This is a genomic window from Polaribacter sp. (genome assembly GCF_965660385.1).
In the GTDB taxonomy this organism is placed as follows: Bacteria; Bacteroidota; Bacteroidia; order Flavobacteriales; family Flavobacteriaceae; genus Polaribacter.
In genome coordinates this window covers 1-57,671 of record NZ_CBFHZT010000004.1, presented here as the reverse complement: position 1 = coordinate 57,671, position 57,671 = coordinate 1, and the positions used below count along the sequence as shown (strand labels likewise).

The 57,671-nt window shown below is 30.8% G+C and carries 48 protein-coding genes and 3 tRNA genes; 30 read left to right on the top strand and 21 right to left on the bottom strand.

Annotation, left to right across the window (positions count from 1 at the left end):
• Window positions 1-183 precede the first annotated feature (183 nt).
• From ACTG3V_RS02285 to ACTG3V_RS02275, 3 genes are all read left to right on the top strand, one after another.
• Window positions 184-999 (top strand): 2,3,4,5-tetrahydropyridine-2,6-dicarboxylate N-succinyltransferase, encoded by an 816-nt coding sequence (locus ACTG3V_RS02285; RefSeq protein ID WP_439130504.1) that lies wholly within the window; start codon window positions 184-186, stop codon window positions 997-999.
• A gap of 13 nt (window positions 1,000-1,012) precedes the next feature.
• The gene (locus ACTG3V_RS02280) at window positions 1,013-1,762 is read left to right on the top strand and encodes a glycosyltransferase family 2 protein (RefSeq protein WP_439130503.1); all 750 of its coding nucleotides are present in this window, start codon (window positions 1,013-1,015) and stop codon (window positions 1,760-1,762) included.
• 446 nt (window positions 1,763-2,208) lie between these two features.
• Window positions 2,209-2,610, top strand: coding sequence for an OsmC family protein (locus ACTG3V_RS02275; protein ID WP_439130502.1), 402 nt, complete (start codon window positions 2,209-2,211; stop codon window positions 2,608-2,610).
• Between the two features lie 124 nt (window positions 2,611-2,734).
• Here ACTG3V_RS02275 and ACTG3V_RS02270 read toward each other — a convergent pair whose 3' ends face one another.
• The 3 genes from ACTG3V_RS02270 to ACTG3V_RS02260 all read right to left on the bottom strand — a co-directional run bounded on the left by ACTG3V_RS02270 (window position 2,735) and on the right by ACTG3V_RS02260 (window position 6,943).
• Window positions 2,735-3,253, bottom strand: coding sequence for a superoxide dismutase family protein (locus tag ACTG3V_RS02270; protein ID WP_439130501.1), 519 nt, complete (start codon window positions 3,251-3,253; stop codon window positions 2,735-2,737).
• Between the two features lie 23 nt (window positions 3,254-3,276).
• Window positions 3,277-4,068 (bottom strand): MBL fold metallo-hydrolase, encoded by a 792-nt coding sequence (locus tag ACTG3V_RS02265; protein ID WP_439130500.1) that lies wholly within the window; start codon window positions 4,066-4,068, stop codon window positions 3,277-3,279.
• A gap of 178 nt (window positions 4,069-4,246) precedes the next feature.
• On the bottom strand, window positions 4,247-6,943 hold the full coding sequence (locus ACTG3V_RS02260) for a phosphoenolpyruvate carboxylase (protein ID WP_439130499.1): 2,697 nt from the start codon (window positions 6,941-6,943) through the stop codon (window positions 4,247-4,249).
• Between the two features lie 147 nt (window positions 6,944-7,090).
• On the opposite strand from ACTG3V_RS02260, the gene ACTG3V_RS02255 reads away from it, so the two are divergent.
• The 4 genes from ACTG3V_RS02255 to ACTG3V_RS02240 all read left to right on the top strand — a co-directional run bounded on the left by ACTG3V_RS02255 (window position 7,091) and on the right by ACTG3V_RS02240 (window position 11,765).
• Window positions 7,091-8,014: a DUF368 domain-containing protein gene (locus ACTG3V_RS02255; protein WP_439130498.1), complete on the top strand. Its 924-nt coding sequence runs from the start codon at window positions 7,091-7,093 to the stop codon at window positions 8,012-8,014.
• Window positions 8,015-9,025 (top strand): DUF368 domain-containing protein, encoded by a 1,011-nt coding sequence (locus tag ACTG3V_RS02250; RefSeq protein ID WP_439130497.1) that lies wholly within the window; start codon window positions 8,015-8,017, stop codon window positions 9,023-9,025. It begins immediately after the preceding gene.
• Window positions 9,003-9,758 carry a shikimate dehydrogenase family protein gene (locus ACTG3V_RS02245; protein ID WP_439130496.1) on the top strand — a complete coding sequence of 252 codons (756 nt, stop codon included), beginning with the start codon at window positions 9,003-9,005 and terminating at the stop codon, window positions 9,756-9,758. Before ACTG3V_RS02250 ends, ACTG3V_RS02245 begins: the two co-directional genes overlap by 23 nt.
• A gap of 108 nt (window positions 9,759-9,866) precedes the next feature.
• Complete coding sequence (locus ACTG3V_RS02240) at window positions 9,867-11,765, top strand: DUF349 domain-containing protein (RefSeq protein WP_439130495.1); 1,899 nt, start codon at window positions 9,867-9,869, stop codon at window positions 11,763-11,765.
• Between the two features lie 69 nt (window positions 11,766-11,834).
• On the opposite strand, the gene ACTG3V_RS02235 is transcribed toward ACTG3V_RS02240, so the two are convergent.
• Both ACTG3V_RS02235 and ACTG3V_RS02230 read right to left on the bottom strand, forming a co-directional pair.
• Entirely contained in the window at window positions 11,835-12,608 is a 774-nt protein-coding gene (locus ACTG3V_RS02235) for a zinc ribbon domain-containing protein (protein ID WP_439130494.1), read from the bottom strand.
• Window positions 12,609-12,610: 2 nt separating this feature from the next.
• Window positions 12,611-13,705, bottom strand: a complete 1,095-nt coding sequence (locus ACTG3V_RS02230; RefSeq protein WP_439130493.1) for a Nif3-like dinuclear metal center hexameric protein — start codon at window positions 13,703-13,705, stop codon at window positions 12,611-12,613.
• Window positions 13,706-13,774: 69 nt separating this feature from the next.
• On the opposite strand from ACTG3V_RS02230, the gene lpxK reads away from it, so the two are divergent.
• Both lpxK and ACTG3V_RS02220 read left to right on the top strand, forming a co-directional pair.
• The gene (lpxK, locus tag ACTG3V_RS02225; protein WP_439130492.1) at window positions 13,775-14,803 is read left to right on the top strand and encodes a tetraacyldisaccharide 4'-kinase; all 1,029 of its coding nucleotides are present in this window, start codon (window positions 13,775-13,777) and stop codon (window positions 14,801-14,803) included.
• 149 nt (window positions 14,804-14,952) lie between these two features.
• On the top strand, window positions 14,953-15,441 hold the full coding sequence (locus ACTG3V_RS02220) for a thioredoxin family protein (protein WP_439130491.1): 489 nt from the start codon (window positions 14,953-14,955) through the stop codon (window positions 15,439-15,441).
• A gap of 62 nt (window positions 15,442-15,503) precedes the next feature.
• Here ACTG3V_RS02220 and ACTG3V_RS02215 read toward each other — a convergent pair whose 3' ends face one another.
• From ACTG3V_RS02215 to ACTG3V_RS02170, 10 genes are all read right to left on the bottom strand, one after another.
• On the bottom strand, window positions 15,504-16,604 hold the full coding sequence (locus ACTG3V_RS02215) for an OmpA family protein (RefSeq protein WP_439130490.1): 1,101 nt from the start codon (window positions 16,602-16,604) through the stop codon (window positions 15,504-15,506).
• A 93-nt stretch (window positions 16,605-16,697) separates the two neighbouring features.
• Complete coding sequence (locus ACTG3V_RS02210; protein ID WP_439130571.1) at window positions 16,698-17,609, bottom strand: Ppx/GppA phosphatase family protein; 912 nt, start codon at window positions 17,607-17,609, stop codon at window positions 16,698-16,700.
• Window positions 17,602-18,090, bottom strand: a complete 489-nt coding sequence (locus tag ACTG3V_RS02205; protein WP_439130489.1) for a SixA phosphatase family protein — start codon at window positions 18,088-18,090, stop codon at window positions 17,602-17,604. Before ACTG3V_RS02205 ends, ACTG3V_RS02210 begins: the two co-directional genes overlap by 8 nt.
• 34 nt (window positions 18,091-18,124) lie before the next feature.
• The gene (gene pdxH, locus ACTG3V_RS02200) at window positions 18,125-18,772 is read right to left on the bottom strand and encodes a pyridoxamine 5'-phosphate oxidase (protein ID WP_439130488.1); all 648 of its coding nucleotides are present in this window, start codon (window positions 18,770-18,772) and stop codon (window positions 18,125-18,127) included.
• Between the two features lie 122 nt (window positions 18,773-18,894).
• Window positions 18,895-19,845 carry a succinylglutamate desuccinylase/aspartoacylase family protein gene (locus ACTG3V_RS02195; RefSeq protein WP_439130487.1) on the bottom strand — a complete coding sequence of 317 codons (951 nt, stop codon included), beginning with the start codon at window positions 19,843-19,845 and terminating at the stop codon, window positions 18,895-18,897.
• Complete coding sequence (gene rimK, locus ACTG3V_RS02190; protein WP_439130486.1) at window positions 19,835-20,710, bottom strand: 30S ribosomal protein S6--L-glutamate ligase; 876 nt, start codon at window positions 20,708-20,710, stop codon at window positions 19,835-19,837. Before rimK ends, ACTG3V_RS02195 begins: the two co-directional genes overlap by 11 nt.
• Window positions 20,707-21,147: an ATP-dependent zinc protease family protein gene (locus ACTG3V_RS02185; RefSeq protein WP_439130485.1), complete on the bottom strand. Its 441-nt coding sequence runs from the start codon at window positions 21,145-21,147 to the stop codon at window positions 20,707-20,709. Before ACTG3V_RS02185 ends, rimK begins: the two co-directional genes overlap by 4 nt.
• A gap of 54 nt (window positions 21,148-21,201) precedes the next feature.
• A complete protein-coding gene (locus ACTG3V_RS02180) occupies window positions 21,202-22,758 on the bottom strand; it encodes an NAD(P)/FAD-dependent oxidoreductase (RefSeq protein ID WP_439130484.1) in 1,557 nt (518 codons plus the stop codon).
• A 16-nt stretch (window positions 22,759-22,774) separates the two neighbouring features.
• A complete protein-coding gene (locus ACTG3V_RS02175; protein WP_439130483.1) occupies window positions 22,775-23,149 on the bottom strand; it encodes an Hpt domain-containing protein in 375 nt (124 codons plus the stop codon).
• Window positions 23,150-23,317: 168 nt separating this feature from the next.
• On the bottom strand, window positions 23,318-24,409 hold the full coding sequence (locus tag ACTG3V_RS02170) for a M42 family metallopeptidase (RefSeq protein WP_439130482.1): 1,092 nt from the start codon (window positions 24,407-24,409) through the stop codon (window positions 23,318-23,320).
• Window positions 24,410-24,619: 210 nt separating this feature from the next.
• On the opposite strand from ACTG3V_RS02170, the gene ACTG3V_RS02165 reads away from it, so the two are divergent.
• The 3 genes from ACTG3V_RS02165 to ACTG3V_RS02155 all read left to right on the top strand — a co-directional run bounded on the left by ACTG3V_RS02165 (window position 24,620) and on the right by ACTG3V_RS02155 (window position 29,668).
• A complete protein-coding gene (locus tag ACTG3V_RS02165) occupies window positions 24,620-25,033 on the top strand; it encodes a hypothetical protein (RefSeq protein ID WP_439130481.1) in 414 nt (137 codons plus the stop codon).
• Between the two features lie 5 nt (window positions 25,034-25,038).
• The gene (locus tag ACTG3V_RS02160; RefSeq protein WP_439130480.1) at window positions 25,039-25,926 is read left to right on the top strand and encodes an ABC transporter ATP-binding protein; all 888 of its coding nucleotides are present in this window, start codon (window positions 25,039-25,041) and stop codon (window positions 25,924-25,926) included.
• An 85-nt stretch (window positions 25,927-26,011) separates the two neighbouring features.
• Entirely contained in the window at window positions 26,012-29,668 is a 3,657-nt protein-coding gene (locus tag ACTG3V_RS02155) for a M1 family aminopeptidase (protein ID WP_439130479.1), read from the top strand.
• A 90-nt stretch (window positions 29,669-29,758) separates the two neighbouring features.
• Here ACTG3V_RS02155 and katG read toward each other — a convergent pair whose 3' ends face one another.
• Window positions 29,759-31,990: a catalase/peroxidase HPI gene (gene katG, locus ACTG3V_RS02150; RefSeq protein WP_439130478.1), complete on the bottom strand. Its 2,232-nt coding sequence runs from the start codon at window positions 31,988-31,990 to the stop codon at window positions 29,759-29,761.
• Window positions 31,991-32,254: 264 nt separating this feature from the next.
• Here katG and ACTG3V_RS02145 point away from each other — a divergent pair, with 264 nt between their 5' ends.
• From ACTG3V_RS02145 to ACTG3V_RS02135, 3 genes are all read left to right on the top strand, one after another.
• A complete protein-coding gene (locus ACTG3V_RS02145) occupies window positions 32,255-32,896 on the top strand; it encodes a peroxiredoxin (RefSeq protein ID WP_439130477.1) in 642 nt (213 codons plus the stop codon).
• A 67-nt stretch (window positions 32,897-32,963) separates the two neighbouring features.
• Window positions 32,964-33,272, top strand: coding sequence for a thioredoxin family protein (locus ACTG3V_RS02140; RefSeq protein ID WP_439130570.1), 309 nt, complete (start codon window positions 32,964-32,966; stop codon window positions 33,270-33,272).
• 34 nt (window positions 33,273-33,306) lie between these two features.
• Window positions 33,307-33,564, top strand: coding sequence for a DUF6952 family protein (locus tag ACTG3V_RS02135; RefSeq protein WP_439130476.1), 258 nt, complete (start codon window positions 33,307-33,309; stop codon window positions 33,562-33,564).
• Between the two features lie 72 nt (window positions 33,565-33,636).
• Here ACTG3V_RS02135 and ACTG3V_RS02130 read toward each other — a convergent pair whose 3' ends face one another.
• Window positions 33,637-34,674, bottom strand: coding sequence for an RluA family pseudouridine synthase (locus tag ACTG3V_RS02130; RefSeq protein WP_439130475.1), 1,038 nt, complete (start codon window positions 34,672-34,674; stop codon window positions 33,637-33,639).
• 37 nt (window positions 34,675-34,711) lie between these two features.
• Window positions 34,712-35,596 carry a helix-turn-helix transcriptional regulator gene (locus ACTG3V_RS02125; protein WP_439130474.1) on the bottom strand — a complete coding sequence of 295 codons (885 nt, stop codon included), beginning with the start codon at window positions 35,594-35,596 and terminating at the stop codon, window positions 34,712-34,714.
• A gap of 205 nt (window positions 35,597-35,801) precedes the next feature.
• Here ACTG3V_RS02125 and hemA point away from each other — a divergent pair, with 205 nt between their 5' ends.
• The 9 genes from hemA (at window position 35,802) to ACTG3V_RS02080 (ending at window position 46,314) form a co-directional block, all read left to right on the top strand.
• Window positions 35,802-37,037, top strand: a complete 1,236-nt coding sequence (gene hemA / locus ACTG3V_RS02120; RefSeq protein ID WP_439130473.1) for a glutamyl-tRNA reductase — start codon at window positions 35,802-35,804, stop codon at window positions 37,035-37,037.
• Window positions 37,038-37,043: 6 nt separating this feature from the next.
• Complete coding sequence (hemC, locus tag ACTG3V_RS02115; protein ID WP_439130472.1) at window positions 37,044-38,654, top strand: hydroxymethylbilane synthase; 1,611 nt, start codon at window positions 37,044-37,046, stop codon at window positions 38,652-38,654.
• Window positions 38,655-38,741: 87 nt separating this feature from the next.
• Window positions 38,742-39,707, top strand: a complete 966-nt coding sequence (gene hemB, locus ACTG3V_RS02110; RefSeq protein ID WP_439130471.1) for a porphobilinogen synthase — start codon at window positions 38,742-38,744, stop codon at window positions 39,705-39,707.
• Between the two features lie 83 nt (window positions 39,708-39,790).
• The gene (gene hemL / locus ACTG3V_RS02105) at window positions 39,791-41,080 is read left to right on the top strand and encodes a glutamate-1-semialdehyde 2,1-aminomutase (protein WP_439130470.1); all 1,290 of its coding nucleotides are present in this window, start codon (window positions 39,791-39,793) and stop codon (window positions 41,078-41,080) included.
• Between the two features lie 71 nt (window positions 41,081-41,151).
• Window positions 41,152-42,183, top strand: a complete 1,032-nt coding sequence (hemE, locus tag ACTG3V_RS02100) for a uroporphyrinogen decarboxylase (protein WP_439130469.1) — start codon at window positions 41,152-41,154, stop codon at window positions 42,181-42,183.
• 232 nt (window positions 42,184-42,415) lie between these two features.
• The gene (locus ACTG3V_RS02095) at window positions 42,416-42,901 is read left to right on the top strand and encodes a DUF6973 domain-containing protein (RefSeq protein ID WP_439130468.1); all 486 of its coding nucleotides are present in this window, start codon (window positions 42,416-42,418) and stop codon (window positions 42,899-42,901) included.
• 19 nt (window positions 42,902-42,920) lie between these two features.
• Complete coding sequence (locus ACTG3V_RS02090; RefSeq protein WP_439130467.1) at window positions 42,921-43,679, top strand: EI24 domain-containing protein; 759 nt, start codon at window positions 42,921-42,923, stop codon at window positions 43,677-43,679.
• The gene (gene hemF / locus ACTG3V_RS02085; RefSeq protein WP_439130466.1) at window positions 43,669-44,577 is read left to right on the top strand and encodes an oxygen-dependent coproporphyrinogen oxidase; all 909 of its coding nucleotides are present in this window, start codon (window positions 43,669-43,671) and stop codon (window positions 44,575-44,577) included. Before ACTG3V_RS02090 ends, hemF begins: the two co-directional genes overlap by 11 nt.
• Window positions 44,578-44,964: 387 nt before the next feature.
• Window positions 44,965-46,314: a dihydrolipoamide acetyltransferase family protein gene (locus tag ACTG3V_RS02080; protein WP_439130465.1), complete on the top strand. Its 1,350-nt coding sequence runs from the start codon at window positions 44,965-44,967 to the stop codon at window positions 46,312-46,314.
• Between the two features lie 70 nt (window positions 46,315-46,384).
• Here ACTG3V_RS02080 and ACTG3V_RS02075 read toward each other — a convergent pair whose 3' ends face one another.
• The gene (locus tag ACTG3V_RS02075; RefSeq protein ID WP_439130464.1) at window positions 46,385-48,949 is read right to left on the bottom strand and encodes an ATP-dependent Clp protease ATP-binding subunit; all 2,565 of its coding nucleotides are present in this window, start codon (window positions 48,947-48,949) and stop codon (window positions 46,385-46,387) included.
• Window positions 48,950-49,220: 271 nt separating this feature from the next.
• Between ACTG3V_RS02075 and gyrA the strand changes: the two genes are divergently transcribed.
• Together gyrA and ACTG3V_RS02065 are read left to right on the top strand one after the other, a co-directional pair.
• The gene (gene gyrA / locus ACTG3V_RS02070) at window positions 49,221-51,725 is read left to right on the top strand and encodes a DNA gyrase subunit A (protein ID WP_439130463.1); all 2,505 of its coding nucleotides are present in this window, start codon (window positions 49,221-49,223) and stop codon (window positions 51,723-51,725) included.
• 27 nt (window positions 51,726-51,752) lie between these two features.
• The gene (locus tag ACTG3V_RS02065) at window positions 51,753-52,994 is read left to right on the top strand and encodes a tetratricopeptide repeat protein (protein WP_439130462.1); all 1,242 of its coding nucleotides are present in this window, start codon (window positions 51,753-51,755) and stop codon (window positions 52,992-52,994) included.
• 51 nt (window positions 52,995-53,045) lie between these two features.
• On the opposite strand, the gene ACTG3V_RS02060 is transcribed toward ACTG3V_RS02065, so the two are convergent.
• Together ACTG3V_RS02060 and ACTG3V_RS02055 are read right to left on the bottom strand one after the other, a co-directional pair.
• Entirely contained in the window at window positions 53,046-53,816 is a 771-nt protein-coding gene (locus ACTG3V_RS02060; RefSeq protein ID WP_439130461.1) for a C40 family peptidase, read from the bottom strand.
• A gap of 34 nt (window positions 53,817-53,850) precedes the next feature.
• Complete coding sequence (locus tag ACTG3V_RS02055) at window positions 53,851-55,026, bottom strand: acetyl-CoA C-acyltransferase (RefSeq protein WP_439130460.1); 1,176 nt, start codon at window positions 55,024-55,026, stop codon at window positions 53,851-53,853.
• A gap of 127 nt (window positions 55,027-55,153) precedes the next feature.
• On the opposite strand from ACTG3V_RS02055, the gene ACTG3V_RS02050 reads away from it, so the two are divergent.
• The 4 genes from ACTG3V_RS02050 to ACTG3V_RS02035 all read left to right on the top strand — a co-directional run bounded on the left by ACTG3V_RS02050 (window position 55,154) and on the right by ACTG3V_RS02035 (window position 57,619).
• The gene (locus ACTG3V_RS02050; RefSeq protein WP_439130459.1) at window positions 55,154-57,217 is read left to right on the top strand and encodes an HD family phosphohydrolase; all 2,064 of its coding nucleotides are present in this window, start codon (window positions 55,154-55,156) and stop codon (window positions 57,215-57,217) included.
• 99 nt (window positions 57,218-57,316) lie between these two features.
• Window positions 57,317-57,399 (top strand) — tRNA-Ser (locus ACTG3V_RS02045).
• A 42-nt stretch (window positions 57,400-57,441) separates the two neighbouring features.
• Window positions 57,442-57,516: transfer RNA gene (locus ACTG3V_RS02040), tRNA-Pro, on the top strand.
• Between the two features lie 29 nt (window positions 57,517-57,545).
• Window positions 57,546-57,619 (top strand) — tRNA-Arg (locus tag ACTG3V_RS02035).
• Window positions 57,620-57,671: the final 52 nt, after the last annotated feature.

Sequence of the window (57,671 nt, the reverse complement as noted above, 5' to 3'; positions counted from 1 at the left end):
TTTTTGCAAAAATAGAGTTATTTTTTAATAAAGAAGCATTAAGTTTTGTGAGTTAAGATATTAACCTTTTATTTTTTTAAACTGTTTTAGATTTTACACAAGGTTAGGTAATCTGTTTAAAAAACGTATATTCGCTTTGGTTTTTGGCAATCAAATTATATTTGCAAAAATTAAATTATTAAAATGGAAGATATTAGACAAATAATAGAGTCAGCTTGGGAAAATCGTGAATTGTTAAAAGAAGAAAACACGATTAATACCATTAGAAAAGTAGTTGATTTACTAGATAAAGGAACGTTAAGAGTTGCTGAACCAACAACGGATGGGTGGCAAGTAAATGAGTGGGTTAAGAAAGCAGTAGTATTGTATTTCCCAATCCAAAAAATGGAAACTCTAGAAGCTGGTATTTTTGAATATCATGATAAAATACCGCTAAAGAAAAACTTTGCAGCAAGAGGAATCAGAGTTGTACCTAATGCAGTTGCAAGACATGGAGCTTATATCTCTGCAGGAACAATTTTAATGCCAAGTTATGTAAATATTGGTGCTTATGTAGATGAAGGTACCATGGTTGATACTTGGGCTACTGTTGGTTCTTGTGCGCAAATTGGTAAAAATGTACATTTATCTGGTGGTGTAGGTATAGGTGGTGTATTAGAACCATTACAAGCGGCTCCTGTAATTATAGAAGATGGTGCTTTTATAGGCTCTAGATGTATTGTGGTTGAAGGTGTACGAGTAGAAAAAGAAGCAGTTTTAGGTGCAAATGTTGTATTAACCATGAGTACTAAAATTATAGATGTTACAGGTGATGAACCTGTTGAAATGAAAGGAATTGTACCTGCAAGATCTGTAGTAATTCCTGGTAGTTACACTAAAAAATTTGCTGCTGGAGAATATAATGTACCTTGTGCATTAATTATTGGAAAAAGAAAAGAAAGTACCAACAAAAAAACATCTTTAAATGATGCGCTTCGTGAATACGATGTAGCTGTTTAAAGATTATAATTTTATGACTAAGATTACTGCAATTATACCAACTTTAAATGAAGAAATTCATATAGAAGATGCTATAAAATCTGTTGATTTTGCTGATGAAATTATTGTCATTGATTCTTATAGTACCGATAATACAGTAAAAATTGCTGAAAAGCTTAAGGTAAAAATCATCAAACGAAAGTTTGATGATTTTTCTTCTCAAAAAAACTTTGCAATAGCACAAGCAATCCATCCTTGGATTTATATTCTTGATGCAGATGAAAGAGTAACAACTAGCGTAAAAAAAGAAATTTTAGAAGCCGTTCACAACCCTAAAGGTAAAGTTGGTTTTTATGTTCGTAGAAGTTTTTATTTTGCAGGTAAGAAAATTAAATATTCAGGTTGGCAAAGAGATAAAGTAGTTCGTTTGTTTTTAAAAAGTAAGTGCAAATATCAGGGAGTGGTTCATGAAACTATTAAAGCTGATGGCGAGCTTGGCTTTTTTAAAGGTAAAATCGATCATTTTGGATATAAAAATTACAATCATTTTATTTCTAAAATTCATCAATATGGTGAGTTAAAAGCAAAAGAACTTCATTCAAGAGGTAAAAAAGTCACTGCATATCATTTGTTGATAAAACCAACCTATAGGTTGTTTTCACATTTTATTTTAAAAAAAGGTTTTTTAGATGGTTATACAGGTTTGATTCTTTCCATAACCCAAGGTTATGCTGTTCTTACAAGATATATTAAGCTTTGGTTATTGAATAGAAATGTAAAATGAGGTAATGGTGAAAAAAAAGATTTTATTTAACATAATAATAGATTGCATTTACTAGATTCTCAATAAAGTTTACAGATTCTATTGTGTCGGAATGAGTAATACGTTGAAGGCTTCCCGTAAATAAATCAAAATCACCTTCGTGAACTATTTCATTTTCTCCTATTTCAATGTTTTTTAGTTCAGTTTTTAAATCATTTTGATTGATAGAAATTCTTATCCATAACTTTTGACATTTATGGCTTTTGTGCCATATGAAGCTACCTACTTCAATTGGGTTTTGAAAAGATAAATCTATATGACTTGACTTGAGTGTTGGAGAAAAATCATGTTTAATATTAAAGAGTTGTATTTTCCTAAACTTATATTACCAGGTAAGTAAATTAGATGAAACTAAAATTCTCGTATCTTTAATAAAGCAAAACTACTCTTAAAAAAGTAAAATCCTAATGAGACAAACATCAGAAGTAATTTTATCAGAAAAAAAATATTTAGGAGAAGCAAAAATGAGAAATCATTTTGTAGTTTTAGATGAGCCATTAAAAGCGGGAGGAGGAGATATAGGCCCAACACCCGTAGAATATTTATTAACTGCAATTGGGGGTTGTGTTGCGATGACCTTAAGAATGTACGCAGAACGCAAAAATTGGGATTTAGGAAAGATAAAAGTAATCGTTTCGCAAAAAGAAGAATTAAGTCCAACTGGAATTAAAAAATCCTTAATTGAAGACATTTCTTTCGAGAAAGAAATTACGGACGAACAGAGAGCTAAACTATTAATTATAGCTGGTAAATGTCCTGTGGCTAAAATGGTAAAAGGAACAACAGAAATTTTGAGTAGTATTCACTAGTTTATTTTTAAGTGTGCAAGTTTTAAAGCTTGTTTAATTCAAAAAAATCCCTGAACATATCATAAATTGTTCAGGGATTTTTAATGGTTGTTTTAACATGTTATACTACATGCAAAAAATTTCTTTATTTTAGTAGAATTTCGCCACAACCTACTCTTTTACCAGCAGCACCAGAAGGTTGTGAGGTGAAATCATCAGAGCTTGCATGTACAATAATAGCGTGGTTGATAATGTTTTTATTATCATCTTTACAACCAATACACCAAAAATCGCTTTCTTTTTTTAGGGTGGCATTTCCATCATTGTCTGCTATCAAATTCCCTATATCTCCACTATGAAATTCGCCATGTTTCCATTTTCCATGTTTATCTTCTGTAGGATTCCAATGACCACCAGCCGAAGTTCCATCATCTGAAGAACAATCTCCTTTTTTATGGATATGAATGGCATGTTCACCTGGAGTTAAGCCTTTAATTGATGCTTCCATCATTACTTTTCCATTTTTTTCTGTAAAAGTTACAGTTCCTGATACAGTACTTCCGCTTTTCGCAGTAATATTTGCAATTGCTTGTTTTTCTTCTGTTTTAGAACAAGATACTAAAACCATACAACAGGTAATTAGTATTAAGTTTAGTTTTTTCATTATCATAATTTAAAATTTAATTTTTATTCTTTTCTATTTGGGTACCAATTCCACTGAATTACTTCAATAGAATCATTTTTGGTATTTACTATATTTTTAAATTTAGCAACATCACTTAAGCCTCCAGTTCCTCTATAATGGTATGGATAAACTTTCTTAGGTTTAAATGCTAAAACTGCATCAGCAGCACTTTCAACAGTCATAGTATAGGGCAAATTCATACAGATAAATGCTTTATCAATATTTTTTAGATTTCTCATTTCAGGAATATCTTCTGTATCACCAGAAAAATAAATACGTTCACCATCTATGGTTAATAGATAGCCATTTCCTCTACCTTTACTATGAAATTTAAGTGCTTTCTCTCTCAAATTATACATAGGTATAGCTTCAATCGAAAAGTTGCTTAAGTTTTTGGTTTCTCCGTTGTTAATGGTAATTACCTCTTTACAGTTGATTTCCATTATTTTTTCAACAACTGCTTTTGGTGCTATAATTGTGGTTGTAGTAAGATCTAAACTTTGCAAAGTTTTTATATTCATATGATCACCATGAATGTCTGTAATTAATACATAGTCAGGTGTTTTAAAGTTTGAAAAAGATTCTGCACCACCTGTGGGATCTAAATATATGGTTACATCTTTAAAGTTGATAACAGCAGTTGCATGACTTATTGGTGTTATTTTGGCAGATGAAGTATTTTTAGAGGCATATGCAATAGAATCATCGATTTTGGTTTCATTTTTCTTAATTTCTTTTTTACAAGATGCCAATAAAACAATGGCCATTAACAATGGTAAAATATTTCTTTTCATAAATTAGTAGTTAGTTCACTCAAATATAAGGATTAAGAAAACGAATGACTGTTAATGTTTTTTTAAAACCCTTTTAAGGTTAATCTTAATATTTATAAAATCGACTTGTATTAAAAAGCAAAAAGCATCATAATTTTGGATGCTTTGCTACTTTAGTTTTAAATTTTGTAAAAAAAAATCAACCTGTATGTTTTAATCCACTAGACAACGCATTAATAATACTTAGTAATTTTGTTAATAGTTGTTCTTTTTCATTTCCATTATCCATGGTTCTCCATTGTTTTAGATACCTGATATGCAAATTGTGTAGAATAGTTAGTTTATCGTTTCTCCAATAAAAGTTATCATATTGCCCAATTCTTCTTTTTGCAGCAGGTTCATTAAAAAGTTCTTCAATGAGTTGAAAGGCATTATCAAAATCACTCAAAATTTTAGTCATGAAAGTGTCTTTTTCAGCTGTGTCATCATCTAAATCAGCATACACTTTCATAATATCTCTTTGAGACAATATTAAATTCGTTTCGGTTTGTATGATTAAAAACTTTAAAAAAGACCAATCATCAATATTTGATTTTAGGTTTTCAAAATCCTCAGTTTTTTCAGTTTTTAAGGATTTTAATGCACTACCCAAACCATACCAGCCTGTAAGTGAAATACGAGAAAGATTCCAACTAAATACCCAAGGAATTGCTCTTAAATCGTTCAAAGATCTTGTACCAGTTCTTCTTGAAGGTCTAGAGCCAATTTTACTTTTTTCTAAAACATCAATACAAGTGGCTTTACCATAAAATTTAATAAAACCAGGTGTTTCAATAAAATCTCTATAATGTTCAAACGATTTTTGAGATAAGTATTCAATCACATCAAAAGGATATTTTTTATCCTTAGCATCATATTTGCTTAAAATAGTTTGTTTTGCTACACCAGATGCCAAAGCATTTAAATTGTAAGTGCCTGTAACTGGATTACCAAATAATTGCGAAATTGTTTCTCCTTGAACCGTAATTTTAATTGTTCCATTAACTGTGTTAACAGGCATACTTTCTAAAAAACGATGGTATTTTCCACCACCTCTACTAATTGTACCACCAGCACCATGAAAGAAATACGCTTTAAAGTTGTTTTCTGCAGCGGTTTTTGCAAGGTCTTTCTCGGCTTTGTATAAATTCCATTTACTAGAAATTGTTCCACCATCTTTGTTACTATCACTATAACCCAACATTACTTCTTGTTCGTAATTTATTTTTGATGCTCTTTCTTGTGATACTGGATGTTGCAAATATTGTGCTAGTATTTCAGGGCCATTGTGTAAATCTTCTATCGTTTCAAAAAGAGGTACAACTTTTATAGGGGTGTTTAATAGTTGGGTTTCTTTCATCAATAAATACACAACTAATAAATCACTTAAACTACGGGTCATACTTATTATAAACGAACCAATACCTTCAAATCCGTATAAATTTATATGATTTCTAATCACCCTATAACAATCTAAAACATTGTCTGCTTCTTTTCCGTAAGAAATTGAAATGTCTGTTATTTGCGAGTTATTTGCTAAGAGTTTACTTAAATAGGCTACTCTTTTTTCTTCGCTCCAATTTTCAAAATCATAATCTTCTTCATTATTTGACTTTAATATTTGAGCAATCGCTTTATCATGAAAAGCACTATTTTGTCTGATGTCTAATTTCGCTAAATGAAAACCAAAACAATCAACTGCTCTTTGTAGTGAAAATAGTAAGCTTTCAGCAAGACCTTTCATGCCATTTTCTATAAGGATATCTCTAAAAATATTCAAGTCGTCTTGTAAATCTTTACTAGATTTATAATAGCTGTTAGAGTCTGCTACTTTATTAGAAATTGTGTTGTTTAGTTTTACAAGTAATAAGTTAATATATTGTCTCCAAGGTTCGTAAGGATTTCTCTCCACAGCTTTTTTACCAGATTCGCCTAATGCCTTTTTCTTTATATCGATATTCTCTAAAAGTTGAAAAGGAATTGGATTGGTAACTGCAGAAACAGAAAACTTAATGGCAGTTTCTTTTAATTTATCTTGAATTAAAATTAATGCCTTTTTTCTATGGATTTCAAGTGTTTCTTGTGTAATTGTTGGTGTTACAAAAGGATGCCCATCTCTATCACCACCAACCCAACTGCCAAAATTTATTTTAGGAAAAATATTTGGATTTTTAATTTTTGATGGATCCAATCCCATTTCAATCCAAGAGTTTTGTAAATGTGCATCACTTTGCTCTAAAAGCGTAGGGAAAATTTTACTGAAATAGTAAATAACGTTGGCTCTTTCATCTTGTATTTGTGGTTTTTCAAGATATATTTCTCCTGTTCTCCACCATCTTTCTAAAAGGCTAATAATTTCTTCTCTAATGCTATTTTGCTCTAATTTGCTCATAGCTGTATTCTCTCTTTTCGCTAAGAGCAAATACAATTCTCTATGAATTTCGATAACAGTTACACGTTTTGCTTCTGTTGGATGTGCAGTTAAAACAGGAATTACCCGCGTGTTGGCAATAGCTTTAATCATTTCGGCTTCAGAAATGTTTTGATCTTTCCAAATTTTAAAAGCTTCACCCCAGCTACCTCTAATACCATAAATTTCATTTTCATTTTCACTTTCTCTACGATATTGTGTTGCTGCATTTTCTTCAACCAAAGTCATCAATTGAAAATAAATACTTAAAGATTGTACAACTTTATCGTCTGACAGTTGTTCTTTACCAAGCTCAGAAAAAGTGTTGTTTTTAATAAGTTCAACAACTTCAACTTCTTTTATTCTTAAAAGCATTTCAGTATAACAACCAATAATAAAGTTTCTTTTTTTTGTAATTTTTTTAAATTCGTTTTTCGTGTTTGTCATTTTAATCTTGATTTAAATGCAGTAATTTTGCATATAATTTCATGGCAAAAATAAGAGAGATTTACTCAGAATTAGATGATTTAAGTCATATCGCTAATTTTTTTTAAAATTTAGTTTACCTTCGTTTTTTTAAAATCAAGCTTAAAAATGAGTAGAACAATTAAAGATTATGTTGTTGTAGGTTTAAAGGGGATGGCTATGGGTGCTGCAGATGTGGTTCCTGGTGTTTCTGGAGGTACAATTGCTTTTATATCTGGTATTTATGAGGAATTATTAGGTTCTATAAGCAACGTAAAAATAGGCCTTTTTAAAACACTAAAAAATGAAGGTATAAAAGCAGCGTGGAAAGAGTTGAATGGTAATTTTTTGCTAGCATTATTTATAGGGATTTTTATCAGTATTGTATCTTTAGCAAAAGCAATTAAATATTTACTAGAAAACGAACCCATTTTATTATGGTCTTTCTTTTTTGGGTTGGTTTTGGCAAGTGTAATTTACATTGCCAAACAGATTACTAAATGGAATTTTATTTCGGTTTTAGCCTTAGTTATTGGCGCGTTTTTAGCGTATTATATTACCACTTTAAACCCTTTGGTTTCTGAAAATTCTTCATCTTTATATATCTTTTTTGCGGGTGCAATAGCCATTTGTGCAATGATTTTACCAGGTATTTCAGGCTCATTTATTCTCGTTTTATTAGGGGCATATAAACCTGTTTTAGACGCTGTTAATGATCGCGATTTTAAAACAATTTTGGTGTTTATGGTTGGTGCTGTTGTGGGTTTATTATCTTTTTCTAAAGTGTTAAAATGGCTTTTTGCTCATTATAAAAATTATACTTTAGCTGCTTTAACAGGCTTTATTATTGGCTCTTTAAATAAAATTTGGCCTTGGAAAGAAACCTTAACCTGGCGCACTAATTCTCATGGAGATCAAGTGCCATTTAATCAACAAAGTATTTCGCCACTTTCTTTTGATGGTGATGCCCAATTAACCTTTGCAATTATTTTGGCAATTATTGGTTTTTCGTTAATTTTATTGATGGAAAGATTAGCAGTAAAAAAGCAATAAATGCAGCAAGAAAGAACTTTTGCAAAAAAAATAATGTTATTTATTAAGGGCTTAGCCATGGGAGCTGCCAATAAAGTGCCAGGAGTTTCTGGGGGCACAGTTTCATTTGTTTTTGGTTTTTATGAAGAGTTAATTTACTCTTTTAGAAAAATAAATTTAGTGGCTTTTAAATTGTTAATTAATGGGCGATTTAAAAGCTTTTTTAAATATATAAATTCACAATTTTTATTACTAGTAATGGGAGGTAGCATATTTAGCTACTTCAGTATTTCTTTAGTTTTAGATTTTTTTTTAGAAAATTACGAGCTCTATGTTTGGAGTTGGTTTTTTGGGATGATTATTGGCTCCATTTATTATATAGGTAAAGATTTTGGAGAATGGAATAGCACCAACATTATTTCTTTACTAATTGGTGCAGCTGTAGGTATTAGTATCAGCTTTTTAACACCAGCAAAAGAAAATGACAATCTTTGGTTTGTGTTTCTTTGTGGTATTATTGGAGTCTCTGGAATGACGCTCCCAGGGCTTTCAGGCTCTTTTATTTTAATTTTGTTAGGTAATTATGTATTGCTTTTAGTTGATTCTGTAAACGTTTTATTTAACATTATTACCAATGTTTTATCAGGTAATTTTAAGGTGTTTTCTGACCCTCTTAAAATGAAATATTTAAAAATTATTGCTGTGTTTACAGCAGGATCTGCATTTGGCTTAGTCTCTATATCTCATGTTTTAGGTTATGTTTTAAAACGATGGCATAATATTGTAAATGCTATTATTATTGGTTTTATCACTGGTTCTTTAGGTATTGTTTGGCCTTGGAAAAAAAAGGTATACGTTACCGAAGGTGAAACGTTTTTATTTGATATTGACGGACATAAAATTATAAAGAATTATGAGCGTTTTATGCCAGATATCTTAGCGAAAGAAACAGCTATTGCAGTGCTTTTTATTATTATTGGTATAAGTTTAATTTTAGGAATTGATTATTATGAAAGAAAAAGAACAAAATAAATTATTTGGTTTATTAGGTAAAAATATAGCGTATTCTTTTTCAAGAGGATATTTTACAGAAAAATTTAAAGAGCTCGATTTAGAAAATCACAATTATGTTAATTTCGATTTACAACAAATTGAAGATTTGCCCTCAGTAATTAAAGAAAACAAGCATTTACAAGGTATGAATGTTACCATACCTTATAAGCAAGATGTAATGGGGTTTTTACATGAGCTAGACAAAACAGCTGAAGATATTGGAGCAGTAAATACCATAAAAATAACAAAAGAAGGTAATTTCAAGGGCTATAATACAGATGTAGTTGGTTTTGAGAATTCAATTCTTCCTTTATTACAAACACATCATAAACATGCCTTAATTTTAGGTACTGGTGGCGCATCTAAAGCAATAGCATATGCTTTAAAAAAAAATGATATAAAATTTAAGTTTGTTTCTAGAAAACCAAAGAATAATCAACAAATTTCTTACGATGGTTTATCAGAAGAAATAATAAAAAAATACACAATAATTATAAATGCTACTCCTTTAGGTACCTCTCCAGATATAGAAAAATGCCCAAATATTCCTTATCAATTCATCACTAACAAACATTTACTTTACGATTTAATATACAATCCGCCTTTAACCACTTTTTTATCTAAAGGAAAAGAGAAAGGTGCCATTGTTAAAAATGGTTTAGAAATGTTACAGCTACAAGCAGAAGAATCTTGGAGAATTTGGAAAGGTTAAGTAATTATCAATTTTACTTATCAATTTATCTTGCAATTACTGTAAGTAGTCACTATTTTTGATGACATATAGTATAGTACTTTATATAGACCTTTAAACATAGTAATTATGTTAGATAAACAACAAGAAGAAAATGTTGATAAATTAGCATCAACATCATCAGAAGAAGTTACAAAAACAACACCTACAACTGCTGAAACTTCAAAAGAAGTAGTTGATGAAAACACAGAAGCAGTCAATGAAGTTGAAAACTCTGTCGCAGAAAATTCTGAAAAAAATGAATCTAAAGAAAAGGAAGAAGAAACTTCTGTTGTAGATTATTCTAAATTTAGTTTAGAAGAATTAGTTTCAGCGTTACAAAAAACAATTAGTAATAGCCCAGTACAAACTATAAAGCCTCAAGTAGATGCTATTAAAAGTACTTTTAATCAAAAATTTGGTGCTTTATTAGCTGAAAAAAAAGCGAAGTTTTTAGCTGATGGAGGAAACTCAATCGACTTTCAGTTTTCTAGTCCTATAAAATTAGAATACAACCGTTTATTAGGCGATTATAAAAAGCAAAGAGATGCCTATTATAAAAATTTAGAAAAAGAACTAAATCAAAATTTAGAAAAACGAGTTCAAGTAATTGAAAATCTAAAAGATTTAATTGAAGAAGCTGATGCTAAAACCATGTATAAGAATTTTAAGGAACTTCAAGATACTTGGAAAACGATAGGGCCAGTTCCAAAATCGTATTATAATGATACCTGGAAAATATACCATCATCATGTAGAACGTTTTTACGATTTATTACATTTAAGTAATGATTTTAGAGATTTAGATTTTAAGTATAATTTAGAAGAAAAACTTAAAATTATTGCAAAAGCAGAAGCATTGGCAAACGAGTCAGATATTAATTTTGCATCAAAAGAATTACAAGAGTTGCATAGAGCATGGAAAGAAGATATTGGTCCTGTAGCTAAAGAAATGCGTGAAGAAATTTGGCATAAATTTAGTGTTGCTACCAAGAAGATTCATGATAAAAGGCACGACTATTTTAAACAAATGCGTTCTAAGCATCAAGAAATTATAGATAAAAAAGAAGAAGTTGTAGCTTTAATTAATGCTTATGATACTTCTAAAAATAAAACGCATAATGATTGGCAGAAAAGTATAAATGATATTGAAAAGTTGAGAAAACTTTATTTTGATGCCGGAAAATTACCATATGCTAAGAGCGAAGAAGTTTGGCAAAAATTTAAGGCAGCCACGAAAAAGTTTAATAGTGCTAAAAATACTTTTTACAAAAAAGAAAAAAATGAGCAGCAAGAAAATTTAAATAAAAAATTAGCTTTAATTGAACTTGCAGAATCTTTAAAAGATAGCGAAGATTGGGAAATGGCAACAAATGCTATGAAAAAGGTACAATCTGATTGGAAAAAAATAGGACACGTTCCTCGTAAATTTTCTGATGAAGTTTGGAAACGTTTTAAAGCAGCTTGTAACCATTATTTTGATCGATATCATCAACAAAAAAATGCAATAAGTAAAGAAGAGTTAGTTACTGTAGCTGCCAAAAAGCAATTTTTAGAAGATTTAAAAGAAACTAAAAATGCAACTAAAGATGCGGTTTTAAAAGCAATTAAAGATTGGAGAGCATTGGGAAGGTTACCTAGAAATGCACGTCATTTAGATGGAAAATTCAATAAGCAAATTGATAAAATGTTAGCAAACTTATCTTTAGATAAAACCGAGGCAACCATGTTAAAATTTACCAATGTTGTAGATGGTTATGCTGCTGATAATGATGCTAGAAAATTAGACTCTGAACAAATTTTTGTTAGAAAAAAGATAGATGAAATTGTTAGAGAAATTCAACAATTAGAAAATAATTTAGGTTTTTTCTCTAACGCAAAAGATGATAATCCGTTGGTAGTTAATGTAAAAAATAAAGTAAATGAATTTAAAGAAGATTTAGCTATTTGGAAGCAAAAATTAAGTTACCTAAATAAATTGGATTATTAAATCTCATTTATTACCATAAAAAAACTCGAAGTGCTTACTTCGAGTTTTTTTTATTTGGTTTAAAAAATATTAAGAAAATAATTTGTCCATTTTTTCTTTTTCTTCTGCAGCTAAAGCAGCATCAACTAAAATACGACCACTATGTTCATCTATCGTAATTTTTTTTCTGTTTGCAATCTCTAATTGTACTTGAGGTGGAATAGTGAAATAAGAACCACCAGATGCTCCACGTTCAATAGCCACAACAGCTAAACCATTTTTTACTTTAGTTCTTATTCTGTTATAAGCAGCAAATAAATGTGCATCTAAAGATTCACCAAACTCCTTCGATTTTTCTATTAAAAGCTCTTCTTCTTTACGAGTTTCTTGTAAAATAGCATCCAATTCGGCTTTTTTGTGTTCTAAATGTTTTTCTTGTTTGGCAAGTTTTTCTTTAGTGGCATCAATCACCTCATTTTTTTGAGCAATTTTAGCTTTGTACTCATTAATTCTTTTTTCTGCCAATTGAATTTCTAAATCTTGGTATTCAATTTCTTTAGACAAAGAATCAAATTCTCTATTATTTCTTACTTTTTTCTGCTGCTCATCATACTTTTTCATTAAAGCATTAGATTCTTCAATCGCCAACTTTTTATTATTGATATCAGTTTCTAAATTAGTAACGTCTTTGTTTAGATTTGCTATACGAGTATTTAACCCAGCAACTTCATCTTCTAAATCTTCAACTTCTAAAGGTAGTTCACCTCTAACATTTCTAATTTCGTCAATTCTAGAGTCTATTAATTGTAAATCATATAAAGCTCTTAATTTTGCTTCAACCGAAATTTCTTTCTTCTTTGCCATGTTTATATATAGTGTATAGGATTCGTACTTTTTTCTGATAAAACGATTGCAAAATTACTAAATTTTTTTGTAAGATAATCAACCAAAAGGTTTTTTGTAAACTGTTCGCTTTCATAATGGCCAATATCTGCCAAAAGAATGCTATTTTCAGCTTTAAAAAACTCATGATATTTAAAATCGGCACTAACATAGGCATCAGCACCAGCTCGTATTGCATTAGCAATAGCAAAACTACCTGAGCCACCTAAAACAGCTACTTTTTTAATTTTTTTGTTGATAAATGCAGAATGGCGTACACATTCTGTTTGCATTGTTTTTTTTAAATGTAAAAGAAACTCTTTTTCTTCCATTTCATGAGTAAGTTCACCAATCATACCCATTCCTATATTTTGATTAATATTTTCTGTAGTTGTAATTTCATAGGCAATCTCCTCATAAGGATGGTTAATATGTAAAGCTTTTAAAATTTTGCTTTCATTTTTACTTTCAAAAGTAAGGGTGAGTTTTGTTTCTTTTACGGTTTCTAAATTGCCTTTTTTACCTAAAACAGGTTTTGAAAATTCATTACCTTTAAAGGTTCCTTCTCCAGAAACTGAGAACGAACAATTATCATAGTTACCAATATTACCAGCACCAGCAGAAAATAAAGCTGTTTTTAATTTTTCTGTATGTTCAAAAGGAACGTAGGTTGTTAGTTTTTTTATAATCCCCTTTTTTGGAATTAAAATTTTAGTATTCACCAAGCCTAAAACAGCTGCCATTTTTGCTGAAACACCAACTTTAGAATTATCTAATGCTGTATGTGTAGCATAAATAGCAATATTATTTTTAATGGCTTTAAGTACTACACGTTCCACATAAGAGTTGCCATTGAGTTTCTTTAATCCGCCGAAAATAATAGGATGAAAGCTCAGAATAAGATTGCAGTTACTGGCAATTGCTTCGTCTACAGTAGCTTCTAAAGTATCTAAAGTTACTAAAACACCAGATACTTCAGTGTCATAATTACCAACCAATAAACCCACGTTGTCAAAATTTTCAGCATAATTTAATGGAGCAACTTCTTCTATGTAATTTGTAATATTTCTTATAATCATACCGTAAAACTAATTTCAAAAGTCAAAGTTAGTATTTTCAATTCATAAAAATGGCTTATTTTCGTATTGATGAAATTTCTAAGATTTTTATTATTTCCATTTGCAATAGTTTATGACATTGTTACAACTGTTAGAAATATTTTTTTTGATGTTGGTATTTTTAAACAAACTTCTTTTCAAGAACCAATTATTATTGTTGGGAATCTAAGTGTTGGTGGTACAGGAAAAACACCTCAAATTGAATATTTAATTAGATTGCTAAAAGATACCTATAAGGTGGCTGTTTTAAGTAGAGGTTATAAACGTAAAACTAAGGGTTATGTTCTTTTAAATGATACCCATAAAGCTTTACATGTGGGTGATGAGCCTTTACAATACTTTAAAAAATTTAGCAACATAAATGTAGCTGTTGATGAAAATAGGGTAGAAGGAGCAAGGAATTTAATTGCTCAAAAATCTCCAGAAGTTATTTTATTAGATGATGCCTACCAACATCGAAAAATAAAAGGAAGTTTTTATGTTTTATTAACCAAATATGATGATTTATTTGTTGATGATTATTTGTTACCAACTGGTAATTTAAGAGAAAGTAGCCAAGGAGCAAAAAGAGCAGATGTAATATTAGTAACGAAATGCCCAGCTAATTTAAATAAAGAAAATCAAGAAAAAATAAAAATCAAGTTACAAAAATACAAGCAGGATGTTTTTTTTACTTCAATTGCCTATGGTGAAATTAAATCCACAAAAAATACAATACGTTTTAATGAGATTAAGAAGTATAAAATTGTACTAATTACTGGTATTGCAAACCCGAATCCGTTATTGACTTTTTTAAATTCACAAAATATAAATTTTCAGCATTTAAAGTATAAAGATCATCATCATTTTTCATCTAAAGAAATAGTAGAAATACAACAAGTTTTTGATGCGATAAAGACAGAAAAAAAATTACTGATCACTACCGAAAAAGATTATGTTAGGTTAAAAGAATTGATTAACAATCTTTATTTTATAGAAATTGAAACTAAATTTTTAAATAATGAAAATGAGGTTTTTAATCAGCAAATTATCACTCATATACAACAAAACCGATGCTAAAACATCGGTTTTTCTTTTTGAATTTTTTGTTAGTAGTAATCATTTTAATGATTACTTAACACTTGTAAGACACAATAATTTTTAACAAGTCACAGTTTAAGTATTATAATGGTATTATTTTTGATATTTTTGAAGAAACAAAATGTAATATGAATAAATTCATAGGAATTTTTGCGATAGGTTTGTTGGCATTTCAGTCAATTCAATCTCAAGAAATTGCAATAGACAGTGTTAACGTTTTTGAAGTTAAAAAAGTTGAATTAAATTGGGTGCCAACTTATAAAGAAGCATTAAAAATATCAAAAAAAGAAAAGAAACCTGTTTTGATTTATTTTACGGGTTCTGATTGGTGTGGTCCTTGTAAAGTATTAGATGAAGAATTGTTCTATACAGATAAATTTAAATCTATTTCTGATACTGATTTGGTTTTGTTAGAGGTAGATATTCCAAGACGAAAAGATTTAATTGACCCTGAAAAAATGAGTGAAAACTTATATTTAAAAGATAAATATAAAGTGAAGTCTTTTCCTACATTAATGGTTGTTAATCACAGAGGAAAAAAAATAGCAGAAAAAAAGGGATATGTTATGACAGAATATTATTATCCTTTTTTTAAAGAGGTAATCAGAAAATATTAAAACAAAAAAACCGAGGTAATTTTTACCTCGGTTTTTTTTATAACTTAAAATTGAATTGATTTCTAATTTTGATTTACAACTCTAAAAGTAGTTCTTCTGTTTACAGAATGCTCTGCTTCAGAACATTTTACGTCATCTGAACATTTATTAAGTAATCTAGATTCTCCAAATCCTTTAGCAAATAACTGACTTGCATTAATACCTTTTGATATTAAATAATCTGTAACCGCTTTTGCTCTACGATCAGATAATTCTTGGTTATCTTTTTTAGTACCTCTCATATCAGTATGAGATTCAATATAAACAGCAACACCATCCTTTAAAATTGGTAATAATCTTGCGTCGATTATTTGTTTAGCACCTTCGTTTAAAGTAGCACTAGAAAAATCCCAATTAATTGGTAAAGGAGTATTGTCAATTAATTCACAGTCTACAGCTTTCCAAGAGGTAAGCCCTCCTTTTCTAACCAAAATCTGCTTATTTACAGACCTGTATACTGCAGGTACAACTACTTCTTCAGTTCTTGCATCTCTAACTAAAACAGTTTTTTCAATTGTTTTATATTCTGGTTCTGTTTTTACAATACTAGTAGTAGGTGGTTTCACCATTACTTTTCTTTTGTAAGTTTTTTGAACACCTGGAATTGAAATTTTGCTAACAGAAGCATCTTGTTGTAATTTTTCAACAGGCATGGTTTTAAACTCAGCTGGTTTTGGTTTATAACACCAATATCTACAATCATCAGGATTGCTAGACTCACAATTTGGTAGTTTCTCACTCATTTCCCAACTTGCAGTGGCAGCTTTAATTTCAACAGTTTCAAATCCTTGAACAAAAGTTGCTTTTTGAGTTTCTATTTTTGTACCATCTTCTTTTTCGAAATAAGTAACTTCTTGAGTTCCCCAAACTGCAGGTACTACTAAAATCTTTTGACCTGCTTCTTTAATTAATACTTTTTCTTGGATAGTTTTATATTCAGCAGGATAGCTAATTATTTTCTTATACTCTGGAGACACAGCAATGTTAATGGTTTCATTTTTATACACATCTGGTGTTTTACAACGAACATAACATTTACCTGGTTCAGGGTTTGGTGGTAAATCCTGACCAAAAGACATTGTAGCAATCATTATAAAAGCTACACTTAACAAAATTTTTTTCATTTTTTTAAACATTAAAAGATACTTTAACTTATTCAATCAACCTAAAGCCAAATGTACTAAAAACATTTAAAAATTAACATTAAAAACAAGAAATTATAGTTTATTGAGATGTAAACTTTTAATGATACCATCTGCAAGTCCAATTTTAGGAACGTATATTTTTCTTGAGCCACTCCATTTCATAGCAGAAAGATAAATTTTTGTAGCAGGAATTATAACATCTGCTCTATCAGGATTTAAGCTTAATTCTGATATTCTTTCTTGATAACTCATTTGTTTTAAAAATTGATATTGAGCATTTAAGTAAATATAAGAAATTGGTTTCCCCTCTGTTCTGCCGGACATTTTAAACAACTTATTGATATTACCTCCAGAACCAATTAAAGCTATTTTTTTTAGATTTTTAGTGTTTTTAACAATCCATTTTTCCACATTTGCAAAGATTTCTTTGTTTACAGCTTTTTTATTGTTTAACAAACGTACTGTACCCATTTTAAAAGATTTTGAATTGATAATTTTTCCACCAGAAAAAATTGTAAATTCAGTACTTCCTCCACCAACATCAACATATAAATACGATTTATCTCCTTCAATAAGTTGATTTAAATCGGTTGATGATATAATTGCAGCTTCTTCTTTACCTCCAATAATATCTATTTGAATACCTGTTTTTTCTAAAATTTCTGTAACAACATCATTCCCGTTTTTAGCTTCTCTCATTGCAGAGGTTGCACAGGCTTTATAACGCTCTACATTATGTACATCCATTAAAAGTTGAAAAGCTTTCATAGCATTAATCATTCTTTTAATGTTTTCATCGCTGATATATCCTTTAACAAATGCGTCTGCACCCAAACGAATTGGGACCCGAACCAAAGAAGATTTTTTGAATTGTGTTTCTTTGCCTTCACTAATTACGATATTAGAAACTAACAACCGAATTGCATTAGAACCGATATCTATTGCTCCATATTTTTTTATTTCTAAAGCACTCAAATTATTTATGATTTTTGGGGAATTCTGTCATAAATGTTTTCCCTTTTTTAATATTTTTCCAATGTTTTTCTTGAAATTTAATACCAATTATACCACATGTAGGCACATGTGCAATTGGTTTATTGCCAAATTTATTAACAAAAGTATTGATGCCATGATCATGACTAAAAATTATAGCTGAATTAAATGCGTCATCTAAAGCACAAACTGTTTTTACCAAGTAACCATCACTAAAGCTATATAATTGCCTGCTAATTTGAAGGTTCGCTAAAGGGAATCCTAAGTTTTCACAAAAAATAATACCTGTGTGTAAAGCTCTGTTTGCACTACTCGAAACAAAAACATCTGGCCTTTCTATATTTTTTGATAGAAATTTAGACATTATATGGGCGTCCTTGATTCCCCTTTTTTTTAAGGGTCTATCAATATCATCAATCCCTAAATATTCCCAAGAAGATTTGGCATGACGAACTATATATAGTGTTTTCATTTTATGTTGGTTAATAGAATTGTAAATATAAAAATTAAGGTGATAAACGATCTACTTTCCAAGAAAAATCTTTTTGTAAAACATATCGAATTCTGTCATGCATTCTATTTGGTCTTCCTTGCCAAAACTCTATAGAAACGGGTTTTACCAAATAACCACCCCAATGTTTTGGTCTCAATATTTCTTTGCCATCAAAATTTCTTTCAAACATTTTTAAGTTTGCTTCTAATTCTTCTCTAGATGCTACTACAGCACTTTGGTTGGAGGCCCAGGCCCCTAGTTTACTGCCCTCAGGTCTCGATTCAAAATAGCCATCAGATAAATTCTCTGCTAGTTTTTCTGCTTTACCTTTAATAATGATTTGTTGCTCTAAAGCTGGCCAAAAAAAACTACAACAAAGGTTGTTATTAGCTTCAATTGCTTTGCCTTTTTCTGAGGTATAATTGGTGTAAAAAATAAAACCCTCCCAGGTAATTTTTTTTAACAATACTACTCTGTTTTTTGGAAAACCATCTAGGCCAATAGTTGAAACGTGCATTGCATTTGTTTCTTCTACTGTATTCGATTCATCTGCATTTCTAAACCAAGTTTGGAAGAGTTCCATTGGGTTTTCTGGGCAATTGACTTCTAAAAGTTCTTGTTTTTCGTAGGATTTTCTGTAATTGCTTAAATCTTTAGCCATTTTTGTTTTTTGTGAATATAACAAAAATACGAATGTTTTTTAGCTAATTAAAGAAAGTAGTTTGAGATTTTAAGTAAAAAAATCAATTTTTTAAAAATAGTATAATTGAATTTGATAAAGTGTTAATCTTCAATACTTAAATGAAACAAGGCATCACCTTTATTAACAATGGGAGTTTTATTGATGCAAAATACATAACCATTAAATGGGGCATAGATTTTCTTTTTGAACTCGCCAAACGGATCTTGAATTATTCCTAAAACTTCTTTTTTCTTAACAAAAGTTCCATTAATAACTACCACTTTAAGCATTCCTGAATCTGAAGCTCTAATCCACTTTGATTTTTTTATAAAAATAGGTTTTTCTCTTACTGTTATTTCTCCTTGAATTAAACCTAAATGAATTAAAACATTGCGAGTACCATTAACCCCTTCATTGATTATAGTTGGGTTTAATTCGTAAGATTTTCCACCTTCAAAAAGCAACACAGTTTTACCCATTTTGTGCAATGTTTCTCGCAAAGATTTAATAATATTATTAGAGAATAAAATCATTGGCGGATTAAAAATTTTTGCCAATTCTAAACCTTTGTTATCATTTTTATTGCATCGAATTTGAGCAATATTATCTCGTAAACCACCTCCTGTATGAAAATCGATGACATAATCTACAAAAGGAGCTATTTTTTCTGAAAATTGGTAAGCAAATTGGCTCGCTAACGAACCATTTTGTGTGCCTGGAAACATCCGGTTTAAATCTCTACCATCTGGAAACTCTCTGGTATGAATTAAATATCCAAAAATATTGAAAACTGGTATACAAATAATTGTACCTTTTTGAGGTTTATTCAGTTTTTGATCTATAATTTCTCTGATAATGCCAACTCCATTGGTTTCATCTCCATGAATACCAGCTAAAAGTAACACTACAGGACCAGGATTTGTGGAGTGCTCTATGATTACAGGAACATTAATAGGTGTTCTAGTATGTAATTTTGCAACTTTTAAATCGATTACTGTACGTTTTCCTTCAGGAATTACTTTACCAAGAAGTGTAAACGGTTTATTCGACATGAATCTCTAAATATCTAATAATTTCTTTAGCAATATTTTTTCCAGTAGCAACTTCTATACCTTCTAAACCAGGCGAAGAATTTACCTCTAAAACTAAAGGACCTTTTGCAGATTGTAACATATCTACACCAGCAACACCTAGGCCTAGCGCTTTAGTAGCTTTTAATGCTGTTTTTTCTTCATCATCATTCAACTCTATCACTGTTGCATTTCCTCCTCTGTGCAAATTAGATCTAAATTCACCTTCTTTACCTTGTCGCTTCATAGCTCCAACTACTTTGCCATCAACGACAAAAGCTCTAATATCTGCGCCACCAGCTTCTTTAATAAATTGTTGGGCAATTACTCTTGCCCCTAAACCATTAAACGCTTCTAAAACTGAAGTTGCTGCGTTTTTTGTTTCTGCTAAAACTACTCCTAAACCTTGTGTGCCCTCTAAAAGTTTTAAAACTAAAGGCGCACCACCAACAGATTCTACAACGTGTTCTACATCTTTTGTATAGTTGGTAAAAACCGTTTTAGGTAAACCAACACCTGCTCTTGCTAAAATTTGCAAACTGCTTAATTTATCTCTAGATCTGGTTAAAGCTTGCGAACTAACAGACGTAAATACTTTCATCATTTCAAACTGACGTATTACTGCTGTACCATAAAATGTAACAGAAGCTCCAATTCTTGGTATTATTGCATCAACATTTGTTATATATTCACCTTTATAATATATTTTTGGTGATTTTTTTTCAATAACAATATCACATTTTAGATGATCTACTACAAAAACTTCGTGTTTTCTTTTTTCAGCAGCTTCCACTAATCTTTTTGTAGAATATAATCTTGGATTTCTAGATAGAATAACTATTCTCATTTGTTTGTTTGTTTTAATTTATGTGATAGATTTTTCTTTGCAGTATCTATTACAAATTTTTTACTCAAAAATTTTCTACCCAATAATATGGGAAATTTCATGTCTTTTCGTTCTGTTAATGTTAAATAAATAGGAAAGATTGTTTCAAAAATTAAAATTTCTGTTTGAATCATAAATCTTGTTTCAGAAATTCCGTTTGAACTTTTAACTATTTTAGAAGTGTAATTTTTAAAGGTAAACTCTTTATTGTTGTAAAGTGAGTGCTCAGGATCTAATAATTTAAACCTTAGAAAAGAGGTATTATTAATAGAAATTTCTTCTATATTAGAGCAGTGTATAGATGATGTATAAGCACCAGAATCGATTTTCACATCAATTTCCTGTAAAGATAATTCAGGAAAATCAGCTTTATCAACTCTGCCAATAGTAATTTTCATAAAGAAGTATTAAAAGGTAAAATTAAGAATACTTATTGGTTTATGATAAAAATATTACATTTTTGTAATAACAGCTTCTGCACAACGTTCACCATCCATAGCAGCAGAAACAATACCACCTGCATAACCACCACCTTCACCACAAGGAAATAAACCTTTTATTTGAGGGTGTTCTAAATTTTCTTTTCTTGGGATGTTAACTGGAGATGATGTTCTAGATTCTACACCAACAATATTTGCTTCGTTGGTAAAATATCCATGCATTTTGCCTCCAAAAGCTTTAAAGCCTTTTCGCAATCTACTACCAATAATTTTAGGTAACAAAGAATGTAAAGGAGCAGATTTTAATCCAGGTTGATAAGAAGTATCATTTAAATTATTAGAGAGTTTTCCATCAGCAAAATCAACGAGTCTTTGCCCTGGTGCAGTTTGTGATCTACCACCTGCAAAAAAAGCAATTTTTTCTAAATCTTTTTGAAATTCTAATCCTTTTAAAGCTCCAAATTGCTCATATTTTTTAAAATCTTTATCAATATTTAATTCAACTACGATTCCAGAATTTGCAAACTTATTATTTCGTTTGCTAGGAGACATGCCATTTACCACAACTTCTCCATTAGCAGTTGCAGCAGGTACTATAAAACCACCTGGGCACATACAAAAAGAATATACACCTCTATTATTTACCTGTTGTACTAAACTGTAAGCAGCAGCAGGTAGTAATTCGTCTCTTTCAGTATCACAACTGTACTGAATTTGATCAATGATAGCTTGTGGATGTTCTACACGAACGCCCATGGCAAAAGATTTTGCTTTTAAATATATCTCTTTACGATGCAATAATTCATAAATATCTCTTGCAGAATGCCCAGTTGCTAAAATTACAGCATTCACACCCATTTCAAAATCATCATTAATTTGAATTGCCTGTAGTTTATTGTTTTTTATGATAAAATCTGTAACTCTACTCTTAAAATGAATTTCTCCTCCAAATTTTAAAATGGTTTCTCGAATATTTTGAATAATTTTAGGCAATTTGTTGGTGCCAATATGTGGGTGTGCATCAATTAAAATTTGTTCTGTGGCGCCATGAAAAACTAAGTTTTCGAAAATTCTTCTAACATCACCACGTTTTAAACTTCTTGTATAGAGTTTTCCGTCAGAATAGGTTCCTGCACCACCTTCACCAAAGCAATAATTAGAATCTTCGTTTACAATATGATCTTGGTTTATTGCTTTTAAATCTCGTCTTCTTTCTTGCACATTTTTACCACGTTCTAAAACGATAGGTTTGTAACCTAATTCTATACAACGTAAAGCAGCATACATTCCTGCTGGGCCAAAACCAATAATATGAATTTTTTTTGCTTTTGATACATCTTTGTAGTTAAAAATATAATCCGATTTTTCAGGAGGAGTTTCATTAATATAAACAGCAACTTTATAATTGAAAATAATGTCTTTTTTACGAGCATCAATAGATTTTCTTAAAACCCGAACTGCAGAAATTTCTGAAAAAGCAATAGAAAGCTTTTGAGATGCTTTGTATTTGAGGATGTCTTCTTTTTTTTCTTCTACTAAATTAACTCTGAGTTGAATTTCTTTAATCATTTAAAAAACTGAAAAATTATAAGGCTTCTAACTTATTTAAAATTGATTGGTACTCTATGATACTTTCTTTACAAATAGGAATAACGTAGCTTAATTTTTCTTTAATGACATCTTTGTTTTCATTTTCTTTGGCAAGTTGTTCTAAAGTTGCAATATCCTCCAAACAACTTATACCCATTAAACCAAATGAAGATTTTAGGAAATGACATACACTCCTCACTTCTTCATAATCTACGGTGTCAAGATTGTTTTCTAAGATTTTTAATCTTGGTGTTGTTTCAGAAAGATAAACATTTATTAATTGTATTAACATGTCTTTATCTGTGCCAAAAAAACTTTTTACAGAACTTACATCAACCACGTTACTAGTTAATATTTCATCAATTTCCATAATTATTAATGTTTTGGGGGTTATTGGTAAGCTTTATTGTAAAGGTAAAAAAAATAATCAAGATTTTTTTTAAATACTTGAATTTAGTTGAAAAATAAATGAATCCTCAATACTTAGTGAGAGAGGATTCAATTAAAATTCGAAAATTTATTGTTTTATAATTAAAATTTAAGCATCAAAATAAGAAAACGTATCACCATCTTTGATATTTATCAGCGTTTCATAAATCATTTTAATTACGTTTTCAACATCACTTTTATGCACCATTTCTACAGTGGTATGCATATATCTTAAAGGTAGAGAAATTAAAGCAGACGCTACACCACCATTGCTATATGCAAAAGCATCTGTGTCAGTTCCTGTAGCTCGAGACAAAGCAGAACGTTGAAAAGGTATATTTTTAGCTTCTGCTGATAATATCACTAAATCACGTAGTTTTTGTTGTACAGCAGGGGCATAAGCTACAACTGGCCCTTTACCAATTTCTAAATGACCAGACTTTTTCTTATCTATCATTGGTGTTGTAGTATCATGAGTTACATCAGTAACAATAGCTACATTTGGCTTAATTGTTTGGGTAATCATTTCTGCACCACGTAAACCTATTTCTTCTTGTACAGCATTGGTTACATACAATCCGAAAGGCAGTTCAATATTATTTTCTTTTAATAAACGAGCTACTTCTGCAATCATAAATCCGCCCATTCTATTATCTAAAGCTCTACAAACAAATTTGTCGCCATTTAAAATATGAAATTCATCTGGGTAGGTAATTACGCAACCTACATGAATACCTAATTGTTCAACTTCTTCTTTTGTTGCACAACCAGTATCTATAGTAATATTATCTGGTTTGGGTGCTTGTTCATTGGCTTTATCTCTAGTGTGAATTGCTGGCCATCCAAAAACACCTTTTACAATACCGTTTTTGGTATGAATATTAACAATTTTACTTGGTGCAATTTGGTGGTCTGAACCTCCATTTCTTATCACATAAATTAATCCGTTGTCAGAAATATAATTTACATACCAAGAAATTTCATCTGCATGTCCTTCAATCACTACTTTGTATTTTGCATCAGGATTAATAATGCCAACTGCAGAGCCATAAGTATCTGTAATAAAGGTGTCTACATAGGGTTTAAGATAGTTCATCCATATTTTTTGGCCTTCCCACTCATAACCAGTTGGTGATGCATTATTTAAGTATTTTTCTAAAAATTCTAACGATTTTTCGTTTAAAATTGATTTTTCTGCCATTATAAAAGTTTATAAATTTTTACGTAAAAATGTTTAAATATTAGTTTATGTTATTTATCCTGATGTTATCAGAAATTATAGTCCTACTAATCATATAACACTTTAGCTGTAAAAATAAAACCTTTTTTTAGGATAGTTGAAAATAACACCTAAAAAAATGAAACAAATGTTATCTTAGCCCTACTAATTATAAAACCTAAAAAGAGAAGTATGAAATTAGTAAGAATAATGCTGATGTGTTTTATTTTACTTTTAAATTTTAGTTGTATTACTAATGAAACGATTACGAATAGTAATCAAATAGATTTTAAAATTGGTAAACAAGGGTTTGAAAATAAAATTGCTAAATTTTTTACTTTTAAAGATTTATTATTCGGAACGTATACGACTACTAAAAATTCAATATCGCAAAAAGGTGTAGAACTTACCTTTAAAATGGACAGTGTAGCATTGATGTCTAATCAAATGATAAAAAAATATGCAGGTATTATTGAACAAGAAGTAAAAGCAAATTTATTGCATTTATCAGATTATGATTTTGTAAATATTACCTTTATGCAAGAATATGAAAAAGAAGGCATTACAAGATTGAGTTCTTTAAAGTTAAAAAGACTATTAAATTAAAATATATGAAGCTAGTAATTGAAAATTTAACAAAAACCTATAAAAACGGAGTAAAAGCTATTGATAACTTGAGTCTTGAAATAGGTACAGGAATGTTTGGTTTGTTGGGGCCAAATGGAGCAGGAAAATCGTCTTTAATGAGAACCATTGCAACCTTACAAAGCCCGGATTCTGGTTCAATTACTTTTGGTGATATTAATGTTTTAGAAGACAATATGTCACTTAGAAAAGTATTGGGGTATTTGCCACAGTCTTTTGGAGTGTACCCAAAAATGTCTGCTAATGATTTATTAGATTATTTTGCAACTTTAAAAGGAGTGGCAAGTAAATCTGATCGACAAAAATTAATCAAAGAGCTTTTAGAAATCACCAATTTATATGAGGTAAGATACAAACATGTAGCTGGGTATTCTGGAGGGATGAAGCAGCGTTTTGGTATTGCTCAGTTATTGCTAAATAATCCTAAATTAATTATTGTTGATGAACCTACTGCTGGTTTAGATCCTGCAGAAAGACATCGTTTTTTAAATGTTTTAAGAGAAGTTGGTACCAATTGTACGGTTATTTTTTCTACGCATATTGTAGAGGATGTAAAAGAATTGTGTAATGAAATGGCTATTTTAAATGGTGGTAAAATTTTAAAACACACTACACCTCAAGAAGCAACCAAAGAAATTGAAGGGCAGATCTGGAAAAAAATCATTGACAGAGACGATTTAGAAGCGCATGAAAAATTGTACAATATCCTGTCATCAAATTACAATCAAGACAATACCTTAAATATTAGAGTATTTTCTCCAGATAAACCTGCAGATGAATTTGAATCTGTAACTCCGCAATTGGATGATGTATATTTTATTGCTTTAAAACAAGATGAACCTGCTTTAGTATAAAGATTGAAAGTTAAAAAAACGGAGCATTTTAATTCGTAATAAGATGCCAAAAAGCTAATTTTCTAATCATCTAAAAATCAAAAATATGTTTTCAACAATATTTAAACAAGAGTTAAAGTATTGGTTTAAAAGACCGTTATTTTATATTTATATGACCATCTTCGTGGTAATTGCTTTTTTTATTTCTGCAACTTCAGCAGGAATTTGGGATAGTATTACAGGTACTGTAGGGTCATCCAGAATTGTAAATTCACCCTTAAACGTTGTGGGGAGTTTTAATGCATTTACTACATTAATTTTCTTTTTATTTCCATCAATAATTGGCGTATCAATTTATAGAGATTTTAAGAGCGAAATGCACACCATTTTGTACTCGTATCCGTTTACCAAAGCCAATTATTTATTTGCCAAATTTTTAAGTGGTATTACAGTTGTATCCGCAATTTTGTTTGCAGTGGCTTTAGGTATGATGATTGGTTATCGTTTTCCAGGAACCAATTCTGATATTGTAGGCGATTTAAATTTAATGACATACATTAATACGTATTTGGTATATGTTTTGCCAAATATGTTGTTTTTTGGTGCAGTGGTTTTTGCAGTGGTTACTTTTTCTAGAAGTGTTGGTGCTGGTTTTATTACAGTGATTATTTTAATGTTTTTTCAAGGTGCTATAGGAAATATTTTCTCTGAACCTGAGCAAGAAACAATCTTAGCTTTATTAGAACCTTCTGGGTTTTCAGCCTTAAATAAATATACAAAATACTGGACGGTTTATGAGCAAAACGAATTGCAAGTTCCGTTTGAAGATCTTATTATTTACAACAGATTATTGTGGCTTGCTATTTCTAGTTTAATTTTTGCAGTTGTATATAAATACTTTAAATTTAGCCAGAATGCCATAACCATTTCTTTTAAAAAATCAAAATCGGAAAGGGTTATCAAAAGAAATTTTAGCGGAATTACACGAATAACTTTGCCAAAAGTTACACACAATTATTCTTTTATTCAAAACTTAAAAACGATGTGGAGGTTATCTAACATCGATTTTATCTATATTTTTAAAAGCATTCCATTTATTTGTATTTTAATTGTAGGGATCATTGTTTTAATTACATCATTATTTACAGTAGGTGAAATTTTTGGAACGTCTACATTGCCAGTTACCAGACAAATGCTTGATGGGGGAGTTTTATTTGAGGTTTTAGTCATCAATATTTGTACATTTTTATATGCTGGTATGTTGGTGCAGAGAGCCAATACTGCTAAAGTAAATCATTTAGTAGATTGTACACCAATACCCAATTGGACCTTACTTTTCTCTAAATTAATTGCTTTACTAAAAATGCAAATTGTGTTATTAGCGGTAATTATGGTTTCTGGAATATTGTTTCAAGTTTATCAAGAGTATTATAATTTTGAAATTGCTCATTATATTAAAGAGTTATTTGGCTTAAAATTATTAGGTTATTTGGTTTGGGCTTACTTAGCTATATTTATTCAAACATTAGTGAAAAATCAGTATTTAGGATTTTTTATCATTTTTATTATTGCTTCGCTGATGCCTTTTTTACCGATTATTGGTATAGAATTGCCAATTTTTAGATACAATCAAGGTTCTGGGGTCAGTTATTCTGATATGAATGGATATGGAACAACTTTATCAAGGTACTTATGGTATAAATTGTATTGGATTTTAGGTGGATCAATCCTCTTAATTTTTAGTATGCTGTTTTGGGTACGAGGTTTGCCAAGTTCTTTTGGGGAACGAATAGAAATTGCTGTAAAACGATTCAAATTGCCACAGATTTCTGCATTTGGTGTACTTTTTATCGCATTTTTATCATTAGGAGTTTCTATTTATTTAGAAACAAAATCAGATAACGAAAACTCATCATCCAAGCAAGCAGAATTAGATGCAGTTAAGTGGGAGAAAACCTACAAAAAATACGAAAATTACAAACAACCAAGAATTGTTGCAGTAAAGGCAGATGTGGCTATTTATCCAAAGAAAAGAACTTACAAAGCTAGCGCAATTTATACAATGGTTAATAAAACTGATGAAGCTATTGATAGTGTTTTTGTAAATCATAATTCGCTAGAAAATACATTCGAGTTTAATAAACCCAACACCTTAGTATCTGAAGACACCATCTTTAATTTTGATATTTTTAAGTTCGAAAATGCAATACAACCTGGAGACTCTTTAGAGTTAACCATCAATGTAAAAAGTAAGGAAAATTCTACTTTTCAACAAAAATCACCCATCATTGAAAACGGTACGTTTATCAATAATTTTTCGATGTTTCCTTCTTTAGGATACTCTTCTCAGGGTGAATTAACCGATAATAAAACAAGGAAAAAATACGATTTACCACCAAATGATTTACGTCCTTATCCTACAGATTCATCTGCTTTAGGAAATACTTATATAGCTAAAGATGCAGATTGGATTGATTTTGAGGCAACTGTATCTACATCTAAAGATCAAATTGCTATTGCTCCTGGATACTTGCAAAAAGAATGGGTAGAAAATGATCGAAAGTACTTTCATTATAAAATGGATAGTAAAATTTTGAATTTTTATGCCTTTAATTCTGCGAGATACGAAGTGAAAAAAGAAATGTATAAAGGAGTGAGTTTAGAAATTTACTACCACAAACCACATACGTTTAATTTAGATAGAATGCTAAAAGGGATGAAAGCTTCTTTAGATTATAACGAAAAGTATTTTAGTCCTTATCAACATAAACAATTACGAATTTTAGAGTTTCCAAGGACCTTTGGTACGTTTGCCCAATCTTTTGCAAATACAATTCCGTTTTCTGAAGGTTTTGGTTTTATTGCAGATGTTGATGATGATAATAAAGATGGTGTAGATTATCCTTTTGCTGTAACTGTGCACGAAGTTGCGCATCAATGGTGGGCGCATCAAGTTATTGGAGCAGATGTTTTAGGAGCAACAATGTTGTCTGAAAGTTTATCAGAATATGTGTCTTTAAAAGTTTTGGAACATCAAAATGGAAAAACAAAAATGCGCACTTTTTTAAAGGATGCTTTAGATGGCTATTTAGTACAGAGAACCTTTGAAAGTAAGCGCGAAAAACCATTAATGTACAATGATGGACAAGGGTATATTCGTTATCAAAAAGGATCTTTAGTGTTTTATGCTTTAAGTGATTATATTGGTGAAGAAAAGTTGAATGCAGCTTTAAAACGCTATGTTGAAAAAGTTAAATTTCAAGAAGCTCCATATACCACTTCTGTAGAAATGGTAAATTACATTAAAGAAGTAACTCCAGATTCTTTGCAATATGTAATTAAAGACATGTTTGAAACGATTACTTTATATAAAAATAGAATTACAAATGTAACATCAACAGCATTAGAAAATGGAACATATCAAGTAGATATTGATTTTGAGGTTGCTAAATACAGGAACAATGAAAAAGGAAAAAAGATTTATGGTGAAAAAGTAGGAGATACTTTGACCTATAAATCTGAAAAGATGAAAAAACCAATTTTATCTGTAAAATTAGCAGATTATATTGATGTTGGTGTTTTCGGAACTGAAGAAGTTGATGGAGTTCAAAAAGAGGTGGAGTTGTATTTGAAAAAGCATAAAATTACTCAGATTAACAATAAAATCTCTATAATTGTAGATAAAAAACCAACAGAAGTAGGTATAGATCCTTACAATAAATTGATTGATACACAGTCTATGGACAATCGTCAAAAAATTTAATATTTTAAATTGATGTTGAGGATTTGATATAATCGTGATAAAAAAAAGGAGGTTTTTGAAAACCTCCTTTTTTTAGTATAAATAAGTTTGTTATTTTACATCAAAACGATCTAAATTCATCACTTTTGTCCAGGCTTTTACAAAATCGTTTACAAAACGTTCTTCACCATCATTTGCTCCATATACTTCACAAACGGCTCTTAATTCGGTGTTAGAACCAAAAATTAAATCAGCTCTGGTTCCGTAAAATTTCATGGCGCCTGTAGCTCTATCTCGTCCTATAAATTCTTTTTCTTCGGTATTTACTGCGCTCCAAGTTAATGAGAAATCTAAAATATGGGTAAAGAAATCATTACTTAGTGTGCCAATATTTTTAGTAAAGACTCCGTGTTTACCATTGTCAAAATTAGTACCTAGTACTCTTAAACCACCCACTAAAACCGTCATTTCTGGTATTGATAATGCTAGTAAATTGGCTTTATCAACAAGTAAATCTTCTGCAGCAACATTTAATTTAGGATTTATGTAATTTCTAAAGCCATCTGCTAAAGGCTCTAAATACCCAAAAGATTCCAGGTCTGTTTGCTCTTGACTGGCATCACCTCTACCAGGTGTAAAAGGCACTGTTATGGAATATCCAGCTTTTTTAGCAGCTTCTTCAACTCCAGCATTACCAGCTAATACAATTAAATCTGCCATAGAAATTGTTTCACTAAATTCTTGTTGAATATTTTCTAAAACACTTAATACTTTATGCAGTTCCTCAGGATTGTTTACAGCCCAGCTGCGTTGAGGTTCTAATCTTAATCTTCCTCCATTTGCTCCTCCACGTTTGTCAGAATCTCTATAAGTAGAAGCAGAAGCCCAAGCTGTTTTTACAATTTCAGAGACAGTTAAACCAGAAGCTAAAATCATTTTCTTTAAAGATTCAATATCAGCATCAGATAAGGTATAATCTACTTTAGGAATAGGGTCTTGCCAAATTAATTCTTCACTAGGAACTTCTGGCCCTAAATAACGATCAACTGGCCCCATATCTCTATGGGTTAATTTATACCAAGCTTTAGCAAAGGCGTCTTCAAAAGCTTTGTGATCTTTGTGAAAACGTTCAGAAATTTCTCGATAAGTAGGATCTATTTTTAAAGCCATGTCAGCAGTAGACATCATTAAGGCTTGCGTTCCATTTCCACCAGCAGCAGGAGCTTGCCTGGCATTTGATGATGCACTTGGTTTCCATTGATATGCACCAGCAGGACTTTTGGTTAATTCCCATTCATAATTTAAGAGAACGTCAAAATAATCGGCATCCCATTGGGTAGGATTTGGTGTCCAAGCACCTTCTAATCCGCTAGTAATCGTATCATCTAAAACTCCAGATTTATAAGTGTTTTTCCAACCAGTACTCATTTCTTCAATTGCAGCACCATGAGGTTCAGTACCCACGTAAGTATCAGGGTCAGCAGCTCCATGTGCTTTTCCAAAGGTATGGCCACCTGCAACTAAAGCAACAGTTTCCTCATCATTCATAGCCATTCTACCAAAGGTAATTCTAATATCATGTGCCGATTTTAAGGGGTCTGGTTCTCCATTTGGTCCTTCAGGATTCACGTAAATTAGTCCCATATGTACAGCACCTAAATGACCTTCTAAATCACCATCAGAGGTATCGTATCTTTCATCATTATCTAACCAACCCGTTTCACTTCCCCAGTAAACATCTTGTTCTGGTTCCCAAACGTCTTCTCTACCTCCAGCAAATCCAAATGTTGGGAATCCCATAGATTCTAGTGCGCAGTTTCCCGCTAAAATCATTAAATCTGCCCAAGAAATTTTATTACCATATTTCTTCTTAATTGGCCAAAGTAACAATCTTGCTTTATCTAAATTACCATTATCTGGCCAACTGTTTAAAGGAGCAAAACGTTGGTTTCCAGTAGCAGCACCTCCACGTCCATCACCAATTCTATAGGTACCTGCGCTATGCCAAGCCATACGAATCATAAATCCTCCATAATGTCCATAATCTGCAGGCCACCAATCTTGTGAGTCTGTCATTAGATTGATGATATCTTGCTTTAATTCTTTGTAATTGATACTATTAAAAGCCTCAGCATAATTAAATTCTTCACCTAATGGGTTTGATTTTGATGCATTTTGTCTTAAAATATTTAATTTTAATTCGTTTGGCCACCAGTCTCTATTCGATGTTCCTCCCCCTGCAGTATTTTTAAGGCTTCCACTCATAAATGGACATTTTTTTACAGCTTCGGATTCGTTTAGTTTCCAAACATTTGTATTTTTATTAGATTTTTTATTTTGCATAAATTGAAGATTTATTGTTAACTTTTCTCAAAACTACAATATTTTTTTAGATAATTTTTATCTATACTTTTTATTTGATTATAACTTATAGTTATGTAATTGGTTGTTGATTTTATTCTAGGTGATTTGTTTTAAAGATTAAACTATATTGAGAAAACCTATGCTTAAATAAGATTTTTCTTTTTTTTTAAGTTCATAAATTCAAGAAAAGCCTATAGTTTTGTGGTGTAATAAATTAAAAAAATTAATTAAAAATAAAACAAAATGGCAACAGCAGTTGGAAAAAAATTCCCAAATTTAAATGTAGACGCAATGAACGAAATGGGAGATACATTTAAATTGAATGTATTAGAAGAAGCAGTAAATAATAAGAAGAAAGTGTTATTATTTTGGTATCCGAAAGATTTTACTTTTGTTTGTCCAACAGAATTGCATGCTTTTCAAGCTGCCTTAGGTGAGTTCGAAAAAAGAAACACAATTGTGATTGGTGCTTCTTGTGATACTCCAGAAGTGCATTTTGCTTGGTTAAGTACATCTAAAGACAATGGAGGAATTGAAGGTGTAACGTATCCAATTTTAGCAGATTCCAATAGAAACTTATCATCAATTTTAGGGATTTTAGACATCACTAATGAAACCTTTGATGAAGCTACCCAAACAGTGCAAGTAGAAGGGGATAATGTAACTTACAGAGCAACTTACTTAATTGATGAAGAAGGTACAGTATTTCATGAAGGTATAAACCACATGCCAGTTGGTAGAAATGTAAACGAATTTTTACGTTTAATTGATGCTTATGCACACGTTCAGTCTCATGGAGAAGTGTGTCCTGCAAACTGGGAAGAAGGTAAAGAAGCAATGTCTCCAAACGCTAAAGGTACTGCAGAGTACTTAGCAAGTCACTAAAAATTAATTATAGATTATGAACTACAGGTTAATACTTGTAGTTCATAATTTAAAATACAAAACTAAAATGGTACAAGAATTAACAGCGGATAATTTACAAGAAATTGTAAATGAAAATGAGAAGGTAGTAGTGCAATATTCTGCTACTTGGTGTGGAAACTGTAGAATTATGAAGCCTAAATTTAAAAAGTTAGCTTCTGAAAACGAGGGTGTAAATTTTGTTATTGTTGATGCGGAAAAATTTCCTGAAAGTAGAAAATTAGCTGATGTTAGCAATTTACCAACTTTTGCAACTTTTGTAGCTGGTAAAAAGAAAAATCAGGTACAAACAAATAAGTTTGATATGTTAAAAGAGTTAGTATCTGAAGTTGTTTAATTTCATATTTATGAATCTACTTAAAATATAAATTATGAAATTACCTGTTATAAAGCACTTAACTAATTTTATCGAAGAAAACGACCAAGATTATATATTAGAAACTATTGAAACTTTAGAAGCCTTAACAGAAGTTCCATCTTTAAAAGATGAAGAATTAGACGTTATTGGTGAGTTGATTTCTAATTTATATGGAGCTGTAGAAGTCGATAAAATGATTAAAGATGGTACACCTAAAAAAGAAGCTTTGAATACTTTTATGAAACGTGTATTAGGTTCTATAGATCAATAAGATAAAAAAAACTTTATGTTTAAATTATAAAGCCTCAGAATTTTTTTCTGAGGCTTTTTTTAGTTAATAATTTTATTCTTCAATTTCTTTAGAATGTTCAGAATAGGTTCTCCATTTTTCTAAGCAATCGCTAATATCTGACGGAATATCAGAATTAAACTGCATAAATTCACCTGTTTTTGGGTGGGTAAAACCTAAGGTTTTTGCATGCAATGCTTGTCTTGGTAAAACCTTAAAACAATTTTGTACAAACTGTTTGTATTTGGTAAAGGTTGTACCTTTTAAAATTTCGTTTCCTCCATAACGTTCATCATTAAATAAGGTATGACCAATATGTTTAAAGTGGGCTCTAATTTGATGTGTTCTTCCGGTTTCTAATTTACATTGCACTAAAGTTACATAGGTTAAGCGCTCTAAAACCTTAAAATGAGTTACAGCATGTTTCCCAAAATCACCTTCAGGAAAAACAGCCATTTGTAAACGGTTTTTTAAACTACGCCCAATATTTCCTTCAATTCGTCCTTCATCTTCTTCAATATTTCCCCAAACTAAAGCATAATACAATCGCTCTGTAGTTCTATCAAAAAATTGTTTTGATAAATGAGCCAATGCAAACTCAGTTTTAGCGATTACCAATAAACCACTGGTGTCTTTATCAATTCTATGTACTAAACCAGGCCTTTCGTTAGCGTTTGTGGGTAAGTTTTGTATATGATGAATTAAGCCATTTACTAATGTGCCAGAGTAATTTCCATGACCAGGATGTACAACCATACCTGCTGGTTTATTTACGACGATTAAGGTTTCATCCTCGTAAACAATATCTAAAGGAATGTTTTCGGCAACCAATAAATTTTCAGCAGGAGGATAAGCTAAAACCACACGAACAATATCACTTGGTTTTACTTTATGATTAGATTTTACTACAACATCATTTACCAAAATATTACCAGCTTTTGCAGCTTGTTGTATTTTATTTCTGGTAGCATTTTCAATAAAATTCATTAAAAATTTATCTACACGTAAAGGTACTTGTCCATCGCTTGCTACAAACCTATGATGTTCGTATAAGTCGTCGTTTTCTATATCTTGAGAAGGTTCTTCTTTCAATTGTTCAGTGTTCTTTAATTACAAAAATAACAACTAATTATTGATTTAAGCTCATTACATATTTTTTTGGGGTGGTACCAAACTTCTTTTTAAATGCGGCTATAAAATGACTGGCTGTGCTATAACCAACTTGGGTGCCTACCTCGTTTACATTGTATTGGTTGCTTTCTAAAAGTCTGCGAGAGTGTTCCATCTTATAATCAAACAAAAAACTATATACAGTATCCCCATATATTTGTTTAAAACCTTCTTTTAGTTTTTTAATATTTAAACCAATTTCATTAGCTAATTCTTGTAAAGTTGGGGGCTCTGCCATTCGCTCAATAATAATTTGTTTTGCCTTTCTAATTTTTAAAACATTTTGTTCATCAACTAAAAAAGGGCAATATTCACCTTCAACATTTTCATCTTTTTGAAAATGCAAGCTTAGTAATTCGTAAACTTTACCTTTTACATATAAATTTCTAATAGAACTATTAATATTTGAATTTATAATTTGTTGTAAAACAATAGAAACAGTTGGTTTTATTTCAGTATCGTCATAATATTTACGATTGCTATTCTCATCACTTAAAAAAGGAATATAACCTGATTCTTTCGAAAATAACGAATGAAACTTTTCAATAGAAATCAATAGAGAAACTAAAGTTGTTTTGGGTTGGTTTTCTAAATGTATAGGTAATGTTCTTTGAGGGTTATATAAAAGTATAGATCTTCCGTCTAAAACATCAAAAGAATAAGAACCATTATTAAATAAAAATTTAGAAAACCCTCTTAAACAAAAGTGAATTTGAATAAAAGTACTGTTAATATCTCTTTCAAAAACCTGTACGTCTCTGCTTTCGTTCTGAAAATGAAGTACATAAAAATTATCTTCTAGTGTAATTTCTTCAAAAGTACTTTCTCCGACATTTTTAAACATAGTTATGCAATTAAATTTGATTCCTTTTATTTAGAATGGTTCTATATAGTATTTTGTAAAAAGCTTGTAATTACTGCAAAAATAGGGGTTTTTAGAGGTTTAAAGGTTAAAAAACAACTAAAAAACAGCTAACGTTATAAAAAGTACTTTAAGCGATATTTTTTTATAAATATAGTTTTTACTTTTGTCCAACTTTTACAATAAAATGCAAGAAGTAAGGCAAGAGCACTTTTATAATATTGGGGTTAGTTACAAAAAAGCGGATGCTAACACACGTGGTAAATTTTCTTTATCTTTAGAAAATCAAAAACTTTTATTGGCTTTAGCAAAGGAAAAAGGCTTTGATGGAGTTTTTATTTTATCTACTTGTAACCGAACAGAAATTTCAGGTTTTGCACAAAGGCCTTGTCAATTAATAGAACTTTTATGTGAGTTTTCTGAAGGTACAATTCAAGAGTTTGCAAAAGTTTCAAATGTTTATAAAGATCAAGAGGCAATTCAGCAATTATTTAGAATTGGTACAGGTTTAGAAAGTCAAATTTTAGGAGACTACGAAATTGTAGGACAATTAAGACAGTCTTTTAAAATGGCAAAAGCTTTACAAACTACCAATGCTTACACAGAAAGATTAATAAATTCTGTGCTTCAAGCAAGTAAAAGAGTGAAAAATGAAACAAGATTAAGTTCTGGTACAACTTCTGTTTCATATGCAGCTGTGCAGTATCTCGTTAAAAATTTACCAGATTATAATTCTAAAAATATATTAGTTTTTGGTTTGGGTAAAATGGGAAAACATACTTGTAAAAATTTAGCAGAATACACACAAAATAAGCAAGTTTGTTTGATTAACAGAACAGAAGAAAAAGCAACCGAATTTGTAAAAGAACACGCTTCAATTAGAAAAGCGTTAATTGAAAATTTAGCTGAAGAGGTAGCTAAAGCAGATGTGTTAATTGTTTCAACAGGTGCAAATAGGCCAACCATAACAACAGCACATATTTCTAAAAATAAGGAATTGCTGATATTAGATTTGTCAATGCCAGAAAATGTTGCTAAAAATGTTACTGATTTTAAAAATATAACGTTGGTTAATGTTGATGAGTTATCAAAAATTACTGATGAAACTTTAGCAATTCGTCAACAAGAAGTTCCTTTAGCAGAAGCAATTATAGAAACACATAAGTCAGAATTTAACAGTTGGCTAAATCATAGAAGATTTACACCAGCAATTGCTGCCTTAAAACAATCATTAGAAAATATTAAAAAAGACGAGATTAATTTCCAAAAGAAAAAAATTGCTAATTTTGATGAAGATCAAGCAGAATTATTAACATCTCGTTTTATTCAAAAAATAACCACACAATTTGTGAAGCATCTTAAAGATGAAGAAACATCTGTTTCACAAAGTCTACAAGTGATAAACAAGGTGTTTCAATCTTAAAAAAAGATGCAGAAAACAATTAGAATAGGTACTCGCGATAGCCAATTAGCGCTTTGGCAAGCTAATAAAGTACGCAAAGAATTAACGGAATTAGGATATGAATCTGTGATTGTTCCTATTAAATCTACAGGTGATATTGTCTTAGATAAACCGCTTTATGAATTAGGAATTACAGGGATTTTTACCAAAAATTTAGATATTGCTATGTTGAATGGCGATATTGATATTGCAGTACATTCTTTAAAAGATGTGCCTACGGTTTTGCCAGAAGGAATTATTCAAGGAGCTGTGTTAAAAAGAGCAAACTACAATGATATTTTAGTTTTAAAAGATACAGAAGAATTTTTCGGGCAACCCAATGCAACGATTGCTACAGGTAGTTTACGGAGAAAAGCAATGTGGTTAAATCGTTACCCAACACATAAAGTAGTAGATTTAAGAGGAAATGTAAATACACGTTTGCAAAAATTAGATGATAATGATTGGAATGGAGCTGTTTTTGCAGCAGCTGGTTTAGAGAGAATAGGTCTACGTCCTGCAGGAGCCATTAATCTTTCTTGGATGATACCTGCACCAGCTCAAGGTGTAATTATGATTGCTTGTTTAGAAAAAGATAATTTTACAAAAGATGCTTGCGAACAATTGAATCATTATGAAACGCAAGTTTGTGTTGGAATTGAGCGTGAGTTTTTAAATCAACTAGAAGGTGGTTGTACAGCACCAATTGGAGCTTTAGCTTATGTTGATGAAAAGACTGAGGAAATAAATTTTAAAGGAGTATTGCTAAAAAAAGATGGTTCTAAAAAAATAACAGTAAACAAAACAGCCAAAATAGGACGTCATCGTTTTTTAGCAAAAGATTGTGCAGATTACGTAATTAATAGAGGTGGAAAAGAGTTAATGTTAGAAGATGAAGATATTTCGTTGATTAAACATGCAGTGTATTCAACTAAAAAACTATCTGAGGCTCAAAAGAGAATTTTACCACATACTATTGGTATTCAAGATAGTGATTTTATTAAAATTCGATTTAATAGAATACCAGCAAAAGTAATGAAAAGCGAACTTGAAAATGTAATTATAACAAGTCAAAACGCGGTAGAAGCTATTCTAAATTCTTTTACTAAGGATGAGTTAAAGTTTAAAGATATTTTTTGTGTTGGTAGAAGAACTAAAAAACTAATAGAAAAAAGAATAGGTAAAGTTACTTATGTTGCTAAAAATGCTAAAAAGTTAGCAGAATATTTGTCACAAGAATTAGAAAATAAAGAAGTTACGTATTTCTGTAGTGATTTACGTTTAGATATTTTGCCTGCATTTTTAAAAACTCACGATATTGTTGTGAATGAGGTGGAAGCTTACAAAACAATGCTGAGTCCTGAGAAAATTGATGATGAAGTTTCTGGAGTTTTGTTTTACAGTCCATCAGGAATTGAAAGCTATTTACAAGAAAACAAAACTGATAAAATAGCATTCTGTATTGGCGAAACTACTGCAAAAGAAGCAAGAAAACATTTTACTAAAGTAGAAGTGGCTAATTTACCAAGTGTAGAGAGTTTGTTAGAGTTGGTGAATAACTATTATTCCCATCCTAACCTTCCCAAAGGGAAGGAATAGATTGTGGGTAAATATTCAAGAGAAAAAAAGTATTAATATAACACACAACTTTTAAGAGTGTGTTCCCCTTTGGGGAAACAGGGGCTTATGTTTAGAACAAGAAGACTAAGAAAACAAGAAGGAATTAGAAGATTGGTTAGAGAAACCAAACTTTCTGTAGACGATTTTATCTATCCACTTTTTATTGAAGAAGGAGAAAATATAGAAACAGAAATTGTTTCGATGCCAGGTATCAAACGTTTTTCTTTGGATAGAATTTCTAAAGAATTAGATGAGGTTGTTTCTTTACATATTCCTGCTGTTTTATTATTCGGAATTCCATCAAAAAAAGATGATGAAGGTACAGAAACTTGGAATGATAATGGAATTATGCAACAAGCGATTCGTTTTATCAAGAAAAATTATCCGAGTTTATATGTAATTACAGATGTTTGTTTTTGCGAATACACTTCTCATGGACATTGTGGAATTATACACGATAATGACGTAGATAATGATGCAACTTTAGTCAATATTGCAAAACAAGTTATTTCTCATGCCAAAGCAGGCGTAGATATGGTGGCACCATCAGGAATGATGGATGGAACAATCGATATGATTCGTCAATCTTTAGACAACACAGGTTTTTCAAACTTGCCAATTATGGCGTATTCTGTAAAATATGCATCGGCTTTTTATGGACCTTTTAGAGATGCTGCAGATTCTGCACCCACTTTTGGAGACAGAAGAACCTATCAAATGGATCCATCAAACAGAGATGAAGGAATGCGTGAAGCTACTTTTGATGATCAAGAAGGCGCAGATATTTTAATGGTAAAACCTGCTTTATCGTATTTGGATATCATCAGAGATTTAAAAAATAATTTTGACAGACCTATTGCGTGTTACAATGTAAGTGGCGAATATGCCATGGTAAAAGCAGCAGCAGAAAAAGGTTGGATAGATGGCGAAAAAGTAATGATGGAAAGTTTACTGTCTATGAAAAGAGCAGGAGCAGATATTATTATTACGTATTTCGCTAAGGAGGCTGCCAAAATATTATTGAAAAAATAACGTCATTACGAGGAAGAATGACGAAGTAATCTCTCCATAAAAAGATTGCTTCACTTTGTTCGCAATGACTGAAAGCTAAAAAAATGAAATTCAAAAAATCAAAAAAATTATACAATAAAGGATTGCAACACTTAGTTGGAGCTGTAAATTCTCCAGTAAGAGCATTTAGTTCAGTAGGTGGAAATCCTTTATTTATCAAAAAAGCAAAGGGAAGTAAAATTACAGATGTTGATGGCAATGAATATGTGGATCTAGTAGGTTCTTATGGACCTATGATTTTAGGACATCGTCATAAAAAAGTAGAAAAAGCAGCTAAAAAGGCCTTAAAAAAAGGATATTCTTTTGGTGCTTCTACTGAAGCTGAAATTAAATTGGCAAAAATTGTTTGCGATGCTTTTCCAGAAATGGATAAAGTACGTTTTGTAAATTCTGGTACAGAAGCTGTTTTAAGCGGAATTCGTTTAGCAAGAGCATTTACAGGGAAAGATAAAATCATCAAATTTTCTGGATGTTATCATGGGCATCAAGATGCATTATTGGTAGCTGCTGGTTCTGGTTTGGCTACTTTAAGTTTACCTGGTTCTAAAGGTGTTCCTGAAGGTGCTGTAAAAAATACCTTAATTGCAGAATACAACAATTTAGAAAGTGTAAAAGCGCATTTTGATAAATACGATGATATTGCTGGGGTTATAATTGAACCTGTAGGAGGAAATATGGGCGTTGTAATTCCACAAAACGATTTCTTAAAAGAATTAAAAGAATATTTACAAACTAAAGGAGCTTTGTTAATTGCAGATGAGGTGATGACTGGTTTTCGTTCAAAATTTGGTGGAGCTCAAGAAGTATTAGGAGTTACTGCAGATATTACTTGTTTAGGTAAAGTTATTGGAGGAGGTTTTCCTGTGGGAGCTTATGGAGCAAGAAATGAAATTATGGAACAAGTGGCGCCTTTAGGAGGCATGTACCAAGCAGGAACTTTGTCTGGAAACCCAATTGCAATGGCTGGAGGAATCTCTACGCTTACTGAATTGAAAAGACAAAATCCTTATGATAAGTTTGAAGAAATTGGTGCAATTTTAGAAGTAATTTTACTAGAAACTGCTAAAAAATACAAGGTAGATTTAACTGTAAATCGTTTTGGTTCTATGATGAATCCTTTCTTTACAAATAGTAAAGTTACCAATTTTGAAGAAGCACAAACTTCAAACACAAAGAAGTTTGCAGTTTTCTTTTGGGAAATGATTAAAAACGGAGTCTTTTTACCACCAAGTCAGTTTGAAGCATGGTTTTTAAACTCAGCAATTTCAGAAAAAGATATTAAAGTGTTTGCAAACGCTGTTGATAAGGCAATGGAGAAAGTGGTAAATAGTTAAAAAGTTAAAAGTAATAAAGTTGGAAAGTAACTTTTAAACTTGCTACTTTCAAACTTTTCAACTAAAACAGAATGATAAAAAACGATTTATTTTTAAGAGCATTAAAAGGAGAAACTGTAGACAGACCACCAGTTTGGATGATGCGTCAAGCAGGAAGATATTTGCCAGAATTTATGGAAATCAAGAAAAAATATGATTTCTTTACACGCTGTCAAACTCCAGAGTTAGCATCAGAAATTACTGTACAACCTATCAGAAGATATGGTATGGATGCTGCTATTTTGTTTTCAGATATTTTGGTAATTCCACAAGCTATGAATATAGAAGTGGAAATGAAACCTAATTTTGGGCCCTATTTACCAAATCCAATTCGTACTCAAAAAGATTTAGATTCTGTAATTGTTCCAGATATTCAAGATACTTTAGGGTATGTAATGGAGGCTATAAAAGCAACCAAAGAAAAGCTGAATGATGAAATTCCGTTGATTGGTTTTGCAGGTTCACCTTGGACAATTTTATGTTACTGTGTACAAGGTCAAGGCTCAAAAAATTTCGATAAAGCCAAAGAATTGTGTTTTACAAATCCTGTGGTTACACATTCTTTATTACAAAAAATTACAGACACTACTATCGCATATTTAAAAGCAAAAGTAAAAGCAGGTGTAAATGCTGTTCAGGTTTTCGATTCTTGGGGAGGCATGTTATCTCCAGTAGATTATCAAGAATTTTCTTGGCAATACATACAACAAATTATCAATGCCTTAAAAGACGAAACACCAGTAATTGCATTCGGAAAAGGTTGTTGGTTTGCATTGAATGAAATGTCTAAATCAGGTGCTTCTGCATTGGGTGTAGATTGGACTTGTTCTGCAAGAAATGCACGTTATTTATCAGGGGGAAGAATTACCTTACAAGGTAATTTTGATCCATCAAGATTATTGTCTCCACCATCGGAAATTAAAAGAATGGTGCATCAAATGATTAATGAATTTGGGAAAGATAGGTATATTGTAAATTTAGGTCACGGAATTTTACCAAACATTCCATTAGATAATGCCAAAGCATTTGTGGATGCTGTAAAAGAGTATAAAAGTCCATCTTAATATTCAAAAAAAATCCTGTTAGCATTCTATAAACATTTAGGTATTAACATAACAATTGTATTTTGGGCGTTACTTTACCCTGAATTCCTTCAGGTTAAAGTCGCGCTTTCCATTATATCCCTGAAACAAGTTCAGGGGATGCCATTTCAATCGCTAACGCACTTTTTTGCCAATTAAAAGAATTATAATTAAGGCAATACTTATCAATATAAGAAATTAAAAAAAATCAAAAATGTATAAAAGGGAAATCATTAAAAACCTGAACTATAAACAAATATGTGCTCTGTTTGTTTGGTTTTTTAAACATCCTTTTTTTATGTTGGCTACAGTTAAAGCTACAATTATTACTTTGCGAGTTGCTCAAAAAGAGTTTCCAAATATTCATGGTTTACATAACAAAGCCAATGCTTTTCGTCATGCAATATGGAATATCTTTATAGCAAAAGAATGTGCGAAATTTAGTGATGATTTAGATAAAGTTTTGCGTTGGACAAAACAAATTACAGATTGGCACGAAGAGTTTTCTCCGAATGAAGAAATGGCGAAATTAATGGATTTGCACAATAATAAAATTGGTAGAAAATATTTTCTAAAATTAAAAGACAAATCTAAAAGTGAGATTGTTGATGCCCTTTGTCTAAAATTAGAAAATGCTAAAAAAATTAATTTAAAATCTACATTAGAAAAAATCGATAATTTGGTATTTTTGAAAGACTAAATCCATTAAACTTACTGCTATGTTAAAAAATATCATTTTAGGAATCAAAGAGTATGCTGGTGCATTTGAGCTTATTTCAAAACTAAAACTATGGAGATACTTTATTATCCCAATTTTAATAAGTGTATTAACAGCCATTTTTATAGGTATAGAAGCCTATGTTTTATCTGATAATGTTGGTGGTTTTATTGCCAAAATTTGGGTTTGGGATTGGGGAAAAGAAACCTTTGCATCAATCAGTAATTTTGTAGGTGGCATTGTAGTGCTTGTAATTGGGTTAATTTTATACAAGCATATTATAATGGCTTTGTCTGCGCCATTTATGAGTCCAGTTTCAGAAAAAATTGAAAAATATTATTATGGAGATTTAAAACATTTACATCGTAAAACAACGAATTCAGAGCAACTGATTCGTGGAATTAGAATAAACCTAAGAAACTTAGGTAAAGAATTGTTAATTACAATTCCTATTTTATTATTAAAATTCATTCCGATTGTAAATATTTTTTCTACTATTTTATTGTTTGTAGTGCAGGCTTACTATGCAGGTTTTGGTAACATGGATTATACTTTAGAGCGTCATTTAAGTTATAAAGAAAGTGTTGATTTTGTAAGTAAAAACAAAGGTTTTGCCATAGGAAATGGTATTGTATTTATGTTGTTTTTATTTATTCCAATTGTAGGAATTATTGTTGTTTTACCACTTTCAGTAACTGCTTCATCTCGAAAAACACTTAAACTATTACACAATAAACACGAAATCGTTTATGAAAAATAAGTTCTACAACTACATAGAAAATCTCCAAGATACCATTACCTCTAAATTAGAAGCTGTTGATGGTTTGGCTAAATTTAAACAAGATATTTGGCAAAGAAAAGAAGGTGGAGGAGGAAGAACTCGTGTTATTGAAAACGGTGCTGTTTTTGAAAAAGGAGGCGTGAATATTTCTAAAGTGTTTGGAGAGTTACCTGAAGCCCTCAGAAAGCAATTTAATGTAAAGGAAGGTAACTTTTTTGCTTGTGGTTTAAGTTTGGTATTGCATCCAAAAAATCCTTTTGTACCCACAGTTCATGCCAATTGGCGTTATTTTGAAATGTATGATTCTGATGGGAATATTGTAACACAATGGTTTGGTGGAGGTCAAGATTTAACACCTTATTATTTATTTGATGAAGATGCAACTCATTTTCATAGAGTTTGTAAATCCGCTTGCGACAAACATCACCCTGAGTTTTATCCAAAGTTTAAAAAAACCTGTGATGAGTATTTTTGGAATGCACACAGAAACGAAGCACGTGGAATTGGAGGTTTATTTTTCGATTATTTAAAAGAAACGGATGAGTTTTCAATTGAAAACAGATACAATTTTGTAACTCAAGTTGGCAATAGCTTTTTAGAAAGTTATGTACCCATTGTAGAAAAGAGAAAAGCAATTTCTTATACAAAAGAACACAAAGATTGGCAAGAAATAAGAAGAGGAAGGTATGTAGAATTCAATTTAGTACACGATAGAGGAACACTTTTTGGTTTAAAAACAAATGGTAGAATAGAGAGTGTTTTAATGAGTTTACCACCAGTTGTGCAATGGAAATACAATCATAAACCAGAAGAAAACTCTGATGAGGCTAGATTGTTAGAGATTTTAGAAACTCCTAAAAACTGGATTTTGTGTTAAGTTATCACCTCTAATTTTTAAAAATCAAAATATTGAATATCTTTTTTTGAAATGCCAAAATAAATTATACTTTAAATCATAATTCTATTGCTAAAGGTACTAATTCTTTGATTAATGAGAGACCTTTCAATTACCACCAGAAAAAGAGAAACATATATAAAATTTATTCAGGTTTATAGATATCTAAAATGGCAGATGATAAGATGAATATTATTGAATATTTAAGTATTTAATATTATTATTGAATTATATTTTAAATTAATTTTAAAACAGCCTTATATTTTAAGGATATTACAATTTTTTTAAAAGCTTTATTTTTAGATTTTAGCTATTTTTTAAGAAAAAATCAACGCTTTTTTGTACTTTTGCAAAATATAAAGTATAGAAATGGCAAGATTTGAATTAAAGTTACCTAAAATGGGGGAAAGTGTTGCAGAAGCAACTATTACTTCTTGGTTAAAAGAAGTAGGAGATTCTATCGAATTGGATGAGGCTGTTGTAGAAATTGCTACAGATAAGGTTGATTCTGAGGTACCAAGTGAGGTAGAAGGCACTTTAGTTGAAATTTTATTTGAAAAAGATACTGTTGTTGGTGTTGGAGAAACTATTGCCATTATTGATACTGAAGGAGAAGATTCGAATTCAGAAAATACACAAAATGTCACTTCTAATGACACTGTCATTTCGAGTACAGTTGAGAAATCTCTTCAAGAACAAGAAGAAAAAGCTGTTGAAATTACAGCAACACCAATCGCAAAAACTTCAGATTCGGGTAAATTTTATTCACCATTAGTAAGAAACATTGCGCAAACTGAAGGTGTTTCTATGGAAGAGTTAGAAGGTATATCAGGCACAGGAAAAGAGGGAAGAGTAACTAAAAATGATATTTTATCATTTATAGAAAATAGAGGAAATACTAAAAATACTGATGCTAATGAAATTTCAAATCCAGTTGAGAAATCGCAACCAGTAAAATCAACTCAAATAGAAAAACCAGTTGCAAAAGCAGCTCCTCTTTCTGTAAATGGTGGGGATGAAATTATAGAAATGAGTAGAATGGGTAAACTGATAGCCAAGCATATGGTTGCTTCAGTACAAACCTCTGCTCATGTGCAATCTTTTATAGAAATTGATGTTACCAACATTGTAAAATGGAGAAATAGAGTAAAGGACGCTTTCTTGAAAAGAGAAGGAGAAAAGTTGACTTTTACCCCAATTTTAATGCAAGCTGTTGCATCTACCATTAAAAAATATCCACTTATAAATATTGCTTTGGATGGCGATAATATTATTAAAAAGAAAAACATCAATTTAGGAATGGCTGCTGCTTTGCCAGATGGTAATTTAATTGTACCAGTGATTAAAAATGCTGATCAATTGAATTTAGTTGGTATGACAAAGGCTGTGAATGATTTGGCAAATAGAGCAAGAAATAACGGATTGAAACCAGATGAAATACAAGACGGAACGTACACTGTAACTAATGTTGGTAGTTTTGGTTCTGTTATGGGTACACCAATAATCAATCAACCTCAAGTTGCTATCTTGGCCTTAGGTGCAATTAGAAAGGTGCCAGCGGTTATAGAAACTCCTGAAGGTGATTTTATAGGCATTAGACAAAAAATGTTTGTCTCACATTCTTACGATCATAGAGTTGTAAATGGTGCTTTAGGTGGAATGTTTATTAAAACTTTAAAAGAAATTTTAGAGGCTTGGGATGTGAATCAAGATTTCTAAAATCTAAAAATATCGTAAAAAAAAAAGAGCTTGAAAATACAAGCTCTTTTTTTATGAAATATATAAAAATTTATGAATTACTTTCTGTTCTAGTTTCAGGTTTTTTTTCACCTTTTTCTATATTGATAGTCAATTCATCTTTAACGTCATCAAAGTCCATTTTAATGGTATCGCCTTCAGTTAGTTTAGAATTTACAATTTCTTCGGCTAAGGCGTCTTCAATATACTTTTGAATAGCTCTCTTTAATGGTCTTGCACCATATTTTTTATCAAAACCTTTGTCAGCAATATAATCTTTAGCTTTATCACTTAAATTTAAAGTGTAACCTAAATCAGAAATTCTGTGGAGTAATTTATCCAATTCAATATCAATGATTGAGTGAATATCTTCTCTTTCTAAGGCGTTAAAAACAATCACATCATCAATTCTATTTAAAAATTCAGGCGCAAAAGATTTCTTTAAGGCACCTTCAATTACAGATTTTGCATGTGCATCTGCCTGTTCTTTTCTAGAAGATGTTCCAAAACCAACTCCACCACCGAAGTCTTTTAATTGACGAGCACCTATGTTAGAGGTCATGATAATAATTGTGTTTCTAAAATCAATCTTTCTACCTAAACTATCAGTAATATGTCCATCATCTAAAATTTGCAACAACATATTAAAAACATCAGGGTGCGCTTTTTCAATTTCATCTAATAAAATAACAGCGTATGGTTTTCTGCGTACTTTTTCAGTTAATTGACCACCTTCTTCGTAACCAACGTAACCTGGAGGGGCACCTATTAAACGAGAAATCGCGAACTTTTCCATATATTCACTCATGTCAATTCTAATTAAAGAATCATCAGAATCAAATAATTCACGAGCTAAAATTTTAGCCAATTGAGTTTTACCAACACCAGTTTGTCCTAAAAAAATAAAAGATCCAATAGGTTTGTTTGGGTCTTTTAAACCAACTCTATTTCTTTGTATGGCTTTCACAACTTTTGTAACAGCTTCATCTTGCCCAATTACCTTACCTTTAATCATGGCTGGTAATTCATGCAAACGATGACTTTCAGCTTCTGCAACTCTATTTACAGGGATACCTGTCATCATAGAAACTACTTCAGCAACATTATCTTCTGTTACAATTTCTCTATTTAATTTAGAGTCATCTTCCCACTGTTTTTGGGCAGAATTTAAAGCAGCTTCCATATTTTTTTCATCGTCTCTTAACTTTGCAGCTTCTTCATATTTTTGTCCATTTACAGCTTTGGTTTTTTGCTCTTTAATAATTTCTAGCTGAGCTTCTAATTCTAAAACTTGTTTTGGAACAACAATATTGGTAATGTGAATTCGAGAACCAGCTTCATCTAAAGCATCAATAGCTTTGTCTGGTAAATACCTGTCTGTCATGTATCTATTTGTTAATTTTACACATGCTTCAATAGCATCATCTGTAAAATCAACATTATGATGTTCTTCGTATTTGCCTTTAATGTTGTTTAAAATTTGTATGGTTTCTTCAACAGTTGTAGGGTCTACAATTACTTTTTGAAAACGGCGTTCTAAAGCACCATCTTTTTCAATGTTTGTTCTAAATTCATCTAAAGTGGTAGCACCAATACATTGAATTTCACCTCTTGCTAAAGCAGGTTTTAACATGTTAGAAGCGTCTAAAGAACCTGTAGCACCACCAGCACCAACTATAGTATGAATTTCATCAATAAATAAAATGATGTCATCGTTCTTTTCTAACTCATTCATTAAAGCTTTCATGCGCTCTTCAAACTGGCCTCTGTATTTTGTACCTGCTACTAGGCTTGCTAAATCTAAAGAAACAATGCGTTTATCAAATAAAATTCGCGACACTTTTCTGTCTACAATTCGCAATGCCAAACCTTCAGCAATGGCAGATTTACCAACTCCTGGTTCACCAATTAACATTGGGTTGTTCTTTTTTCTACGGCTTAAAATTTGTGAAACACGCTCAATTTCTTTTTGACGCCCAACTACAGGATCCAACCTTCCTTTTTCAGCCAAATCAGTCAAGTCTCTACCAAAATTATCTAAAACAGGTGTTTTAGATTTTTTATTGGTTTTTCCTTGTTGTTTTTGTTCAAAAGGATTGGTTTTATCTGAAGCATATTCGTCATCAGAAGGTGTTTCAGCTATTGGGTTTGAAGGCAAATCAGCATCAACATCATCTACATGTAATTGTTTGTACAATGCTTTAGCTTCATCATAATTTACATGATATTTCTGAATCAACTTAGTAGTTGGATCATTCTCATTTCGTAATACACAAAGTAATAAATGCGCTGTGTCTATAGCATCACTTTGATACAGTTTAGCTTCTAAAAATGTTGTTTTTAAAGCTTTCTCTGCCTGCCTTGTTAATCGTAAACTTGGTTTATCTGTAAGTTCTGTAAATGTTGGGTTTGACGGATTTAATTGCTCCAGCTTTTTTCGTAATAGGGTAAAGTCAACATCAAATGCTGTTAATATTTCTATTGCTTTTCCTTCGCCTTTTCTAATCAAACCAAGTAAAAGATGCTCAGTTCCAATAAATTCGTGCCCTAACCTTAGGGCTTCTTCTTTACTGAATGTGATTACATCTCTAACTTTTGGTGAAAAATTATCGTCCATATTTCTTTCTTTCTAATTTGATGTGATGTAAATTTAGTCCTTTTTTATCAAAATAATTACAAAAAAGATGCCATTGTAAAAAACTGACAGTTTGACTCGAAGTACAATGTAGAAAACTATTGGAAATCAAGCAAATAATATACTGTTAAAAATTATTAAAAAATGTTGATAACTCTGCTGTTTTGAAGAGTCTAAATTCTTTGCAAATACTATGAGAAATCGTATCTTGCCATGTTTTAAATTTTAGCATAAATACTAATAAGAATTATATATGGCAGACGGAGAAAAATTAATTCCGATTAATATTGAAGAGCAGATGAAAGCTGCATACATTGATTACTCAATGTCAGTAATAGTTTCAAGAGCATTACCAGATGTAAGAGATGGTTTAAAACCAGTGCATAGAAGGGTTTTGTATGGTATGCATGAGTTAGGAATTAAAGCAACAGGTGCTTATAAAAAATCAGCAAGAATTGTTGGTGAAGTATTGGGTAAATATCATCCTCATGGAGATACTTCTGTTTATGATTCTATGGTAAGAATGGCACAAGATTGGAGTGTGCGTTATATGATGGTTGATGGTCAAGGTAACTTCGGCTCAGTAGATGGAGATTCTCCTGCTGCAATGCGTTATACTGAGGTAAGAATGCAAAAAATATCAGAAGAAATGCTAGCTGATATTGAAAAAGAAACTGTAGATCATACCCTAAATTTTGACGATACGTTGCAAGAACCTACTGTTCTACCAACCCGTATTCCGAATTTATTAGTAAATGGTGCCTCTGGTATTGCTGTTGGTATGGCTACAAATATGGCGCCTCATAATTTAACAGAAGTTATTAATGGTACTGTTGCCTATATTGATAATAGAGATATCGAAATCGATGAATTAATGCAACATATAACTGCACCTGATTTTCCAACAGGAGGTATTATTTATGGTTATGATGGTGTAAGAGAAGCCTTTCATACAGGTCGTGGACGAATTGTAATGCGTGCAAAAGCCAATGTTGAAGAGGTTAAGGGGCGTGAGTGTATTGTGGTAACAGAAATACCATACCAAGTGAATAAGGCAGATATGATTAAGAAAACTGCTGACTTGGTTAATGAAAAGAAAATTGAAGGTATTGCTAATATTAGAGATGAGTCTGATAGAAATGGAATGCGAATTGTATATATTTTAAAACGAGATGCCATTCCAAATATCGTTTTAAATAAGTTGTTCAAATACACGCAATTACAAACTTCTTTTAGTGTAAATAATATTGCACTTGTTAAAGGAAGACCAGAACAATTAAATTTAAAACAATTAATTCATTATTTTGTTGAACACAGACACGAAGTTGTAGTTAGAAGAACTGAATTTGAATTAAAAAAAGCTGAAGCAAGAGCACATATTTTAGAAGGTTTAATAATAGCTTCTGATAATATTGACGAAGTAATTAAAATAATAAGAGCATCCTCTAATGCAGATGAAGCAAGAACTAGTTTAATAGAACGTTTTGAACTTACAGAAATACAAGCAAAGGCTATTGTAGAAATGCGATTACGTCAGTTAACAGGTCTAGAACAAGACAAGTTACGTGCTGAGTACGAAGAAATAATGTTAACAATTACAGATTTAAAAGATATTTTAGCAAATGAGCCTAGACGTTATCAAATCATAAAAGATGAATTGTTGCACATCAAAAGTAAATATGGTGATGAGCGAAAATCAACCATAGAGTATGCTGGAGGTGATATGCGTATTGAGGATATGATTCCTGATACAAAAGTAGTGGTTACTATCTCTAACGCAGGTTACTTAAAACGTACTAATCTTGATGAATACAAGGTGCAGAATAGAGGAGGAAGAGGTCAAAAAGGAGCAACTACAAGAAATGAGGATTTCTTAGAGCACTTATTTGTGGGTACAAACCACCAATATATGTTATTCTTTACTCAAAAAGGAAAAGTATTTTGGATGCGTGTTTACGAAATTCCTGAAGGTGGAAAAAACACCAAAGGTAGAGCAATGCAAAACTTAATCAATATAGAACAAGATGATAAAGTTAAAGCATTCTTAGTAACTCAAGATTTAAAAGACGAAGACTATATCAATAGCCATTATGTAATTATGGCCACCAAAAAAGGTCAGGTTAAAAAGACTTCTTTAGAGCAATATTCACGTCCAAGAACCAATGGTATCAATGCAATTACTATTAAAGATGGTGATGAGTTGTTAGAAGCTAAATTAACCACTGGAGATAGTCAGGTAATGTTGGCACTAAAATCAGGTAAAGCAATTCGTTTTGAAGAAGCAAAAACAAGACCAATGGGTAGAACAGCCTCTGGTGTTAGAGGAATTACACTACAGCACGAAAATGATGAAGTTATAGGTATGGTTGCTGTAAATGATATGGAAAGTAATATTCTTGTTGTATCTGAAAGAGGATATGGAAAAAGATCAAGCTTAGAAGATTATAGAGTAACCAATAGAGGAGGTAAAGGAGTAAAAACTTTAAATATTTCTGACAAAACAGGTAACCTTGTTGCCATTAAAAATGTTGACGATTCTAACGATTTAATGATTATCAACAAATCTGGAATTATTATTAGAATGGCAGTTGAAGATTTAAGAGTTATGGGGCGTGCAACACAAGGTGTACGACTAATAAACATTAAAGATGATGACAGTATTGCTGCTGTTGCCAAAGTAGTAAATGAAGATGATTCTGAAGCAGAGTCAGAAAATGGCACGGAAATTGAAAATAATACAAACGAAAACCAAGAATAACAATAAATACAATAAAAACAGAGTAAAATGAAAAATCAAATATTAGCACTTTCATTAGGATTGATGTCAATTGGAATGTTTGGGCAAAAAAGTGAACTTAAAGCTGTAGAAAAAGCTTTGAAAAAAGAAGATTTTAAAACAGCTAAACAAACTATTGCTTCAATAGATGAAAGTGCTGTGGAAGATAAATATAAAGCCAAGTACTACTTCTTAAAAGGTTCTGCTTATGGAAAATCTGATGTGGAAAAGGCTGTTGCTGCTTATAATAAATTGTTTGATTATGAAAATGAAATAGGTAAGCAAAAATATACTAAAGATGCACAACCTAAATTAGATATCTTAATTCAGTTTGTTGCTGATAAAGCTATTAATGCTTATAATGATGATAAAAATTATAAAGTGGCTGCTAAAAACTTTTATTTAACTTACAAGTTAAGTCCAAAAGATACTACTTTTTTATATAATGCTGCAGTTAGTGCTTCCTTAGCTAAAGAATTAGATACTTCATTAAAATATTATAATAAATTAAGAGAAATAGGCTATACAGGAAAAACTGCTCAATATTTGGCAACAAATAAAGCTACTGGTGAAGAAGAATTGTTTCCTAATAAAAACTTAAGAGATGTTTCTGTTAAATCAAACTCTCATACTAATCCAGTTGATAAATATTCAGAATCTAAACAAGCAGATATTGTTAAAAGTATCGGGTATATACTTATAAATCAAGGGAAAACAGATGAAGCTATAGTGGCAATTAAAGAAGCTAGAAAGTCTAACCCAAAAGATTTAAACCTATTATTAAACGAAGCGCAATTATACATTAAATTAGAGCAGATGGATAAATTTGGTGCTTTAATGGAAGAGGCAATAGAGTTAGATCCAAATAACCCAACACTATTTTTTAATCTTGGTGTTGTAAATCAAAATGAAAAAAAGACAGAACAAGCAATTACCTATTACAAGAAGGCAATTGAGATAAAGCCAGATTATGCAGATGCTTACATGAATTTAGCTGTAGCTATTTTGTCTGGAGAACAAGCCATAGTAGAAGAAATGAATAAAAATTTATCTAATTTTAAGAAATACGACGAATTAGAGAAAAAACAAAAAGCATTATACAAAAAGGCTTTACCATATTTAGAAAAAGCAGATGAATTAAGTAGATCTGAAGAAACCGTAAAATCTTTACTAAACATATACGATGTTTTGTTAATGACTGAAAAAGCAGATGTATTGAGACCTGTTTATAAAGAAATGAGAGGTCAGTAATATACCTCTGTTTGTAAAAAAAACCGAAACTTTTTGAGTTTCGGTTTTTTTTTATATAATCTTTTTAATCACTCTCAGTTTATGAGTGTGTTTTTGTAAATCAGCGTTAAAAATACCACTATGATCTAAAGTGTCAATTCGCACTTTACCATGGGCATGAATAATATTATAGTCTTTTAAAACAATACCAACATGTATTATTTCACCTTCTTCATTGTCAAAAAAAGCTAAATCACCAGGTTCACTTTCTTCTATAAAACTTAACACTTCTCCTTGTTTTGCTTGTTCACGAGCATTTCTATATAACTTATAACCACAGAGTTTGTAAACCATTTGTGTAAAACCAGAACAATCAATACCAAAAGGTGTTTTACCACCCCATAAAAAAGGGGTATTTAAAAAAATAAAAGCTTTTTGTATAATTTCAGTTTTTGGTAAATTTCCTGAAAAAGTGTCTCCCTCAAATCGAAATTTTTTATCATTTAAAAAGAAATCTTCACCTTTTAATAAAGGCAGCCTTGACCCGATTGGAATTGTAGAGAGTTTTTTATCGGAATCTGTAATAAAATCAATAAGTTGAGCAGTGTAAATTTCATCAGCTTTTGTTATTTTATGATAGGTCTCATCAGAAATAAATTCAAACTGTTTGTTATCAATAAAACCTTCGTAATTATCAAAAGATAATTTAATTTTACTCCAATACTTATCTTTTTCAAGAATTGTAAACGTTTCTCCCAATAACACCTGACTAATCATTTCTGATTTGTCTGACGGCTCTCCTCTTAAAGCAACGATACTTAAATTACAAATGCCATAAGTCATTTAGTTTACAAGTTTTATATTGAAAAAAAGGTGTTTATAGTTTTTCGATAATAATTGCACTAGCACCACCACCACCATTACAAATTGCTGCAGCACCGATTTTGGCATCATTTTGTTTTAAGATAGATGTTAAAGCAATTACAATTCTTGCACCAGATACACCCAATGGATGACCAAGCGAAACTGCACCACCATTTACGTTTACTTTATCATCACTAATATTTAATATTTTCATATTAGCCAAACCAACAATTGAAAATGCTTCGTTTAACTCAAAATAATCAACATCATCGATAGTAATATTGGCTTTATCTAAAGCTTTTGGTAGCGCTTTTGCAGGTGCAGTTGTAAACCATTTAGGCTCATGAGCAGCATCAGCATAGCTTCTAATTTTTGCTATTGGTGTTACGTTTAATTCCTTTGCTTTTTCAGCAGACATTAAAACTAGAGCAGCTCCACCATCATTTATAGTTGATGCGTTTGCAGCAGTTACTGTTCCTTCTTTTGTAAAAGCAGGTCTTAATGCAGGTATTTTGTCCATTTTAACATTCTTATATTCCTCATCCTCAGAAAATATAATAGGTTTTCCACGTCTTTGAGGAATAGAAACAGGTATAATTTCATCATCAAATTTACCTTCGCTCCAAGCTTTAGCAGAGCGTTGGTATGATTGTATTGCAAATGTATCTTGATCTTCTCTAGAAAATTCATATTTAGCCGCACATTCGTCAGCACAAACCCCCATAGCTACTTTTCCATAAGCATCAACTAAACCATCTTTCTGCATACCATCTTCCATAGTAATCGGTCCAAATTTAGAGCCAGTTCTTGCATGTTGATAATGAGGAATGGAGCTCATGTTTTCCATACCACCAGCAACAACAATATTAGCATCACCTAAAGCAATGGTTTGAGCCGCTAACATTATCGATTTCATACCAGATGCACAAACTTTATTTATTGTAGTACATGGAACCGTGTCTGGAATACCAGCATAAATTGCAGCTTGCCTAGCAGGAGCTTGTCCTAACCCAGCAGAAACAACATTTCCCATAAAAACTTCTTCAACTAAGTTTGGCTCTAATTTTATTTTTTCAAGAGCGCCTTTTATAGCTATAGCTCCCAATTTAGGTGCAGAAATGGTAGATAAACTCCCCATAAAACTTCCTATTGGTGTTCTTGCAACAGATACTATTACTACATCTTTCATAAATTATATAAGATTTTAATTGATGTGCTTTTTCTAACGCTAAATTAATCATTTTAAATCAAAAAGAAATTGTAATTTTTAGCCTTCGTATTTTTACTGTAAGTTTGTTAAACTAACAAAAGTTGAGATGAGTGAATTTGTAAATAAAATTTATAGACATAATACCATAATTTATAAAGTGATTTTATTTTTAATCACAACAATAGCTATTGTGTATTTGTTTCCAAAAGGTGGTCAATTTAAATATGATTTTAGTAATGGTCAGCTGTGGAAATACGATAACCTTTATGCAACTTTTGATTTTGCTATTCAAAAAACCGAAGAAGAAATAACAAAAGAAAAACAAAGCATAAGGAAAAACGCAAAATTATATTTTTTGTATGATACAGAAATTGTTAGTCAAGTAAAAACTGTTTTCAAAACAAAACTTAATCAGCTAAATACAAATGATTCTTTATCTGTTAATGATTTAGAACAGCTACAAAATGTAGGAAATAATATTATACAAAAGGTTTATAAAATTGGTTTTTTAGAAGGAATTAGTGAAAACCGTGTTTCTAAAAATAATGAAATTATTGCATTAAAAAAGGAAAATGAGGTACAAGATATTCTATTTAAAAGTTTATATAAATCAAAAGATGTTTTACAAATAATTAGAAATAATTTGGGTGATGAACCCTATTCTTACGGACAAGAAATTTTATTAGATATTCTTGCAGGAATTATTAAACCTAATGTTTCGTTTGATAAATCATTGACAGATAAAGTAATTGAAAACGAAATCAATAATATTTCATATACAAAAGGAAAAGTTTCAGAAGGGGAGCTTATCATATTTAAAGGTGATATTGTTGAAGGAAAAAAGTTAGCCATTTTAAATTCACTAAAAAGTGAATCGGAATCTAAGGTTTGGACAGATTCTAATTATAATTGGATTATTTTTGGTTACACCATTTTAGTATCCTTAGCACTTTTAATGTTGTTATTATTTCTCTCTAAATATAGAACTGAGATTTTTGACAATAACAATAAAGTAACCTTTATCTTTTTTAATGTTTTTGCTATTATTTTCATTCAAACTTTGGTAATTAAATACAATTCTGATTATTTGTATGTAGTACCATTAAGTATTTTACCCATCATCATAAAGGCATTTTTTGATGCTCGATTAGGGTTGTTTACACATGTTTTAACAGTTTTACTTCTAGGATATATTGTGCCAGATAGTTTTGAGTTTATTTACCTTCATATCATTGCAGGAATTGTAACAATTTTAACCGTATCAGAGTTATATAAGAGAGCCAATTTATTTATTTCAGTAGCACAGATAACGTTAATTTATATGCTAACGTATTTTGCCTTTTCTATTATTAAAGAGGGTAATGCATCACAAATAAATTTAAATTATTTTATGCTATTCGCTGCAAATGGTTTGTTATCATTTTTATCAATCATACTCATTTATATTTATGAAAAAGTTTTTGGGCTAGTTTCTGATGTTACACTCTTAGAATTATCAAATACAAATTCTAAACTGTTAAGAGAGCTAAATGAAAAAGCTCCAGGTACATTTCAACATTCAATGCAAGTTGCAAATTTAGCTGAAGCAGCAGCAAATGAAATTGGTGCAAATTCAATGTTGGTTAGAACAGGTGCATTGTATCATGATATTGGTAAAATGTTAAACCCAATGTATTTTACCGAAAATCAATCAACAGGGGTGAATCCGCATAACGATTTATCGCCAATAGATAGTTCTACCATTATTACCAATCATGTTATAAAAGGAGTTGAGTTAGCCAAAAAATATAATTTACCTGATCGAATCATAGATTTTATAAGAACGCATCATGGAACAAGTTCTACCTATTATTTTTATAATAAAGAACAAGAATTAAACCCTGATACTAAGGTTGATATCAAGAAATTTCAATATAAGGGGCCAATACCTTTCTCTAAAGAAACTGCAATTTTAATGATGTGTGATGCAGCAGAAGCCGCATCTAAAAGTATAAAAAACCCAACAGCACAATCTATTAATAATTTGATAGATAGAATTTTAGCCAAGCAAATGGCAGATAATCAGTTTTTGAATTCAGATATAACTTTTAGAGAAATAGAAGTGATTAAAAAAATTATAAAGAAAAAGTTGATGAACATCTATCATTTAAGGATTGAATATCCCGAATAAAAAAAGTTGATAAAAAGCAAAAAAAACTTTGGTAAATTGCATTTCTAATATTACATTTGCACTCGCAATTTCTATCAAGCTTTTAAAGATTGATAAATTGGAGAGGTGGCAGAGTGGTAATGCAGCAGATTGCTAATCTGTCGACCTTTTTGGTCGCCAGGGTTCGAGTCCCTGTCTCTCCGCAAAATTGCAATAAAATGTAAATTAAAATTTACATTTTATTTCGGGGTGTAGCGTAGCCCGGTCATCGCGCCTCGTTTGGGACGAGGAGGTCGCAGGTTCGAATCCTGCCACCCCGACTTTGTTTTCGTAGAAACATAAAAACTACGGGCTCTTAGCTCAGCTGGATAGAGCACCTCCCTTCTAAGGAGGCGGTCGAAGGTTCGAATCCTTCAGGGCTCACATAAAGCTTCACAGAAATGTGAAGCTTTTTTGTTTTGTATTATGTCTTTAA

Excerpts from the sequence above, each read along its gene's own strand:
- ACTG3V_RS02280 (WP_439130503.1), top strand. The coding sequence starts at position 1,013 with ATGACTAAGATTACTGCAATTATACCAACTTTAAATGAAGAAATTCAT.
- ACTG3V_RS02250 (WP_439130497.1), top strand. The coding sequence starts at position 8,015 with ATGCAGCAAGAAAGAACTTTTGCAAAAAAAATAATGTTATTTATTAAG.
- hemC (WP_439130472.1), top strand. The coding sequence starts at position 37,044 with ATGCAGAAAACAATTAGAATAGGTACTCGCGATAGCCAATTAGCGCTT.
- ACTG3V_RS02275 (WP_439130502.1), top strand. The coding sequence starts at position 2,209 with ATGAGACAAACATCAGAAGTAATTTTATCAGAAAAAAAATATTTAGGA.
- ACTG3V_RS02195 (WP_439130487.1), bottom strand. The coding sequence starts at position 19,845 with ATGTCGAATAAACCGTTTACACTTCTTGGTAAAGTAATTCCTGAAGGA.
- lpxK (WP_439130492.1), top strand. The coding sequence starts at position 13,775 with ATGAAATTTCTAAGATTTTTATTATTTCCATTTGCAATAGTTTATGAC.
- ACTG3V_RS02260 (WP_439130499.1), bottom strand. The coding sequence starts at position 6,943 with ATGACAAACACGAAAAACGAATTTAAAAAAATTACAAAAAAAAGAAAC.
- ACTG3V_RS02090 (WP_439130467.1), top strand. The coding sequence starts at position 42,921 with ATGTTAAAAAATATCATTTTAGGAATCAAAGAGTATGCTGGTGCATTT.
- ACTG3V_RS02060 (WP_439130461.1), bottom strand. The coding sequence starts at position 53,816 with ATGACTTATGGCATTTGTAATTTAAGTATCGTTGCTTTAAGAGGAGAG.
- ACTG3V_RS02285 (WP_439130504.1), top strand. The coding sequence starts at position 184 with ATGGAAGATATTAGACAAATAATAGAGTCAGCTTGGGAAAATCGTGAA.
- gyrA (WP_439130463.1), top strand. The coding sequence starts at position 49,221 with ATGGCAGACGGAGAAAAATTAATTCCGATTAATATTGAAGAGCAGATG.
- ACTG3V_RS02170 (WP_439130482.1), bottom strand. The coding sequence starts at position 24,409 with ATGGCAGAAAAATCAATTTTAAACGAAAAATCGTTAGAATTTTTAGAA.
- ACTG3V_RS02245 (WP_439130496.1), top strand. The coding sequence starts at position 9,003 with ATGAAAGAAAAAGAACAAAATAAATTATTTGGTTTATTAGGTAAAAAT.
- ACTG3V_RS02095 (WP_439130468.1), top strand. The coding sequence starts at position 42,416 with ATGTATAAAAGGGAAATCATTAAAAACCTGAACTATAAACAAATATGT.
- hemE (WP_439130469.1), top strand. The coding sequence starts at position 41,152 with ATGATAAAAAACGATTTATTTTTAAGAGCATTAAAAGGAGAAACTGTA.
- ACTG3V_RS02175 (WP_439130483.1), bottom strand. The coding sequence starts at position 23,149 with ATGGAAATTGATGAAATATTAACTAGTAACGTGGTTGATGTAAGTTCT.
- ACTG3V_RS02230 (WP_439130493.1), bottom strand. The coding sequence starts at position 13,705 with ATGATTATAAGAAATATTACAAATTACATAGAAGAAGTTGCTCCATTA.
- ACTG3V_RS02240 (WP_439130495.1), top strand. The coding sequence starts at position 9,867 with ATGTTAGATAAACAACAAGAAGAAAATGTTGATAAATTAGCATCAACA.
- hemA (WP_439130473.1), top strand. The coding sequence starts at position 35,802 with ATGCAAGAAGTAAGGCAAGAGCACTTTTATAATATTGGGGTTAGTTAC.
- ACTG3V_RS02125 (WP_439130474.1), bottom strand. The coding sequence starts at position 35,596 with ATGTTTAAAAATGTCGGAGAAAGTACTTTTGAAGAAATTACACTAGAA.
- ACTG3V_RS02165 (WP_439130481.1), top strand. The coding sequence starts at position 24,620 with ATGAAATTAGTAAGAATAATGCTGATGTGTTTTATTTTACTTTTAAAT.
- rimK (WP_439130486.1), bottom strand. The coding sequence starts at position 20,710 with ATGAGAATAGTTATTCTATCTAGAAATCCAAGATTATATTCTACAAAA.
- hemL (WP_439130470.1), top strand. The coding sequence starts at position 39,791 with ATGAAATTCAAAAAATCAAAAAAATTATACAATAAAGGATTGCAACAC.
- ACTG3V_RS02050 (WP_439130459.1), top strand. The coding sequence starts at position 55,154 with ATGAGTGAATTTGTAAATAAAATTTATAGACATAATACCATAATTTAT.
- ACTG3V_RS02080 (WP_439130465.1), top strand. The coding sequence starts at position 44,965 with ATGGCAAGATTTGAATTAAAGTTACCTAAAATGGGGGAAAGTGTTGCA.
- ACTG3V_RS02235 (WP_439130494.1), bottom strand. The coding sequence starts at position 12,608 with ATGGCAAAGAAGAAAGAAATTTCGGTTGAAGCAAAATTAAGAGCTTTA.
- ACTG3V_RS02065 (WP_439130462.1), top strand. The coding sequence starts at position 51,753 with ATGAAAAATCAAATATTAGCACTTTCATTAGGATTGATGTCAATTGGA.
- ACTG3V_RS02180 (WP_439130484.1), bottom strand. The coding sequence starts at position 22,758 with ATGATTAAAGAAATTCAACTCAGAGTTAATTTAGTAGAAGAAAAAAAA.
- ACTG3V_RS02265 (WP_439130500.1), bottom strand. The coding sequence starts at position 4,068 with ATGAAAAGAAATATTTTACCATTGTTAATGGCCATTGTTTTATTGGCA.
- katG (WP_439130478.1), bottom strand. The coding sequence starts at position 31,990 with ATGCAAAATAAAAAATCTAATAAAAATACAAATGTTTGGAAACTAAAC.
- ACTG3V_RS02075 (WP_439130464.1), bottom strand. The coding sequence starts at position 48,949 with ATGGACGATAATTTTTCACCAAAAGTTAGAGATGTAATCACATTCAGT.
- ACTG3V_RS02205 (WP_439130489.1), bottom strand. The coding sequence starts at position 18,090 with ATGAAAACACTATATATAGTTCGTCATGCCAAATCTTCTTGGGAATAT.
- ACTG3V_RS02215 (WP_439130490.1), bottom strand. The coding sequence starts at position 16,604 with ATGAAAAAAATTTTGTTAAGTGTAGCTTTTATAATGATTGCTACAATG.
- pdxH (WP_439130488.1), bottom strand. The coding sequence starts at position 18,772 with ATGGCTAAAGATTTAAGCAATTACAGAAAATCCTACGAAAAACAAGAA.
- hemB (WP_439130471.1), top strand. The coding sequence starts at position 38,742 with ATGTTTAGAACAAGAAGACTAAGAAAACAAGAAGGAATTAGAAGATTG.
- ACTG3V_RS02055 (WP_439130460.1), bottom strand. The coding sequence starts at position 55,026 with ATGAAAGATGTAGTAATAGTATCTGTTGCAAGAACACCAATAGGAAGT.
- ACTG3V_RS02270 (WP_439130501.1), bottom strand. The coding sequence starts at position 3,253 with ATGAAAAAACTAAACTTAATACTAATTACCTGTTGTATGGTTTTAGTA.
- ACTG3V_RS02160 (WP_439130480.1), top strand. The coding sequence starts at position 25,039 with ATGAAGCTAGTAATTGAAAATTTAACAAAAACCTATAAAAACGGAGTA.
- ACTG3V_RS02220 (WP_439130491.1), top strand. The coding sequence starts at position 14,953 with ATGAATAAATTCATAGGAATTTTTGCGATAGGTTTGTTGGCATTTCAG.
- ACTG3V_RS02140 (WP_439130570.1), top strand. The coding sequence starts at position 32,964 with ATGGTACAAGAATTAACAGCGGATAATTTACAAGAAATTGTAAATGAA.
- ACTG3V_RS02155 (WP_439130479.1), top strand. The coding sequence starts at position 26,012 with ATGTTTTCAACAATATTTAAACAAGAGTTAAAGTATTGGTTTAAAAGA.
- ACTG3V_RS02185 (WP_439130485.1), bottom strand. The coding sequence starts at position 21,147 with ATGAAAATTACTATTGGCAGAGTTGATAAAGCTGATTTTCCTGAATTA.
- ACTG3V_RS02135 (WP_439130476.1), top strand. The coding sequence starts at position 33,307 with ATGAAATTACCTGTTATAAAGCACTTAACTAATTTTATCGAAGAAAAC.
- ACTG3V_RS02145 (WP_439130477.1), top strand. The coding sequence starts at position 32,255 with ATGGCAACAGCAGTTGGAAAAAAATTCCCAAATTTAAATGTAGACGCA.
- ACTG3V_RS02255 (WP_439130498.1), top strand. The coding sequence starts at position 7,091 with ATGAGTAGAACAATTAAAGATTATGTTGTTGTAGGTTTAAAGGGGATG.
- hemF (WP_439130466.1), top strand. The coding sequence starts at position 43,669 with ATGAAAAATAAGTTCTACAACTACATAGAAAATCTCCAAGATACCATT.